Source organism: Nonomuraea cavernae (assembly GCF_014646355.1).
GTDB lineage: Bacteria > Actinomycetota > Actinomycetes > Streptosporangiales > Streptosporangiaceae > Nonomuraea > Nonomuraea cavernae.
Genome location: NZ_BMNH01000008.1, coordinates 161,282 through 216,497, shown reverse-complemented (window position 1 = coordinate 216,497; position 55,216 = coordinate 161,282). Strand labels below are relative to the sequence as shown.

Below are 55,216 nucleotides of genomic sequence, written 5' to 3'. Positions count from 1 at the left end.
AGATTCGCCCAGGCCGTGCCCGTGGGATTCGACGCCCTGCACTACGCGCTCCAGCAGATCGGGCCCACCACCTCCTGGACCGTCCAGCGGGTGTGGTCCGGCGACACGCCGTCCGTGCTGGCGCCGTTCGGCCTGAAGGGCCCGGCGGCCTCGACGACGCTGAGCCTCTATCTGGCCGAGCTGTGCGCGCGCTACCTCGTGGCCAGCAGGGGCAGCATCGGCGCCCCGCTGCGGGCGCAGGCCGACGCCCTCCTCGATCTGCTCGACCGCCACACGACCACCAGCTGAAAGGGGACGAGATGCTCTCGCGCCGGTCCGCGCCGCCGTTCGTCAAGCAGATCGGACGGTCCGTGACCCGCCAGGTGGGCCTGGCGACCAGCCGAGCCCGCATGCTCCCCGGCTTCCTGCTCGTGGGCACCCAGCGAGGGGGCACCACCTCGCTCTGGCGCGCGCTGACGGCCCATCCCGCCGTGGTCCCGCCGCTGTTCCACAAGGGGGTCCACTACTTCGACGTCAACTATCCCCGCGGCAGGCACTGGTATCGGGGCCACTTCCCGGTGCGCGCGCTGGCGACCCGGCGCGCGTCCGCGCCGCCCGTGACGGGCGAGTCCGCCGGCTACTACATGCACCACCCGCTCGCCCCCGGCCGGATCGCCAAGGACCTCCCGGGGGTGCGGCTCCTGGTCGTGCTGCGCGACCCGGTGGAACGTGCCTACTCCGCCCACATGCACGAGCTGGCCCGAGGCTTCGAGACCGAGCCGTTCGAGCGGGCGCTGGAGCTCGAACCCCAGCGGCTCGACGGCGAGCTCGCCCGGATCGAGGCGGACCCCGGCTACGTCAGCCACAGCCACCGCCACCACTCCTACGTCGACCGCGGCCACTACGCCGACCAGCTCGACCGGCTTTTCACCCTCTTCGGTCGCGACCGGGTGCACGTGCTCTTCGCGGAGGACCTGTTCGCCGGCTTCGAGCGGGAGTACGACCGCATCCTGGCGTTCCTCGGGCTGCCGAGCTGGCGCCCCGCCACCCTGGGACGCGACAACGCGCGGCCCCGCTCCCCGATGCCCGAGTCGGTCCGCCGCGACCTCGACGCCCACTTCCTGCCCTACGACGAGCGGCTGGCCCGGCTGCTCGGGGTGGTGCCGCCGTGGCGGCGCTGAACCCCGACCCCACCCTGGCCGGCTACGCCGCCTTCGTCCGCCGGCACCTGATCACGATCGTGCTGCTCGTGGCGGCCGGCACCGGCGCGGGGCTGATCCAGGGCATGCTGACGCCCCCGACCTACACGGCCTCCACCCAGGTGTTCGCGCCGGCCACGCCCGTCCATCCCGGCCTGGAGCGCAAGCCGGATCAGCGGCTGCCACGCGACGTCACCATCGACACCGAGGCCCAGTTGCTGCGGTCGAGCCCGGTGATGGACCGGGTGGCCGCCGCGCTCGGCGTGAACCGCCAGGGCGCCGCCGAGGCGATCACGATCAGCGTGCCCGCCAACAGCCGGCTGATCACCGTACAGGTGCGCGACCGCGATCCCGAGCGGGCCCTCGCCGCCGTGATCGTGGCGACCGACTCCTACCTGAGCCTGCGGCGGCAGATCGTGGCCGGGATCCGCCAGCGCCAGCTCGAAGCCCTGCAGTCGCGCATCGGCGTCGTGGAGGTCCGGCTGGACACGTTGTCGAAGGGCAGCGTGCGCCGGGACGCGGCGTCCCGCACCCGGCGGGCCTCGATGATCCGGCAGATCAACGAGCTCGAACGCCAGGTGTCCAGAATCCAGCGGCAGAGCGAGACCACCGGCGAGGTCGTCAGGGCCGCCTCGGTGCCCAGGCGTCCCGACCGCGACAACAACGAGGTGCCGGTGGCCTCGTACGCCGCGCTGGGCCTGCTCGCCGGCGTCGTCATGGGCATGCTCCGCGACCGTCGCGGCAGAGTCCCCGCACCATCCGAAGGAGCCGTACGGCATGAGCCAGAGCCCGAGCCCGACCTGTCCGCCCGTCTCGGTGATCGTCGCGACCCGCGACCGGCCGGCTCTTCTCGCTCAGGCCCTTGACGCGATCCTCGCCCAGGACTATCCGGGGCCGATCGAATGCGTCGTCGTCTACGACCGGGCCGAGCCGGATCCCGGCCTGGCCCGGGACGACGAGCACCGTCGCGTGATCGTGATCTCCAACGACCGGACCCCCGGCCTGGCGGGAGCGCGCAACACCGGGGCGCTCGCGTCCAGCGGGACCTTGCTGGCCTTCTGCGACGACGACGACGTGTGGCTGCCCGGCAAGCTCCGCGCCCAGGCCGACCTGCTCGCCGAACGCGGCGCCGAGGTCGCGGTCTGCGGGATCGTGGTGCTGTTCGACGGCAAGGAGACGGAACGGATCGCCGACGAGACGGCGTTGACCGTGACCGAGCTGGCCCGACGCCGGGTGATGGAGGCGCATCCGTCGACCGTGCTGGTGACCAGGGACGCCTTCCTGCACCGCGTCGGGCCGGTGGACGAGGACATTCCGGGCAGCTATGGCGAGGACTACGACTGGATGCTGCGGGCCGCCGCGACCGGGCCGATCGTGGCGGTGCGAAAGCCCCTGGTACGCGTCCTGTGGGGGTCGCAGTCCTTCTTCCAGCGCGACTGGCGGATGGTCGTCGACGGGCTCGAGTACCTCGCCGGCAAGCATCCCGTGCTGCGGGCCGACCCCCGCGCCGCCGCCAAGCTGATGGGCCGGCAGGCCTTCGCGCTGGCGGCGATGGGGGCCAGGCGCGACGCCCGCCGCCTGGCGTGGCGGACGTTCCGCAGCAACTGGCGTCAGCCGCGCTCCTACCTCGTCTTCCTCATGTGCGCCGGCCTGGTCCGGCCGGAGTTCCTGCTCCGCACGGCCCACTCCTTCGGCCGGGGGATCTAGGCGAGGGATCTGGGCGGGAATCTGGGCGGGGAATCTAACGGCGGTCTTTCAAGAGGTCGTTCACATAGCCCTCGAAGCGTTCGACTGCCTGCGCGACGGAGCCGGCGGCGTGCTCGGCCGCGAACTCCGCCCGGTGCGTGAGTGCCCTGGACACCAGCGCGCCCAGCTCGGACTCGCTGCCGGCCACCGCGATCAGCCCGGAGGCGGCGAGCCGCGCGCAGAAGAGCTGCTGGTGGTCGTCGACGTGCTCGTTGAGGACGGGCGAGCGCGGCACGACGATGGGCTTGACACCTCGCCGCCTGGCCTCCGCGATCGTGGTGGGGCCGCCGTGCGACACGATGACGGCGGCCTCGGCCATGAGCCGGTCGACCTCCTCGTGCTCCAGGTAGGCGTGCCCCTCGGCGTGCCGGGGCGGGCGGGACGTGCCGTGCTGGACGACGCAGCGCGCCTCGTCGCGATGGGCGGCGGCCCAGGTGTCGGCCCAGCCGACGAGCCGGGAGAAGTCATGGTGGTCGGTGCCCACCGAGACGAAGACCGTCCGCCTCACAGCAGGCCTCCGATCACTCGCGCACGCGGGTAGAAGCGCAGCTGCTCTTCCCATTGCACGAGGAAGAGCGTGGTCAGCGGCGAGCAGAGGCGACCGGTGAGCGTGGCGCTGTCGAGCCGGTCGTACACCTCGATATAAACCGTTGGAATCCGCACAAACTTCGCAATTAGAAAAAACGGAAAGGCCACCCCGGCGCCCGTCGAGACGATGAGGGCGGGCCGGTCCCGGCGGAGCAGCTTTATGGCCAGCCGAAAATTGCGTACGAGGTTGGGCAGATTGCGCGTCGTGGGGTGGTGCCCCCAGACGACGTTCTCGCCCCTCAGCCGCGATCGAGCGTCGTCGGTGTCGAAGGTCACCCAGGTCCGGTGCCATTTTCGCCACCACGGCTCAAGGGAGGCCAGCTGTGCCAGATGCCCCCCGCTCGACGCGACCAGCAAGACTTTTCGCTCTTCCGCCACGGCCGCCCGCTTTGTCGCACATCCGGATTAGGTTCAGCTCACAGTAGAACATTGGCCATATTCCGGTAAACTTCGTGCCGACATTGCCTGGGGACGCGCAAAGGGGGGCGGGGATGGCGGACGACCAGATTTCCCCCATACGGTCCAGGCTTTTTCTGGGGGCTCTGCTCCATCACAAACTGGTCATCATCGCCGTCACCCTGCTGGGCGCCCTCGCGGGCGCCGCCGCCGGCTACGTCCTTCCGCAGACCCACGTCTCGTCGGCGACCGTTCTGATCATCCCGCTGACCGGCAACCCCTACTCCCCCGAAGGGCGCGGCGACGACCTGATCAACCTCGCCAGCGAGACCCAGCTCGTCACCGCCGACGTCGTGGTCGCCCGGGTCGCCACCCAGCTCGCCGCCCCCGACCACGCCACGCTGCGCCGCAACGTCAGCGTCCAGGTCCCGACCAACACCCAGACGCTGGAGATCTCGTTCGCCGCCGGCGACCCCGAAGAGGCCCGCAAGGGCGCGGCCGCCTTCGCCACCACCTACCTCGCCTTCCGCCGGGAACGGTCCGAAGTCATCCTCGACGACAAGCTCGCCGAGCTCGCCGAGCAGGCCAAGAAAGTCGACACCAGCCTCCAGAAGGCGACCTCCGAGCTCGCGTCCCGGTCCCTCACCTCCGCCCGGCGCAACTACCTCTCCCACCGCATCACGCAACTGAGCAACCAGATGGCGGTCCTCGACGAGCAGTCCAACGACCTGGCCAGCACCCCGGTCTCGCCGGGGCAGGTCATCTCCTCGGCGTCCACCTCCTCGGAGTCACTGACGTCCGTCATCGGGCTCTACGGCGCCGGCGGCCTGCTCGCGGGTCTCGTGCTCGGACTGCTGGCGGCCATGGCGCGCGAGCGCGCCACCGACCGGCTGCGCGACGCGGCCGCGGTCGGCGCGATGGGGGTCCCGGTGCTGGCCGTGTTCGACGGACCGCCGCACCCGGCCGCGCTGCTCGACGCGGCGACGATCACCGGCCAGGCCAACCGGGGCCTGCGCACGGCCGTCATCACCCGGATGAGCCGCCCGCGCTCGGCGATCCTGGTCGCGGGCGTCTCAACGCGCGACGAGTCGGCGCGGGTGGCCGCCCAACTCGGCGTCGGCCTGGCCAACACCGGCGGCCGGACGATCCTGATCGACGCCAACCACAGCGCCGTGCCCAGCGCGTCGGCCCTGTTCGGGATGACCGAGGCCAAGGGGCTGCGCGAGGTCCTCGACCGGGCCGGCGAGCCGAAGGACATGCTGGCGCCCTACGACGACCAGCTGAGCGTGCTGCCGCAGGGCACCGACCTCGCGCGGGCGGGCGACCGCCTGCCCGGCCGCCTGCTGATGAAGACCGTCGGGCGGCTCCGCCAGCAGGCCGACTTCCTGCTGCTCAACGGCCCGGCGCTCAGCGACCCCGACGGCCGGGCGGTGTGCATGGTCGCCGACTACGCCGTGATCGTCGTGACGGCGAAGACGACCAGGAGGCGCGACCTGCTCGACGCCTACCTCCTCGCGCACCAGTCCGACATCGAGGTCATCGGCGCGGTGGTCGTCAGACCGCCCACGCGCAAGGCGGTCAGGGCGGCCGGGCGGGCGCTGACCGCCGAGCGGCCGATGAGCCCCCCGCTTCCGAGAGGCACCCGCCAGGCGCCCGTCACGCCGAAGAACGAGGCCCCCGGCTACGTCTCCCTCGACGAACGCGACGAACGCGACGAACGCGACGACGGCTTCGCGGCGCAGCCGCCACCCGCGCACGAGGTGGCCGACGACGCGACCTCCGCCACGGTCACCTTCCCCGTCGTCTCGGACAACGTCGTCTCGGACAACCTGCCCGCGAAGACCGGCAACGCTCGATGACGGGGACCGCCGGCGGCAACCTCTCGGCGCTCGCGCGCGGTGGCTCGCTCAACCTGGTGGGCGCGGCCGTGACCGGCGTGGCGCAGTTCGCGCTGGTCGTGGTGGTCGCGGCGGCCTACCCCCTGGACGTCACGGGCGCGTTCTTCGCCGCCTCGTCGGTCTTCATCATCCTGGGCGCCGTCGGCGAGCTCGGCACGGACGTGGGGCTCGGCCTGTGGGTGCCGCGCCACCTGGCGCTGGAGCGCTCCAGGAGCGCGGCCAGAACCGTCATGGTGGCCCTGGTCCCGGTGCTGGTCGTCTCGGTCGTGACGGCGGCCGTCATGTTCGCCGTCGCTCCCTGGATCGGCGACCTGATCGCCGCGGACCGGGCGGCCGAGACCGTGGCCATGCTCCGGCTGCTGGCGGTCTTCCTGCCGATCTCGGCCGTCGGCAACGTCCTGCTCTCCGCCACCCGCGGGCACGGGCGGATGCGGCCCACCGTGATCATCGACCGCATCGGCCGCCCGCTGGGCCAGATCGCCGGCATCCTGGTGGTCTCCCGGTTCACCACCGATCCGAGCCTGCTGGGGCTGATGTGGGCGCTGCCGTACCTGCCCTCGCTGGTGGCCGCCGCCGTCGTGTACGGCCGGCTGCACCGCCGGGCGACCGGCGAGTCGCCGCCGGTGCGGGAGATCGCCGGCGAGTTCTGGCGGTTCACCTCGTTCCGGGCGGTCTCCCGGGTGTGCCAGACCGCGTTCCAGCGGGTCGACATCGTGATGATCGCCGCGTTGAGCTCTCCACTGGACGCCGCCGTCTACACCGCGGCCACCAGGTTCGTGGTGTTCGGGCAGCTCAGCAGCCAGGCCGTGCAGCAGGTCATGCAGCCGATCGTCAGCCGCCAGCTCGCGCTGGAGGACTGGCCGCAGGTGCGCGAGACGTTCAGGGTGACGACGATCTGGTCGGTGCTGCTGGCCTGGCCGGTCTACCTGGTCACCGCGGTCGCGGCGCCGGCCTACCTGCTGGTCTTCGGCGCCGAGTACAGGTCGGCCGGCGAGGTGACGGTGATCATCCTGTCGGTCGCCATGCTGGTCGCGACCGCGGCCGGCCCGGTCGACACGATGCTGCTGATGAGCGGGCGCAGCGGGCTGAGCCTCACGTACACGATGGCCTCGCTCGCCGTCCAGATCGGTCTCGGCGCGCTGCTCATCCCCTCGTGGGGGCTGACCGGCGCCGCGCTGGCCCGCGCCGCCGCGGTCGTGGCGCGCAACGTGCTCTCCTACGCGCAGGTACGCCTGTCCATGAGGATGACGCCGTTCAGCCCGGGCCTGGGGTGGGCCGTGGCGGCGACCTCGCTGTGCTTCGCCGTGCCCCTGCTCGCGGTGCGCGGCGCCACCTCGGCCCCGGCTCTCTGGTACGCCGCCATCGCGCTGTCCGTCGTGGTCTATGTCGCGCTGCTCTGGAAGATCCGCGGCCACGTCGCTCTCACCGCCCTGTCGGCCCTGCTGCCCCGGCGCGTGCGCGAGGCTTCCGCGCTGTCCACCGTCAAGGAGATCTGATGCCGTCCCTCAGCCGACTTCGCGCCCTGCGGCGGCGCTCCCGGGCCGTGTTACGCAGGCTGGCCGACCCCGGGGCGCAGGAGCGCCTCGTGTCGGCCGCGCGGGCCATCCCCTTGCCGCACCGGGTACGGACCGGGCTGTCCACCGCCTTCCTGCGGCAGCGCGAGATGGTCGAGGTGCCGCTGGACCGGTTGCTGCTCGGCGCGCAGAACGGCATGTCGGGCGCCGACTTCAGCGGGGCCGTCGGCGACCTGCTGTGGTGCTCGACCCCCATCGCCGAAGGGCCGCACGTCGCGCTGCTGCGGCTGGCCGAGGCCGCCGGGGGCGATCCGGCCGACGAGGCGATCCTCGACTCCCCGTACGGCGCGCTCGCGAGGCGGGCCATCGGCAGCGGCGGCCACTACTTCGGCGCGCGCGACGACGCCGGCATCCTGGAGACGGCCCGCTCCTACCTGCTGCGGCACGCCGGAGACGCGACACCGCAACCCGCCCGGACGTTCCAGAGCAGGCCGGACGATCCGGTGCTGGTGGCGCCCATCCGCTGGTCCGACCACTACCAGATCCTCGACGGCCACCACCGGCTGGCCAGCGCGGTGGTGCGGGGCGAGCCGACCGCTTCCGTCGTCGTCAAGAAGCTGCCCGTCACCACGCCCCTGCAGGACCACCTGCGCAGGATGAGCTGGCTCGACGGCACCCGGGAGCTGTACCAGCCGATCTCCGCCCCCGAGCTCGCGGGTGGCTGGCCGACCGTGCGGGCCTGCACCGACCGGCTGGAGAAGATGCGCGCGTTCGCCGGGGAAGGACGGGGACGCGGCTACCTCGACGTGGCGAGTTGCTACGGCTGGTTCGTCTCGCGGATGGGCGAGCTGGGCTTCGAGGCGCACGGCATCGAGCGGGATCCGCTGGCCGTGCCCCTGGGCAAGGCGGTGTACGGCCTGCCCGACGGCGCGGTCCGCACCGGGGACGCGGTCGACGTGCTGCGCGACACCGACCGCACCTGGGACGTCGTGTCCTGCTTCAGCCTGCTGCACCACTTCATCCTGGGCAGGGCGTCGGTCGGGCCCGAGCAGCTGGTCAAGCTCCTCGACAAGGTGACGGGGGAGGTCCTGTTCCTCGACACCGGTCAGGACAACGAGGCGTGGTTCCACGAATCGCTGGCCGGCTGGAACCCGGCCACGATCGCGGAGTTCCTCCGGTCCAACACGTCCTTCACCAGGATCGTGGATCTCGGCCCGGACGTGGACGCGGTCCCTCCCTACGCCGGCAACTACGCCCGGCACCTGTTCGCCTGCGTCAGGGAGGGCTGAGCCATGGCCGGCCGACGCGTCCTCCTCGGCCTGGCGCTGTGCGCGGCCCTCGCCGGCGCCTGCGGATCGCCGCACGCGACGGAGCGGGCGGTCGTGCCGACGCCGCCCGCCGGCGGCGACCGGGCCACGCCGAGAACGGCGGGAGGGGTCTGGACGGCGGGCTGGAACGCCGACGGGCAACTGGGCCGCGAATCGGCCGAGATCTCCTCCGGCCTGGACAAGGTCACCGGGATCGACGGCCGAAAGACGCTGGACGACGTCGTGGCCCTGGCGGCCGGTGGCCGGCACTCGATCGCGGTGACCAGCGACGGGTCCGTCGTGGCCTGGGGCGCCAACGACCTGGGCCAGCTCGGCGACGGCACGACCACCTCCAGCGACCGGCCGGTGCCCGTCCGGGCCGCCGACGGCGGGGCCGGACGGCTGAGCGGCGCGGTCGCCGTCTCCGCCAACAGCGACTTCTCCATGGCGCTGCTGTCCGACGGGACCGTGGTCACCTGGGGCAAGGGCGACGCGGGACAACGCGGCATCGGCACGCGCGACGCGCCGCTCACCCCGACGACCGTGAAGAACCAGGACGGCGACGGGCCGCTGAAGGACGTCACCGCCGTCTCCGCGGACGGCCGCACCGAGCTGGCGCTGCTCAAGGACGGCTCGGTCGTGGCCTGGGGCGCCAACAACTACGGCATGCTGGGCGACGGCACCACGAAGAGCCGGTCCCTGCCGGTGCCCGTGCGCGGGGTCGACGGCGCCGACCGGCTCACGGGAGTCACGGCCATCGCCATGGGCGGCCAGCACGGGCTCGCCCTGCTGCAGGACGGTCACCTGGTCTCCTGGGGCTACAACGACATGGGCCAGCTCGGGTCGGGCGACACGGAGACCAGGCTCGTGCCCGCGATGGTCTCCGGGCCGGGCGGCAGGGCGGCCCTCTCGGGGGTCATCTCGATGGCCGCGGCCGAGAAGCACAACTTCGCGATCCTGCGCGACCGGACCGTCGTGGCCTGGGGCAACAACACGGCCGGACAGCTCGGCGACGGCACGACCGAGCTCCGGACGACGCCGGCGCAGATGGTGGGCACCAACGGCGAGGTCCTCCGAGGCGTCCACCAGGTCTACGCGGGAGAGGCGTACGGAGCGGCGATCCTCGACGACGGGACGGTGCGCACCTGGGGGGCCAACGGCAAGGGGCAGCTGGGCTCGGGTGACCGGGTGCCGCGCAGCCAGCCGGGACCCGTCGTGGTCCTGGACAACGACCGGCCCGAGAGGGCCCTGACCGCCGCGGCCGGAGAACGGCATCTGCTGCTTCTCCTGGACGACACACCCTAGGAGGCCGTCGTGCGGAGCGCCGGAGTCGTCGTCCTGATGGCCGTGGCCGTCGTCGTGCCGGGGGCCTGCGCCGTACCGGTGGGCGAACGCAGGCTCATGCTCGGCGCGGTCGGGCAGAGCCGCGCGGAGATCGAGCGGCGCGAGAGTGAGACCGGCGTGCCGCTGGCCGGCGTCCGCGTCTTCAAGAGGTGGGACTGGACGCTCTTCGACGCCGACGAGATCTGGGCGCGCGATACCGGGCACACGGTCTTCGTGTCGGTGAAGTCGCGGCGCGGCGACGGCAGCCCGATCCGCTGGCGCGACATCGCCGACTCCCGCCCCGGGGACCCGCTCTACCAGGACCTGGTCCGGCAGGCTTCGCAGATCAAGGACTTCGGCGCGATCGTCTACTTCACCTTCAGCCACGAACCCGAGGCCAAGGGCTCCCGGGCGATGGGCGAGGGCGCCGACTTCGTCGACGCCTGGCGCAAGGTCGTCGACGTCCAGCGCGCGCGGGGCGTGACGAACGCGCGTTACGTGTGGACCGTCACCTCTGTCGCCTTCGACCGCACGGACCGAACGGCGGCGAGCCTGTTCTATCCGGGCGACGCGTACGTCGACCACATCGCGGCCGACTCCTACAACGGCTACACCTGCGACAACCCGAAGGGCCGCTGGGCGGAGCCGGCCGAGGTGGTCGAAGGACAACGGCGCTTCGGCGCGCTGCATCCGGACAAGGGCCTGATGCTGCTGGAGTGGGGCTCGGTCGAGGACCCCGAACGCCCCGGCCGCCGGGCGGAGTGGCTGAACGCGGCCAGGAAAATGTTCCTCGGCCCGGGCTACGAGCAGTATCGCGCGCTGCTGTCCTGGGACGCGCGCAACCTGGGCGGCGCCGCGCCCGCCTGCGACTTCGACGTCGCCGGCACCCCTGATTCGCTGGCCGCGTGGCGGGCCATGGCCACCGATCCCGGCTACTCGGCCAAGAGCCCGTGCGACCTCGGCGACTGCCGGCTGCCCGAGGATTCCGGCGCCATCCTGGCGAACCTCTGGCGGCGGATGACCGGTCTCTTCGGCCGCGCCTACGCCAACCGCCGTACCGGCCGCCGTACACCCGCCGGCCGTCGCGCTCCCGCCCTCCGCCGAAAGGAGCGGTCCGGTCCATGAGCGGTACCGTCGCCGTGATCATCCTGTCGCACCGCGACCCCGCCCAGGTCGCGCGGCTCGTCCGGCGCGTCACCACGGGCGCCAACACGCTCGCCGTGGTCCACCACGACCCGACCGGGGAGCCGCTGACCCTGCGGCCGTCCTCCGACGTCGCGGTGATCCCCGACCCGGAGCCGTGCCGCTGGGGCCGGCTCTCGCTCGTACGGGCGCAGTGGCGGGCGCTCGGCTGGGTGCGCGCGAACGTTCCCGACCTGTCGTGGGCCCTGCTGGTGTCAGGCCAGGACTATCCGATCCGCACCATGCGCGACATCGAGAACGAGCTGGCCGTCACGCCGGCCCACGCCTATCTCCGTCACTTCCGGGCCGACGGCGACCCCGCCGACGACGTCCATCCGTGGCAGGAGCTGACGCGACGGCGCTACCTCCACCGGCGGCGGCTGCCGTTCAGCGCTCGCTCGGTGCCGCTGCCCGTCGCCCGCCGCCATCCCTACCGCGACGGAGTGCGGCTCTACGTGGGGGACATGTGGTTCAACCTGTCCGGGGACGCGGTCGACGGCATGCTGGAGGCGACCCCGCTCTCCGACCGGCTGTTGCGCTACCTGCGTCACGCGCCCATTCCCGACGAGTGCTTCGTCGCGAGCATGGCGCTGAACACGCTTCCGCCCGAGCTGGTCCGCAACGACAGCAAGCGCTTCATCAGGTGGACGCCCCGCTCGAAGCACCCGCAGACCATCACCGCCGGGCATCGCGACCTCCTCGTGGCGAGCGACGCCTTCTTCGCCAGGAAGCTCGACGCGGCCGGACACCCGGAGGTGCCCGACCTGCTCGACGCGCTGGCCGAGGAGCGCAGCGGGTGATCAGTAGGCGCCGGTGCCGCGCAGCACCGTCGACCAGGTCTTCCACAGGATCTGCAGATCCAGGATGAGCGACCAGTTCTCGACGTAGCGCAGGTCCAGTCGCACCGACTCCTCCCAGCTCAGATCGGATCGGCCGCTCACCTGCCACAGGCCGGTGATGCCCGGCTTCACCAGCAGCCGCCTGCGCACGTCGTCGCCGTACTTCTGGACCTCCTCCGGCAGCGGCGGCCGTGGCCCGACCAGCGACATGTCGCCGCGCAGGACGTTCAGCAGCTGGGGCAACTCGTCGACCGAGTAGCGCCGGAGCATGGCGCCGATCCTGGTGATCCTTGGATCGTTCCGAATTTTGAACAGCACGCCGTTGCCCTCGTCCAGGCCGGCCAACTCGCATCGCGAGCGCTCGGCGTCCTGCACCATCGTGCGGAACTTGTAGATGACGAACTCCCTGCCGTCCTTGCCGACCCGCGTCTGCCTGAACAGCGCGGGCCCACGGCTGGTGAACCGGATCGCGACGAACACCGCGAACAGCACCGGCACCAGCGTCAGCATGCTCACGAGGGCCACGATCCGGTCGAAGACCGCCTTGATGGCCTGCCGCGCGCCGTTGAGGTCCGGATGGGCCACGTGCAGGAGCGGCAGCCCGGCCACCGGCCGGATGTTGATGCGCGGCCCGGCCACCTCCATCAGCGCGGAGGCGACATAGAGGTCGGTGCCCGCCTCCTCAAGCCGCCAGGCCAGTCGGCGAAGGGCCGTCCCGTCGAACTCGGGGCACGACAGCACGGCGACGGTGTCGGCGTCGACCGACCGCACGACCTCGTGCACGTTGGAGAAGTCGCCCATCACCGGGAAGCCGTCGAACTGGCTGGGCAACGTCGCCTGGTTCGGCGTCGGAACACAGGCGGCGACGATCTTCATTCCGTGATGCGGCTTACGGCTGAACGACCGGTGCAGTTCCAGCACGCTCACCCAGTGACCGACGACGACCACGCGTCGCATGCAGACGCCGTCGTAGCGCTGGCGGTGCAGGTGTTTGCGCATGGCGTATCTGAAGATCAGATTGGCCAGGCCGGCGAGCGGAATGCCGATCATCACGATGCCGCGGGCGACGGGCGTCTGCGTCGCGTAGGCGATGATGGCGACCGAGGAGGCCAGCATGGCCACCCCGCGCAGAATGCTGCGGTATTCCTCCGCCCCTTCGCCCAGTGAACGAACATCGTATCCACCGGTCAATCGCACCACTAACGGCCAAACCGCTGCAATCGAGGCGGAAAGCACTATTTCCCACGGTGCGATATAGCCCAGCAACTGCCGGGCGACGACCACCCCTCCCAATCCCAGAAGGCCGCAGAGTATGTCTCCCACCACGACCATGCGTACGTACCGTTGAGACCAGACCGTGACCCCGGATAACCGGCGTGCTTCGGCACGGGCCTCTTCGAAGACAATCCCCATGCTCCCTCGCCGTGCCAGTCCCCACCCCATGCGCACCAGACGTCGCTAAGTAGGCGGTCGACGTCCTTACTGCGAACTGCCGTGACAGCGAGATCATTCTATAGATGGCCACTATTCAGGTGAAATACACCTGCACGTCCACAACCGGCCACATTTACCGGAAGAAAGACTCTAGACGCGGGGATGACATTGTGGTCGCTCGCCAAGGACGCGAGAACGCCACAGTGCAGAAAGTCTCGAAATTATAAATATTACGCAGAAAAGCTTGCCCGAACCGGACGAACGCCTGCTTCAGTCATATTCCAGGTCAGGGAGTGTGGACGGCGGATCCGGGCTGCGCCAGACGACCACCACCCCGTCGTGTGCCGATTCGGCCGCGACAACGAACCGTTCGAGATCGAAGTCGGGCAGGTAACGCAGCCGGGCGAGGAACGTCGCGTCGGTGGCCGACCGCGGCACCACACAGCCCTCGCCGTCACGGTCGAGCAGGATGTAGAGGACGTCCGCCCCGTCCTCGGTCACCACACGGACCTCGACGACGTCCTCCCACGCGAGTGCTTCAACGCTTCCGTCCGCGTAGTGACGGGTGACGCCCTCTTCCGTGACGTACACGTAGGAGTCCGGCATCGGATTGCCGTGCATGGCCGCGATTCTTGCGAGTTCTGGGGTGGTCCCGCAAGGGTTCGCGATTATGGGTGCCGCTCTCCGCCCCACCCGTGACCGAGGTGAGCGGCGACCGCCGCCCGTGCCGCCTCGGCGGGACCCTCGGCGATCGCGTCGAGCAGCTCTCGATGCTCGCGTACGAGCACCTCCCTGTCCTCGTAGACCTCGCGCAACCGGACCAGGCCGAGCCGGGTCTCCGCGTGCAGCGCGCCGTAGAGCCGCTCCAGCCGAGGGCTGCCCACCGCCTCGATCAACGCCTGGTGCAGCGCCATGTGCTCGGCCACCGAGTCGGCCCACGGCGCCGCGGCGGGCAGCGCGTCCATCCGGGCCAGCGCCGCCTCCGCCTCGGGCACCCGCCGGCCGGCCACCGCCTCGGCCATCAGGTCCTCCAGCGGCCGGCGCACGTACATCAGATCCGCCAGGTCGGTGAGCGTCACCTCGGGGACGTAGGCGCTGCGGTTGCGCTCGCGTCGCAGCAGGCCCTCGTGGACGAGCGCGGCCAGCGCCTCGCGGACCGTCGGCCTGGCCACGCCGTAGGCGGCGGCGATCTCCTGCTCGGGCAGCGGCCTGCCCGGCTCGATCTCGCCGGACAGAACCCTGCGGCGCAGCGCGTCGGCGAGCGCGCCGACGGCGGAGACGGGACGAAGGGGCAGCGTCACGACCGTGACTCTAGCTGTCTTCCGGTACGACCGCCGTACCCGTCACCGCAGCCCTCCCGGGCACGGCGCCCCCTCCCGGCGCGGGCGCACTCGCCGCCAGAGCCGCCTTTCCCGCCACGACCTTTCCCGCTACGGCCTTTCCCGCTACGGCCTTTCCCGCTACGGCCTTTCCTGGTACGGGCGCCTTTCCCGCTACGGGCGCCTTTCCCGGTGTGACGGTCCTTGCCGGTACGGCGACCGCCACGAGGCTGATCGCCAGGAGCACCAGCCCGGTGACCGAGACGAGGCCCAGCCGCTCGCCCAGCACGACCAGGCCGAGCAGGGCGGCGACCGCGGGTTCGGCCAGCGCGAGCGTGGCGGCCGTGGCCACCGGGGTGCTGCGCAGGCCCCGGCCGTACAGGAAGTAGGACAGGGCGGTCGTGCCGAGACCGAGGTAGAGGACGGCGAGAAGGCCGCGCGGCTCGGCCATCCAGTCGACTCCCGTCATCAGCAGGACTGGCAGCATGATCACGGCGGCGCCACCGAACAGCACGCCCATCACCGCGTTGGAGGGCGCGCCACCCCCGATCGCACGGGCCGCGCTGACCGCGTAGAAGGCGTAGAGCAGTCCGCCCGCCAACGCCAGCAGCACGCCTGAGACGAGTTGCCCGCCCGTCTCCGCGCCGCCTCCGACGATCAGGGCCGCGCAGCCGCAGATCGCCACCGAGGTGGCGAGCGCCCAGCGGCGGCTCGGTCGCTCGCCGTGCAGCAGCCAGGCGAGCAGGCCGGTGAACACCGGCCCGCTGCCGATGGCGACGACCGTGCCGATGGCGACGCCGGTGCGGCCGACCGCGGCGAAGAAGCAGAGCTGGTAGGCGGCGACCGCGGCGGCGGCGAGCAGCAGGCCGGGGGTCACCGCCCGCCGGACGCCGCGACCGGCGAACAACGCGAGCGCGAAACCGCCGATGACCAGCCGGGCGGCGGCCAGCGCGACCGAGTCGGCGGAGACGAGCAATCCCGCCGTGCCGGCCGTCCCCCACAGCACGGAGGCGCCGACGACAGCGAGAGGTCCGTTCTTCATTCCGACATTGTCTGACAATCAGACAATGTTGTCGAGTTGTTCATCGATGAGCCGCCCCGCCGGGGCCATCAGCTCGCCGGTGTAGTCGTCGAGCACGGCCAGGCCTTCGCGGATGTCCGGGGTGGTCTTGCGCGGTAGTTCGAGGAGCGCCTCACCCTCGGCGGCGACCGAGCCGTCCACGTGGAAGGCCCCTTCGGAGACGACGATCGAGACGGCGAAGCAGAGCTCGCGGCCGTCGGGGAGGGTGAACGCGATGCCGGTGCGGGCGCCGGCCGGGGGGACGAAGTAGGAGAACGGCTCGCTCCGCACGAACGGGTGTTGTAACTCGGCGAGGAGGCCGGCGGCCCGGCTCAGGGCCGCCAGCAGGCCGGCCGCGGCCAGGCTCTCGCTGTCCACCCTCCGAGCGTAGATCAGCCTGCGACCCCCTGACCACCTCGGCCCGGCCGCAGAGAGGGTCAGGGGCGGTCGGTGGCGAGGCGGGCGTGGCGTTCGACGTCGTAGCGAACGCCGTCGTGGCTGAGCTTGGCCCGCTCGATGCCCTCGGGGCGGAACCCGGCCTTGGTCGCCACCCGGCACGAGGCCGGGTTGTTGGTGCGGTGACCGAGCTCCAGCCGGAACAGGCCCCGCTCGCGGAACGCCCAGCGCGCGAGCTGGGCCGTGGCCGCGGCGGCGACCCCGCGCCCCCTGGCCTCGGGAGTCGTCCAGTAGGACACCCAGCCGGTCTCGTGCACGTCGATGTCCGTCACCGCGACGTTGCCGACCACCTGGCCGTCGAGCGTCACGGCGAACGCGTGACCCACGCCCGACCAGGCGGCGATCCAGCCCATCGCGTCTCTCAGGGTGACGACGGGCCAGGGCGCCTGCGCGCGCATGTCGGGCTCCTGGAAGGCGGCCAGGACGGCGGGCGTGTCGTCGTCGCGCCACTGGCGCAACTCGATGGTCGTATGCAGCATTAATGGAAGATTATCCCCCTATATGGTGTTTTGCCTCAAAGGCGGCCACCAACTGCTTGGGCGCGGTCAGACACCATGCCTCGGCGACCAGCTCGAACAGCTCGTCGCGGTCGATGCGGTCGAGCCGGACCACCACCCACCCGAACCGCCCGGCGGTGAACTGCACCTCGAACACGTCGGGCCGCTCGGCCACCAGCGCGAGCTGCTCCTCGATCGTCGCCTTGAGCCCGACGGTCTCGGTCTGCTCCCACAGGTAGCCGAACCCCTTGCCCCGCACCTTGATGCTCAGCCAGTCACCGCCATGACTCGTGCGCACCTCGGGCAACTCGTCCAGCAGCTTGAGGAAATCGTCGACGCTCACACCCATGGGCTCTGTGTAGCAAAGACCACCGACAATCCACAGGTGGGGATCAGGCGTAGTAGCGGACCTCGATCACGTTGTCGTCGGGGTCGGGGAAGTAGATCACCTCTGGAGAGATGCCCTGGGCGCCGAACGAGCCGGCGCCGGTGCCCGTGACGGGCACGCCGTGACGCTCCAGCCGGGCCCTGAGGGCTTCGAAGTCGGCCTGGCCGACCGCCAGGCAGAAGTGGTTGACCGGGTGGCCCGCGCTGCCCTTGACGCCGGTGCCCTCGTCGACCTGTCCCGCGGCGCCCTGGCGCATGAGGTCGAGGATGGTCTCGTCGGTGATCCGTACGCTGGGGAACGGCGCCTTCCCGGCCCGGAACTCGTCGGCCCGCACGCCTGGCAACCCGATCACCCGCTCGTAGAAGTCGAGCGCGCGGAGCTGGTCCGATACCCAGCAGACGAGGTGGTCCAGGCGTACATCCATGAAAATCCTTCTGTAGTAGTGATATTTGACCCAATATCCGGCGCAGAATGCTCGCTGTCCACTTCTCCGTCCCGCCATCGGCCGTTCGTCGGTGCCTCGAACCCGTTTCACGAGAGGAACGATCACGGTGAAGTTTCTGTTGCCGATCCCGGCGACTGTGACACCATCGTCGCCGACCGGCCGGCCCAGTTGCGGGCGAACATGACCGCGACGATCACGACAAATGTCCGGTATGCGACTTTCCTCACGATGACATCCCGGGCATGATGATCACATGACGGAGGTCACCGAGGCGGCGCGCATGCCGTTCGCCGCCACGAGCGCCAGGTTCGTCATGACGCTGCAGGTGGCCTTCGCCGTGGTCGGCTTCTCCCTCTACGGGTTCGCCATCATCACGGGCGGGCTCTTCGAGCTCGCCCCGATCCTCTACTTCGCGATCGGCGTCGCGTTCATCGTGCTGCTGGGCCGGCTGGCAGGCCGCTGGCACTCACGGCTGAGGCGGGTCCGCTGGGCCACCGTCGCCCTGGAGATCGTCATCGCGATGGGCCTGGTGGTGGTCCAGGCGGTCGACCCCGGACTCAGCGTCGGCGGCCTGATCGGCGCCACGGTGTGCCCGGCGGCCGTCGTCGTCCTGACGCTCGTCCCGGCCACCGGACGCTGGTTCGACCGCTGACCGCTCACGCCTTCAACCGCTCCAGGCTTCCGGAACGTACGAGAACGATTCTCCGCTGCCCCCGTCAAGGGAGCAGCAGGCCCCAGTAGAGGGCCCAGGGTACGAACGCCAGCCCACCGGTGAGCAGCAGCCCGAGGCGCACCCTCTCCCCGCGCGGCACGGAGCCACGGGCGCGGCGCCAGGCCCGTACCGTGAGCACGGCGGCGACCACGCAGACCACGGAGAGGGCCTGCAGGGCCAGCCAGACGAGCGGGCGACCGGCCAGCACGGGCCCGGGAGCGGCCAGCTTGCCACCGGTCATCACCAGGTAGAACAGGTAGCAGAACGCGCCGAGCACCACCGTCAGGCCGCCGGCGCTGACCAGCCGCGCGGCTCTCGTCACCGGCGCGAGCGAGCGGCCGCGCAGCCGGCGCACCAGCGCGACCACCGGGTAGGCCGCGAAACCCACGACGAACAGCACCAGCGCCACGACCTGCGTCGGCGCCGACTCCCACCAGGCCGGCGGATCGACGGCGACGGTCAGGGAGTCCTGCACGGGAGCGGGGCCGGACGTCTGAGCCACCGGGGGCCGTCCGGCCGTGACCTCGCCGATCCAGCCGCCCACCAGGTCGGCGTAGCCGGGAGCCAGCTCGGGCAGCCGGGTGACGCCACCGTCGGGGGTCAGGTGAGCGGCGTGGTCGGCGCCGGCGAAGAAGCGGATCGTGTAGTGCCGGTTACCGCTCTCCTCCAGGGCCGAGACGAACCCCGGCGGGCTCTCCTTCGGCGGGGTGAGCAGGTCGTGGACTCCCCAGATGGCGAGCACCGGCCGGCCCAGTGCGGCGATGGTCGGCTCCGGGTCGTAGTAGGGCTCGGGGAACAGGCCGCCGTCTGCGATCACCCGGTAGAGGTTGCGCTCGGCCCGGTCGACGAGTGGCCCCGACACTCCGGCCTTGCGCAGCCCGGCCGCCACGGCCCAGGTCTGCTGGCGCAGCGGCGACTGACTGTTGGCGCCGACGAGCACGACGAACGCGATGTCCGCCGATCGGGAGGCCGCGATCGGGGCCACCCAGCCGCCCTCGCTGAACCCCCAGATGCCGACCTTCGCCGGGTCGACGCCCGGCTGGGAGCGCAGCGTGGCCACGGCGCCGAGCGCGTCGTCGGCGAGGGTCGAGTAGGACCGCCCCGTGAGCGAGTAGCCCTCGGAGCGCTTGTCGTAGACGAGCACCGAAAGGCCCCTGCGCGCGAACTCGACGGCCTCGGTCATCAGTTTGCCGCGCGGGGTGCCCGTGCCGGACCCGTGCACCAGGACGAGGCCCGGCCGGGCACCGGTCTTCGCCGCCGCCATGCCCGTGGCGGTCCTCGCGGCGTCCTCCTGCACGCCTCCCGCACCGCCCTCCGTGACGGGTGAGAGGACCGTGCCATGCAGAACGAGGCCGCCGCCACCGCGGAAACTCACCTCGGTCGCCGTGAGATCGGGCGGAACGGCCTCAGAAGCGGGTGCGTCGGCGGCGCTGGTCACGCCAGAGGTGGCCACAGCGGGGGGCGCGGGGGCGAAGGCAGACGAGGCGGCGGAGGCGGGCACAGCGGCGGAGGTGGGGGCGGACGCGGAGGTGGGGGCGGACGCGGAGGTGGGGGCGGACGCGGTGGCCGAGGCGGGCGAGGCGGTCGTCGCCGCCGTCGCCGGTCCCGTGAGCAGGCATGCGGCGATGGCCACAGCCGGGAGGATTCGTCTCATATTGCCGAAGGTACTATGCAGAGACTTCTCGGCAGAGGTTCATCTGCAGATATCATCCTGTGGTACTACGCTGCTCCTCATGAAGGATGACGACCGGTTGTTGCTCGACGACCCGGCCCGGCTCAAGGCTCTGGCCCATCCCATGCGCCGCCGGATGCTGCACCATCTCAGCGTGCACGGCGAGGCGACCTCGACCACGCTCGGCGAGCTGCTCGGCGCCAAGACCGGCACGACCAGCTACCACCTGCGCCAGCTGGAGAAATACGGCTTCATCGAGGAGATCCCCGAGCGCTCGACCGGCAGGGAGCGCTGGTGGCGCAAGGCCGGCCCGAGGGACCTGCGGTTGCCCACCCCCGACCAGCTCGCCCCCGAGGACCGTCCCGTGCTCGCGGAGTTCCACCGGCTCGGCATGGAGGAGGATCTCGAGCTGTTCAGGCGCTTCCCGGAGGCCTACCGGCGTGATCCCGACTGGGCCAAGGGGTCACGCGGGCTCGGCCGGATGACCAAGGCGGAGTTCCACGACTTCTACGAGGCGTACATCGAGCTGCTGATGAAGTACAGCCACCGGCCCGAGGACGCGCCGCCGGACGCGCGGCCCCTCTACGTGCGGATGTTCGCGCTGCCCGCCGACGAGGACTGACCGGCCTCCCCGTCGAGATCCGCCGCCCGGCCGAGGAACAGGGCGCGCTCGCGTTCGTTGCGGGTCAGCTCGGCGGCGCGGGCGAACTCCTCACGCGCCTCGCCGGGCCGTCCCAGCTTGGCCAGCAGATCCCCGCGTACGGCCGGCAGCTGCGGATAGTGCCGGAGCGCGCGCTCGGCGACCAGGCCGTCCACGATCTCCAGCCCGCGCGCCGGTCCGTAGGCCATGCCCACGGCGACCGCCCGGTTCAGCTCCACGACCGGCGACGGGGTGAGGTGGGCCAGCACCCGGTAGAGGGCGGCCATCCGCTCCCAGTCGGTGTCGTCGGCCGAGGCCGCGCGGGCGTGGCAGGCGGCGATCGCGGCCTGCAGGCCGTACGGGCCGATGGCGCCGAGCGCCTCCGCGCGGCCGAGCGCCTCCAGCCCGCGGCGGATGAGCAGCCGGTCCCACAGCCGCCGATCCTGGTCGAGCAGGAGGATCGCCTCGCCGCCGGGGCCGGTGCGGGCGCGGGTGCGGGACGCCTGGATCTCCATCAGCGCGACGAGCCCGTGCACCTCGGCCTCCCCCGGCATGAGCCCGGCCAGGATCCGGCCCGCGCGCAGCGCCTCCTCGCAGAGCGACAGGCGCATCCAGTCGTCGCCCGCGGTCGCCGAGTAGCCCTCGTTGAAGATCAGGTAGATGACCTCCAGCACCGAGGAGAGCCGGTCGGCCAGCTCGTCCGGCGGGGGCAGCTCGATCCGCACCCGCTTCTCGGCCAGGGTGCGCTTGGCTCGGGAGATCCGCTGCCCGAGGGTCGGCTCGGGGACGAGGAACGCCCGCGCGATCTCCTCCGTGGTCAGGCCGCCGAGCAGGCGCAGGGTCAGCGCGACCCGCGCCTCGGTGGGGAGCACCGGGTGGCAGGCCGTGAAGAACAGCCGCAGCACGTCGTCGCCGATCGGGTCGTCGAGGGCGTCGTCCACCTCGTCCACGGCCGACTCCTGACGGAGCTCCTGGTCGTGGCCGACCTCCTGCAGCTTCTGCTCATAGCGGGTACGGCGACGCAGCAGGTCGATCGCCCGGTGCTTGGCGGTGAGCATGAGCCACGCGCCCGGATTGTCGGGAACCCCCGACACCGGCCACTGCTCCAGGGCCGCGACCAGGGCGTCCTGCGCCAGCTCCTCGGCGATGCCGACGTCGCGCACCATCCGGGCGAGCCCGGCGATCACCCGTGCCGACTCGATTCGCCAGACCGCCTCGATCGCCCGCCGCGAATCCCCTGTCGTCATGGGCACAGATCCAACCATGTCCGACCATGACGGCGCCCCCGGCCGAGGTCCGAACGGACCGAGACCGGGGGCGCCGTCATGCGAGATCGGGCCGACGGGCCGCCGTGAGGGTCAGGCGGGGGCGGCGAAGTCCTCGGGGCCGAACACGCGGTGGATGTCGACCTCGCCCTCCCAGCCCGCCCAGTGGTCACGGTGCACCTTCATGAAGCGCGAGGCCCACTCGACCGCCTCCTCCTTGGACCCGAGCTGGTAGAGGGCGTAGCTGATCAGCTCCTTCGCCTCGGCGAACGGGCCGTCGGTGACGTTCAGCTTGCCTCCGGTGAGCTCCACCCTGGCTCCTTCGGAGCTCGGGGCCAGCCCGGCGTTGTCCAGCAGCACGCCGGCCTTGGTGGCCTCCTCGCCGAGCTTGGCGATGGCCTCCATCAGGTCGGCGGGCGGCGGGGTGGCGGGGGTGGAGGTGACGCGGACCATCATCACGTATCGCATGGCAGGTTCCTCTTTCTCTTCTGTGTGATTTTCTCTAACGAATCCGGACGGTTCAGCCGCGCCGGGGCGTGGCCCGCCGGTAGAGGTGCAGCGACAGGGCCGAGAGCCAGCCCCAGATGGCCACGACCCCCGCGACGAAGGTCAGGGTCGCCCAGGACGCCCCGCCACCGGTCGCGACGGCGGCGAAGGACAGCAGGAAGAACGCCCCGGTGACGCCGGAGTAGACGGCCCATCCCCTGCGCCCCTCGCCGGCGAACCGGCGGGCGACGATGAGGCAGGCCACGGTCAGGCAGACGAACCCGACCGCTCCGGCGACGAAGTGCAGCGTCCCGTGCAGTGACACGACACCCGGCCCCTCCGGTGTCCCGGCCGGGAAACCCATCGCGGGGTCCGCCCGGAAGATCCCCGACGCGATCAGGCCCACCCCGTAGACCCCGATCAGCCGGGGCACCCAGGTCGCTCCCGGCCCCGAGGTGAGGGTCCGGCCCAGCCCGACGGCGGCGGCGAGGGTGGCCGCGGCGACGACCAGGAAGTTGGTGACATGGATCCAGCCGAGGTCGCCGTTGGCGAGCAGGCTCCAGGCGTGGCGGGTGACGTCGAAGCCCTCCCTGGTCAGCGCCTGGACGAGCGACACCGCCACGTACACCGGCCCGGCGATGACCCCGTAGCCGAGCAGCGACCTGGTGACGCTCGTCTGGGGGTCGCAGGTCTCCGTCAGCTGCTGGCTCATGACCTTCTCCTTGTGAGTCCGGGGCTGTTCTCGGCCCTTTGACTACGCTTCGAACGGGATCGCGGCGCTTCGACAAATCGACCGAATCTTTTTCAAGATCTTTTTGTCTCGTTCTTGTCTCGGCGTCATCGCAGGTCAGCGAGGGGGCCGATCGCTCCGCCGGTCACCGCCCAGGCATTTCAGACCGGGAGATATCGTGACTGCTGTGTCTCGACCCCGCTCCCCCCTGCCCGCCGCCGACCTCGCCCGTACGGTCGTCTTCGCCGCCTTCATCGCGGTGCTGGGCATCTTCCCGGGCGTCTACGTCGGCGGCTCCGGTGTCCCCATCGTGCTGCAGAACGCCGGGCCGCTGCTCGCGGGCAGCATCCTCGGCGCCCGGCGGGGCACCGCCTCCGTCGTGCTGTTCCTGGGGCTGGTCGCCCTCGGCCTGCCGCTGCTGTCGGGCGGCCGGGGCGGCATCGCCCCGTTCGTCGGCCCGAGCGGCGGTTTCCTGCTGGGCTGGATCCTGTCGGCGTTCGTCGCCGGGCTGATCGTGTCGCGCTCGACCCGGCCCCGGCTGCCGTTGCTGCTGGCCGCCAACCTGGCCGGGCTGCTCGCCAGCTACCTGATCGGCATCCCCTGGCTCGGCTTCTACACCGGTGACCTGCCGGCCGCCGCGGTGCAGTCGATGATCTACGTGCCGGGTGACCTGGCCAAGGTGGTCGTCGTCTCGCTGATCGCCGCCGTCGTGCACCGCGCCCTGCCGAGCAGGCCGACGGGCAGGACGACGCCCACGTCATGACGCTCGCGACACCGCCGATCCTCGGCGACGGAGCCGTACCGGCCGGTCTGCTGGCGCGGGCGCACGGTGCCGCCCGGTGGCTGGCCGCGCGCGGCGTCGCGGAGGGGTCGCGGATCGCCGTGGACGCGCCCGGCGTGCCGGCCTGGCTACTCGGCGCCGACCTGCTCGGCGCGGCGACCCTGGTCGTCGAGCCGTCATGGACCCCCCGGGAGCGCGAGGCGGTGCTGGCCGACGCGAGCCCGCACCTCGTGGTCACCGGCGCCGCCCCGCCCGTGGCCGACGGCGTTCCGAGAGCCGATCGCGGCACCCGCGGCGCGGGTGGCGTCTCACCGGTCGGCGGCGACGCCACGATCTTCTACCTGCCGACGACCTCGGGCAGCAGCGCCCGGCCGAAGGTCCTCATGCGCACGCGCGGATCGTGGCTGCGCAGCTTCGAGGCGCTCGGCCGGCTGCCGGGGCCCGTGCTGATCCCGGGGCCGCTGAGCTCGTCGCTGTTCCTGTTCGGCACGCTGCACGCGCTGTGGTGCGGCCACGAGGTCCGGTCGCTGCCGCGCTGGGCGCCGGAGGCCGCGGCCGAGGCGGCGCGCGAGGCCGCCACCGTCCACCTGGTCCCGGCGATGCTGTCCGCGCTGCTCGACGTCCTCGACCGGCGGCCCGACCTGCGGGCCGGCTGCGCCCTGCGGACGGTCGTCTGCGGCGGCGCCCACCTCGACCCCGGCGCGCGGGCCCGCTTCTCGCGGCTGCTGCCGGGGGTCGAGCTGGTCGACTACTACGGCTCCGCCGAGCACTCGCTGATCGCGGTCCGGCGCGGCGAGGGCGGGCTGCGGCCGGTCTCCGGTGTGCGGCTCGACGTCCGCGACGGCGTCCTCTGGGTACGCTCGCCGCTCGCGTTCGACGGCTACCTCCGCGACGGCGTCCCGTGGCCGGTGACCGGCTGGTCCACCGTGGGCGACCGGGTGGAGCTCGACGACACCGGCGCCCTGGTGGTGCTGGGCAGGCTCGGGGCGACCCTGTCGAGCGGCGGCAAGCTGGTCTCCGCCGAGGAGGTCGAGGGCGTGCTGCGCGGCGTCCCGTACGTCACGGACGTGCTCGTCACCGGCACCCCGCACCCGACTCTCGGCTCCATCGTGACCGCCGTCGTCGAGGCGACCTCCGGCGGCCGGCCCACGCTGCGCGAGCTGCGGCACGCCGCGTCGGCCAACCTCGAACCCGGCAAGCGGCCCCGCCGGTGGCTGGTGACGACGGCGCTGCCGCGCACCGCGTCCGGGAAGCCCGCCCGTGCCACGGTCGCCGAGCAACTGCGCGACGGCACCCTCGCCGCGGAGCCGATCCGATGAACGCGACCACCGCGATCAGCCGAGCCGATCGGATGAACGAGACCACCCCGGTCAGCCGAACCGATCCGATGAACGCGACCACCGCGATCAGCCGAGCCGATCGGATGAACGAGACCACCCCGGTCAGCCGAACCGATCCGATGAACGCGACGACCGCGATCAGCCCAGCCGAGCCGACGAACATGACCAGCCCGGTCAGCCGAGCCGATGCGGTCAGCCCCTGCGACGAACAGGCCGGCGCGATGAGTGAGGTCCGCGATGCGTGAGGACCGGACACCGGTCGTCGTGGCGGCCCGGCGCACTCCGATCGGCAACGCGGGGGGCGCGCTGCGCGCGTTCGGCGCCGACGAGCTGGCCGCCCCCGTGCTGCGGGCCGTGCTCGACGACGCCGCCCTCGACACCGTCGACGACGTCGTCCTGGGCAACGTGTTCGGGCCCGGCGGCAACCCGGCCCGCGTCGCCGCCCTGCGCGCCGGGCTGGACGAGAGCGTGCCCGGGATGACCGTCGACCGGCAGTGCGCGAGCGGCCTGGCCGCGATCACCCTGGCCGCGGCGCTGATCCGGGCCGGCGAGGGCGAGGCGTACCTTGCCGGGGGCGTCGAGAGCGCCTCCACCGCGCCCTACCGCGCGTGGCGGCCGCACTCGCCCGGCGAGACGCCCCGGTGCTACACGCGGGCGCCGTTCGCTCCCGCCGAGATCGGTGACCCGGACATGGGCCCGGCCGCAGACCTGGTGGCGGCCGAGGCCGGGATCTCCCGGCAGCGGCAGGACGCCTTCGCCGCCCGGAGCCATGCCAGGGCGGTCGAGGCCCAGCGGTCCGGCCGCTTCGCCGCCGAGCTGGTCCCGATCGGCACCGCCGACCGCGACGAGCGGCCGCGCCCCGGTTTCACGGCCGAGCGGCTGGCCCGCTTCCGGCCCGCTTTCACGCCCGGCGGCACCGCAACGGCGGCCAACTCGTGCGGCATCAGCGACGGCGCCGCCGCCGTGTTGCTGGTCAGCGAGACGGTCCGCCGCCGGCTGGGCCTGCCCGGCCTGCGGCTCGTCGCCTCGGCGACCAGGGCCGTCGATCCCAACCGGCTCGGGCTGGGCGCGGTGCCGGCGATGAAGGCCGTGCTCGACCGGGTTCCTGACGTCGTCGAGTTCAACGAGGCGTTCGCCGGCCAGACGCTGGCCTGTCTCGACGGCGCCGGGATCGACGAGCAGCTGGCCGGTCCCGACGGCGGCGCGATCGCCCTGGGCCATCCCTGGGGAGCCTCGGGCGCCGTGCTCGTGGTGCGGCTGTTCGCGACACTGGTACGAACCGGCCGCGCCGGCTCCGGCCTGGCCGCCCTCTCGGCGGGCGGGGGCGTGGGCGTGGCGACGATGTGGGAGGCAGCGCGGTGATCGAGTTCGAGGGCGTCGGGCACCACTACGGCGACCGGGTGGTGCTCTCCGGCGTCGACCTGCGCCTGCCGGAGCGGCGGGTGGCGTTCGTCGGGGCCAACGGCTCCGGCAAGTCCACCCTGGCCCGCATGATCAACGGCCTGGTGCAGCCCGCCACCGGCCGGGTGCTGGTCGACGGGCTCGATCCGAGCCGCGACGGCCGGGAGGTCCGCCGGCGTGTCGGGTTCGTCTTCACCAACCCCGACAGCCAGATCGTGATGCCGACGGCCGGCGAGGACGTCGCGTTCTCGCTGCGGCGCAGCGGGCTGCCGGCCAAGGAGCGCGCCGAGCGCGCGGCCGAGGTGCTCGCGCAGCACGGCCTGGCCGGCTACGCCGACCACCCCGCCCACCAGCTCTCCGGCGGCCAGAAGCAGTTGCTCGCCCTGTGCGCGATGCTGGTGCTGGAGCCCGCCGTGCTGGTGTGCGACGAGCCGACGACGCTGCTCGACCTGCGCAACAAGCGCCGGTTCGTGGACCTGCTGGCCGGGCTGGAGCAGCAGGTGGTGCTGGTCACCCACGATCTCGACCTGCTCGGCGGCTTCGACCGGGTGATCGTGCTCGACGCGGGACAGGTCGTGGCCGACGACACGCCCGAACCTGCGCTGCGTCACTACCGCAAGCTCGTCACGTGAACGTCGGCGGCTGGTACGAACCCGGCTCGACCCCGCTGCACCGGACACCGGCGGGCTGGAAGTTCCTCGTCCTGTTCGTGCTGGCCGGGGCGGTGTTCCTGGTGGGTTCGCCGGTGTGGCTGGCCGCGATCTGCGCGGCCGTCGCCCTCGGCTACGCGGTGGCCCGGGTCTCGCCGCGACGCTGCCTCCAGGTGCTCCGCATGCTCGCGATCCTGGTGGTGTTCGTGCTCGCCCTGCAGTGGTGGCTGCTCGGGCCCGTTCCCGCGATCGTGATGTGCCTGCGGATCGTGGCCGCGCTGGCCGCCGCCAACCTGTTCACGATCACCACTCGGGTCGAGGACGTGGTCTCGGCGGTGGAGCGCGGCCTGCGTCCGCTGAGCAGGTTCGGGGTGCGTCCCGACCGGCTCGGCCTGCTCGTCGGGCTCACCCTCCAGTCGGTGGCGGCCCTGTCCACCATCGCGGCCGAGGTCCGTGAGGCCGCCAAGGCGCGGGGCGCGGAGCGGTCGGTCATCGCGTTCACCGTGCCGTTCCTGGTGCGTACCCTGCGCCATGCCGACGAGCTGGGCGAGGCGCTCGCCGCGCGCGGCGAAGGCGACGGCTGACGGCAGCTCGGGGGGCGGCCGGACAGCCCGAGCTCGCGGTTCGAGGGGACGGCCGGACAGCCCGAGGTCGCGGTTCGAGGGGACGGCCGGACAGCCCGAGGTCGCGGTTCGAGGGGACGGCCGCCCGGCACGGTTCAGCCGTTGGCGGCGTCGTACATCCGGCTGGCGAGATTGCAGATCAGCAGCGTGTCGAGGCTGTCGAGGTCGGCGTCGAGCAGCTTGCCGATCTGCGCGAGCCGGTATCTCAGCGTGTTGCGGTGCAGGTGGAGAGCCTTGGCCGTCAGGTGTTGCCGGGCGTCGAGCCGCAGGTAGGTCCGCAGGGTGTGGAGCAGCTCGCCGCCGGTCCTGGCGTCGTGGTCGATCAGCGGCTGCAGGACCTCGCGGGCGGCGTGCTGCCCGCCCCGGCCGGCGGCCGCCGCCACGATCGAGGCCAGGTCGAAGGCGCGGGCGCGCACCGGCGTCGCCTGCTCCGGTGTGATCATGGCCCGCGCGGAGGCGAGGACCATGCGGATCTCCTCGGCGTCGCGGGCCGGCCCGGCCACGACGATCCGCCGGCTGGGCATCTCCCGGCGCAGGACCTCCAGGACCTGGCCCGTCGGGTCGCCGGCGCCGCCCTGGGCGAGCAGCACCAGCATGTCGCCGCTGCGCACCGAGCGTACGACGGGCAGCACCTGCTCCACGGCCAGCCGCAGCCGCAGCGAGTAGCCGGCGGAGAAGGCGGGGTTGGGGTGGGCCACGAGCACCACGGTGGGGGCGTCGCTGTCGAAGCCCGCGACGCGCAGCGCCCTGACCAGGGTCGCCGTGGGCGTGGTCCAGTCGGTCAGGCCGGACAGCACCGCGGCCATCCGCGTGGCGCTCGACGACTCCTCCTGGAGCCTGCGCGTCAGGTCGATGGCGATCAACGTGGCCGCGGAGTGCATGGCCATCCGCACGGTCTCGACGGTCATCTCGGACCGGCCGACCAGGATGTGGTCGTGCGCCCCGGCCTGGTCGAGAGGCACGGCGAAGTAGCCGGTCGTGCCGTTGGTCGCCAGCCCCTCCAGCACCAGGTCGGTGCGCAGCTCGTGGTGCATCGGCCAGCTCGACATCACGTTTCCGTCGATGTCGATGATGGCCGCCTCGCCGTCGATCTCCTCGGCGATCTTTCTGAGCAGGGCGGCGAGGGGCGCGCCGGTGGAGACGAGCTTGGCCAGGTCGGCGGCCAGGTTGGAGGCCCGGCCCAGGTCCTTGAACCGGTCGGCGATGATGGCGTCGGCGACGAACTCGCTGATCCGTACGAAGGGCACGCTGTAGGGGACGGCGAGCAGCGGCAGGTCCGCCGCGGTGGCGCACTCGACCAGCGCGCGTGGAATGTCGTGGTGGGTCAGCCCGTGCCCGAGGCCGACCGCCGGGACCCGGGCCGCCTTGAGCCGCTGGATGAAGGCCTGCCACGCGTCGTGGTCGTCCGCGTCGATGAAGGCGCCGGTGGTCAGCAGCAGCTCGCCGCCGCGCAGGAACGGCGTGGGGTCGACCAGCTCGGTCGACGCGACCCACCGTACAGGGCGTTGCAGCAGCTCGGGACTGCTGGGTGTGACGAGGGTCAGCTCGAGCACGGACTCGGCGAGGAGCTGGCTGAGCGTTAGGGCCATGAACGTGCCGACCTTTCGGGCTGACCGAATCTCTGTGCACTTGCACGATACAAGCTCGCCAGCCTTGGCCCTCACGCCCGTAGACGCTGAAACCGACCGCCATGTTGACTGCAAACACCCATCTACCTGCGAAGTTCCCGGCGTGGAACGAAACACAGGGAGCATTCGTGCACTTCCGTTATCCCGCCGTTCTGGCGACCTCCGCCGCCGCGCTCCTGGCGTTGACCGCCTGCGGCTCGGCCTCCACCACCGAGTCCGGAGGCGACACCCCCGCGAGCGCCGCCGCCGGCAAGAGCTGGGCCCCGGCCAAGGTCGACATCTGGGCCGACCTGGCCATGGACAGCGAGCGCAGCAAGGGCGAGTACACCCCGCTGGACAAGGCCGAGAAGCCCTGGAACATCTGCGTGTCGGTCCCCCACATGAAGGACGCCTACTGGCTCGGCCTCAACTACGGCGTGGCCGAGCAGGCGCGCGAGTCCGGCGTCAACATGACGATGGTCGAGGCGGGCGGCTACGAGAACCTGGACAAGCAGACCCAGCAGATCGAGGACTGCGCCCAGAGCGCGGACGCCCTGGTCATCGGCGCCATCTCCTACGACGGGCTGAACAAGACGGTGGACCGCCTGGCGGCCGCCGGCAAGCCGGTGATCGACGTCGTCAACGGCATGTCCAGTGACAAGGTCACCGCCAAGTCGCTCGTCTCGTTCAACGACCTGGCCGACATCACCGCGAAGTGGCTGATCGAGGACTCCAAGGGCGAGGCCGTCAAGGTCGCCTGGTTCCCCGGGCCGAGCGGCGCGGGCTGGGCCGAGGCCGGCGAGGAGGGCTTCAAGGCCGCCCTCAAGGACAGCAAGGTGGAGGTCGTCGACACCAAGTGGGGCGACACCGGTAAGGATGCACAGAGCCGGCTGATCGAGGATGTGCTCGCCGCACACCCGGACATCGACTACATCATCGGGACCGCCGTGACCGCCGAGGCCGCCGGGCCGATCCTGCGCGACCGCAGCCTCAGCGACAAGATCCGCGTCGCGGGCTACTACTTCACCCCTGGCACCTACACCGGCATCCAGCGCGGCACCGTACAGGCCGCTCCGAGCGACAGCACGGCGCTGCAGGGCCGGATCGCCATCGACCAGGCCATCCGGGCGCTGGAGAAGAAGGAGTTCATGAAGCACGTCGGCCCCGAGCTGGTCATGGTGACCAAGGACACGCTCGGCGACTTCGACGTGGCGACCACGCTGGCCCCCGACGGCTGGTCCCCCACGTTCACCGTCAAGGCCGGCAGCTGACCCGACCCCACCTGACGCCCGTCCATGACCAGAAAGTTGTCTCATGACCGATCCTGACCACAAGGTCGTGCTCCGGGTCCGCGGGCTCACGAAGAAGTACCCCGGCGTGACCGCGCTGGACGGGGTGGACTTCGAGCTTCGCAAGGGCGAGGTGCACGTGCTCTTCGGAGAGAACGGCGCCGGCAAGTCCACCCTCATCTCGATCATCTCGGGTGCCCAGCACCCGGATGGCGGGACGATCGAGGTCAACGGGCGTCCCGTTCACCTCGCGGGCGTCGCGGCCGCCCGCGGGCTGGGCATCAGCGCGGTCTTCCAGGAGTTCTCGCTGATGCCCACGATGACCGTGGCCGAGAACCTGGTCATGGGCGCCGAGCCCGGCCGCTTCGGCCTCATCAACCGGCGCCGGGTCCGCAGGCTGGCCCAGGAGCGCCTGGACGAGTTCGACTTCCACATCTCGCCGGACCGGCTGGTGGAGACGCTGAGCCGGGCCGAGCAGCAGATGGTCGAGATCGCCAAGGCGTTCCGGCCCGAACTCAGCGTCCTCATCCTCGACGAGCCGACCGCGTCGCTGACCGAGGAGGAGTCGGAGCGGCTCTTCAGCCTCGTGGAGGAGGCGCGCGGCCGGGGCATCGGCATCGTCTACATCACCCATCGGATGGCGGAGATCCGGCGTCTCGCGAACCGGGTGACCGTGCTGCGGGACGGCAAGCTGATCACCACCGTCCCGGGCGGCACGCCCGACGACGAGCTGATCAATTTGATGACCGGCCGCGTGGTGGAGGACCTCTACCCGGAGCTGCCCGAGCCGGGCACCCGGGTCGTCCTGGCCGCCCGTGACCTGTCCACCTTCGACGGCGCCGTACGGAACGCGACCTTCGAGCTGCGCGCCGGGGAGATCGTGGGGTTCGCCGGGCTCATGGGCTCGGGCAAGTCCACCGCGGCCCGCGCCTGCTTCGGCCTGGAACGGGTCGACTCCGGCACGCTGACCATCGACGGCGCCGATCTCACCAGGGCCCGACCGGCCCGGGTGATGAAGGCCGGCGTCGTCTACCTGCCCAGCGACCGCAAGACCGAGGGGCTGTTGCTGAACCGGCCGCTGCGCGAGACGGTCACGCTGCCCTGGCTGCACCGGGGCTCGATCTCCAGCGGCCCGGTGCTGCGTCCCGGCCGGGAAAGCGCCGTGGCCGGCGACATGCTGCGCCGGATGAAGCTGAGCCCACCCGACCCCGAGCGGACGGCCGACAGCTACTCCGGCGGCAACCAGCAGAAGGGCCTGCTCGGGCGGGCGCTGCTCGGAGACTGCAGCACGTACCTGCTGGACGAGCCGACGGTCGGGGTGGACGTCGGGGCCCGGGTGACGATCTACGACCAGATCGTGGAGCTGGCCCGGCAGGGCAACGCCGTGCTGGTCATCTCCTCCGAGCTGCCGGAGATCCTGCACCTGTGCCATCGCGTGTACGTCTTCGCGCACGGGACGATCACCGCCGAGCTCCGGCAGGACGACATCAACGAACAGACGATCCTGCGTCACATGATGCATTGGGACGAACCGGCGAAGGAGATCGCATGACCCTCCAGAGTGAGGTCGAAGTCACCGCGCGGCCTCGGGGATCTGTGATCTCGTACGCCGCCCGGATCTTCGTCAGGATCGGCGTGCTGCCGATCCTGGTGGTCATCGCGTTGATCACCTTCTCGTTGATGTCGGACAACTTCCTGACCGTGGACAACATCCACTCGGCGCTCAGGCAGAACTCGTACATCATCATCGCCACCCTCGGCCAGTTCGTGGTGCTGCTGGCCGGTGGCTTCGACCTGTCGATCGGCGCCATCACCGCGCTGGTCTCGGTGTCCACGGCGATGGCCATGTCGTCCCAGACGGGCTCACCGCTGAGCGCCGTGGTGATCGGGATCGTGGTGGGCGTGCTCGTGGGCATGGCCTGTGGGCTCCTCAACGGCCTGGGCGTGGCCAGCCTGAACATCAATCCCTTCATCATGACGCTGGCGACCGCCTCGGTGTTCTCGGGCCTCGCGCTGATGCTCACCTCGGGCGTGCCGGTCTCCGGGCTGCCCATGGAGTTCAGCGACTGGCTGGGCTACGGCAGCGTCTTCGGGATAGGCATCTCCATCTGGCTGGCGCTGCTGGCCGCGGTGGTGCTCTGGGTGCTGCTCACCCTGACGCGGCCCGGACGCCACATCTACTCGGTCGGGTCCAGCCCGCGCGCGGCCCGGCTGTCGGGAGTCAACGAGTTCCGCACCCTGATCCTGGCGTACGTGACGGCCGGCGCGCTGGCGGCCGTCGGTGCCGTGCTGCTCACGGCCCGCCTCGAGACCGGCGAGGCGAACATCGGCGCGTCGCTGCCGCTGCAGACGATCGCCGCGGCCGTCATCGGAGGCGTGAGCCTGCGCGGCGGCGCGGGCCGCGTGCTCGACGCGGTCCTGGGCGCGGTGTTCATTGGGATCGTCGCCAACGGCATGAACCTGGCGCAGATCAACTCCTACTACCAAATGATCGTCACCGGCGTCGTGCTGGCTCTGGCCGTCGTCGCTGACCGGCTCCGCACGCGGCTCGCCTCCGCGGTGTACGCCGGAAAGGTGTGAACATGAAGGTCACTCTCAACTCCGACATGGGTGAGTCCTACGGGATCCACTCCTTCGGCAACGACGACGCGCTGCTCGACCTCGTCGACACCGCGAACGTCGCGTGCGGGTTCCACGCGGGTGATCCGAGCGGCATCCGCGAGACCGTCACCAAGGCCGCCGCCGCCGGTGTCTCCGTCGGCGCGCACCCGGGCCTGCCCGATCCGGTCGGCTTCGGCCGCCGCGAGATGAAGCTGTACCCCGACGAGGTGCGCGACATCGTTCTCTACCAGGTCGGCGCGCTCAAGGGCTTCCTCGACGCGGCGGGCGTCGCGCTCGACCACATCAAGCCGCACGGCTCGCTGTACGGGATGGTCGCCCGCGACGAGGCGCTGATGGACGCCGTCTGCGACGTCGCCGTGATGTACGGGGTGCCGGTCTTCGGCATGGCGGGCACCGCGCACGAGCGGGTCAGCGCCGCCCGCGGGGTGCCGTTCCTCGCCGAGTTCTACGTCGACCTCGAGTACTCGGCCGACGGCGGACTGATCATCGCCAGGCGCCCGCATGCCACGCCGGTGGAGCGGGCAGTGGAGCGGATGACGGTCGCCCTCGATGAAGGGGTCGCCATCGCCGCCACGGGCGAACGCATCCCGATGAGGTTCGACACGGTCTGCGTCCATTCGGACACGCCCAACGCTGTGGCAGTGGCCACCGCCATCAGGGCCGTCATCGATTCGCAGGATTCGACTTCTGGAAAGGTCTCGCATGTCTGAGCACGTTGTGCAGTCTCCGCTGCCCGGAGTCTTCTACACCCGCCCCGCTCCCGACAAGGAGCCGTTCGTCGAGGTGGGCTCCGTGGTGAGCGCCGACACCACCGTCGGACTGGTCGAGGTCATGAAGCAGTTCGCCGAGGTCAAGGCCGGTGCGAGCGGCACGGTGACGCGGATCCACGCCGAGAACGAGAGCATCATCGGCCCCGGCGACGGCATCCTCACCATCGAGAAGGGTTGATCTTGGTGCGCAAGTTGCTGGTCGCCAACCGTGGGGAGATCGCGGTACGGATCATCCGTGCGGCCCGGGAGCTCGGGATCAGCACGGTGGCCGTCTACAGCGAGGCCGACCAGGAGGCGCTGCACGTCCGGATGGCCGACGAGCGGGTGCTCATCGGCCCGCCGGCGGCCTCCCGCAGCTATCTCGACATGGACGCGATCGTCACGGCGGCCGTCGACCTGGGCGCCGACGCGGTGCACCCCGGCTACGGGTTCCTGTCGGAGCGGGCCGAGTTCGCGCAGAAGGTCGCCGACGCGAGGGTCACCTTCGTCGGGCCGTCGGCCAGGACGATCCGGCTGATGGGCGACAAGGCGCGGGCGCGGTCCGCCGCCGACGAGGCCGGCGTGCCGACCGTCCCGGGTTCGGCCGGGCCGGTCGACGGCCTGCCGGAGGCCCTCGCGGCGGCTGAGCGGGCGGGCTACCCGGTGGCGATCAAGGCCGCCGCCGGGGGCGGTGGCCGCGGCATCCGGGTCGTGGCCGACGCGGCCGAGCTCGCCGAGGCGCTGCCGGTCGCCCAGGCCGAGGCCCAGGCGGCGTTCGGCAGCGGGCTCGTCTACATCGAGCGGTTCGTCGAGCACGCCAGGCACATCGAGGTGCAGGTGTTCGGCGACGGCGAGAACTTCGTCCACCTCGGCGAGCGCGAATGCTCGATGCAGCGGCGCCGCCAGAAGGTGCTGGAGGAGGCGGGCGCGCCCGGCCTGCCGGAGAACGTGCGCAACGCCATGACCGACGCGGCCGTCGCGCTCGCCAAGGTGGCGGCCTACACCGGCGCCGGCACGGTCGAGTTCCTCTACGACCCGGCGACCGAGGAGTTCTACTTCATCGAGATGAACACCCGCATCCAGGTGGAGCATCCGGTGACGGAGATGGTGACCGGCCGCGACCTGGTCCGCGAGCAGCTGACCGTGGCCTCCGGGGCGCCCCTGTCGTTCGCCCAGTCCGACGTCGAGTTCCGCGGCCACGCCATCGAGGTGCGGCTCAACGCCGAGAACCCGGAGTTCTCCTTCATGCCGAGCCCCGGCGTGCTCTCGGCGATGCGGATGCCGGGCGGCCCGTTCGTCCGCATCGACTCGGGCTTCGAACCCGGCGGCGAGGTGAGCCCGTTCTACGACTCCCTGCTCGCCAAGATCGTGGTCTGGTCCGACACCCGCGCGTCCGCGATCGCCCGCATGGCGCGCACCCTGGACGAGGTCGAGGTGGAAGGTGTCGTCACCACCGCGGGCTTCATGCGCAGCGTGATCGACATCGAGGAATTCCGCGAAGGCCGCTACCACACCACCTTCCTCGAAGGGTGGATGGCCGGCCGTAACAAGAGTGGCGGGAACGCATGACACAGAACATCGCGCGCAGAACAGGCCAGAGCCGCTACTCCTGGGGCGGCGACGAGCATCTCGTCGTCCAGTTCGCCGAGGCCATGAGCCTTGAGGTCAACTTCACCGCCATGGCCGTGTCGAAGATCCTCAGCGAGGACCGCATCCCGGGCATCGTGGACATCTGCCCGGCCAACGCCTCCCTGCTGATCAGGTTCGACCCCGACGTCGTGCCACCGGCCGAGCTGGAGGCGACGGTGCGGGCGGCCGAGGAGAAGGTCGCCGGCTCCCCCTCCCGCAGCGTGGAGACCCGCATCTTCGAGGTCCCCGTCTGGTACGACGACCCGTTCACCAACGAGACGGGCGCCCGCTTCCGCGACCGGCACCAGCGGCCCGAGGGCAACGATCTGGAGTTCGCGGCCGTCGAGAACGACCTCGACTCGGTGCAGGCGTTCATCGACGCCCACTCCGGCTCGCCGTGGATCACGTCGATGGTCGGCTTCGTGGCCGGGCTGCCGTTCCTGTTCCAGATGGTCCCGCAGGAGCGGCAGCTGGAGCTGCCCAAGTATCTGCGGCCGCGCACCGACACCCCGGCGCTGACCGTGGGCCACGGCGGCTGCTTCGCCTGCATCTACTCGGTCCGCGGGGCCGGCGGCTACCAGATGTTCGGCGTCACCCCGGTGCCGATCTTCGACCCGGAGCAGCGGCTCGCCGACTTCAGCGAATTCATGATCTTCTTCCGGCCCGGTGACATCGTCAAGTTCCGCGCCGTCGACCAGGCTGAGTACGAGGCCATCCGGGCCGAGGTCGAGGCGGGCACCTACCGCTATCGGCAGCGCCCGGTGACCTTCGACCTCGATCGCTTCCTGGCCGACCCCGACGGCTACAACACCGAACTTCTGGAGGCGCTCTATGCCAGTTGAGATCCTCGAACCGGGGCTGGCCTCCAGCATCCAGGACCGCGGCCGTCCCGGCTACTACAACGTGGGCATCCCGCCGTCCGGCGCGGCCGACCTGCGCGCCGCCGCCGCGGCCAACCTGCTCGTGGGCAACCCGCTCGACGCGGCGGTCATCGAGTCGCCGTACATGGGTCCGGTGCTGCGCTTCGACGAGCCGACGGTGGTGGCCGTCACCGGCGCCGACATGCCGGTGATGCTCAACGGCGAGCCCGCGCCGCAGTGGGAGTCCTTCGCCGTCGCGGCCGGAGACCAGCTGACCTTCGGCTTCCTGCGGGCGGGGGCGCGCATCTACATCGCCGTCGCCGGCGGGTTCGACGTGCCCGTGGTGCTGGGCAGCCGGTCGACGTACGCGCTCGGCGGGTTCGGCGGCTTCCAGGGCCGCAACCTCAAGAAGGGCGACGTCGTGCCGGTCGGCCGGCCCTCCGGCGGCGTGCCGGGCCAGGTCGTGCCCGAGACGCTCAGGCCCGTCTACAGCCGCGACGTCGAGCTGCGGGTGGTCCTCGGCCTGTACGACTACCGGCTGACCGACGCCGGGCGCAGCTGCCTGCTGGAATCGGAGTGGACGCTGACCCCGGTCGCCGACCGCACCGGCTTCCGCTACTCCGGTCCCGTCCTGGAGTGGGAGGAACGCGTCCAGCCGTTCGGCGCGGGGTCCGACCCGTCCAACATCGTGGACGCCGGTTACCCGGTCGGTTCGATCCAGGTGCCCGGCGGCGTCGAGCCGATCATCCTGCACCGCGACGCGGTCTCCGGCGGCGGCTACGCCATGGTGGCCAGCGTGATCAGCGCCGACCTCAACCTGGTGGCGCAGTGCTCCCCCGGCACCCGTACCCGGTTCGTCGCCGTGACCCTCGACGAGGCGTTGCGGGCCCGCGCCGACTCGGCCGACCGGGAGCTGAAGCTGCGCCAGGCCCTCGGCGCAGCCACCTGACCCGGCCCCGCCGTTCCGCCGAGGGACGGCGGGGGCCGTCGGCCACCAGACAAGGAGGTTCTCGATGACGGTTCCGACCGCGCCCAGCCTGTACCAGCCGACCTCGCTGGACGACGCCGTCGAACGACTGGCGGTGGCCGGCCCCGACGCCGCTCCCATCGCGGGCGCCACCTGGATCATGAGAAGTCCTTCACGTGGCGAGCCGTTCCACCGCGAGTACGTCTCGCTGGCCCGGATCGAGGAGCTACGGCGGATCGACGACGACGGCGCCACCCTCACGATCGGCGCCGCCGTCACCCACGCGCGGCTCGCCCAGGCGCTGGCCGGCCACCCGGCGCTGGAGGCGCTCCGGCAGGCCGCGGCGACTTCGGCCAACCCGTCCGTCAGGCGTCAGGCCACGGTCGGCGGCAACCTCTGCGCCCGCGACTTCGCGGCGGCCGACCTGGCGCCCGCGCTGCTCAGCCTGTCGGCCAGGGTGGTGCTGGCGGGCCCGGCGGGCATCACGACCACGCCGCTCAGCGGGTTCCTGGCCGGCCGTGACAACCTGCCGCCCGGGACCGTGCTGGCCCACGTGTCGGTGCCGCTCGCGCCGGTCGTCTCCGCGCACGCCCGCCTCACGCTGCGGCGCGCGGGCGACTACCCGGTCGCCATCGTCAGCGTCGCGGCGACGCTCGACGACGCGGGCGTGGTCGAGTCGGCCACCGTCGCCGTGGGCTCGGTCGAGCCCGTGGCCCGGCTGTGGCCCGAGCTGGCGGCCGCGATGACCGGCCGGCCGCTCGACGCGGACGAAGCGGTCCGTACGGCCCGCGAGCTCGCCGGAGCCTTCACCCCGCGCACCTCGGTGGAGGCGGACGGCTGGTACCGACTGCAGGTGCTGCCGACGGTCGTCGGCCGTGCCGTACGAGCGCTGGAGTCGCACGGAAGGGACAGGACGTGACCGAGTTGTTCGTCAACGGAGAGCCGCGCCGGGTGCACGCCGACCCGATGACCCCGCTGTCCGGCGTGCTCCGCGAGGAGCTGCATCTGCGCGGCACGAAGGCGGCGTGCGGCGAGGGGTTCTGCGGATCCTGCACGGTGTTCGTCGACGACGACGCGGTGGCCTCCTGCCTGGTGCCGGTGGGCCTGGCGGAGGGCAGGTCGGTCCGCACCGTCGAGTCCCTCGCCGACCCGGCCGGCGCGCTGTCCCCGCTGCAGCAGGCGATGAAGGACAACGACGCGGTGCAGTGCGGCATGTGCTTCCCCGGGATGCTGATGTCGCTGACCGCGCTGCTGGAGACCAACCCGAGCCCCGAGCGGCGTGACGTCCACGAGGCCCTGGTCGGCAACATCTGCCGGTGCACCGGATACGAGCGCATCGTGGACGCCGCTCTCACTGCGGCCCGAGCCGCCGGCGCGGCAGTGGAGGAGGACGCGTCATGAGCGACGTCATCGGAGCGGACCTGCCCCGCCGCGACGCCGAGGACAAACTGCGCGGCCGGACGGTGTTCACGGTCGACGCGGCCGAAGGCGGGCTGCTGCACGCGGCGTTGTGCCGCTCGGAGGTCCCGGCGGGCCGCATCGTGTCGATCGACCTGGAGCCCGCCCGCCGCATGCCCGGGGTGCGGGCCGTGGTGTCGGCGGCCGACGCCCCCGGCCGCTACGGCATCACCATCGCCGACCACCCGCTGTTCGCCGTCGACCAGATCCGCTACCTGGGCGAGCCCGTCGCGGCGGTCGCGGCGGAGACCCTCGACCAGGCCCGCGCGGCGGCCTCGGCGATCGTGGTCGAGGTCGAGGAGTACACCCCTCTGGTCACCATGGCGCAGGCCCTGGCCGACGACGCCCGCGACCTCCATCCGGGCTGGGAAGACTACGACGTGCTCGTCGAGGGCGGCCGGCGGGGCCGCAACATCGGCTGGGAGGCCACCGTGGTGCGCGGCGACACCGACGCCGCCTTCGCCCGCGACGACGTGCGGATCGTCGAGACGGAGTTCGTGGCCGGCCGGCAGAACCAGGCCCCGCTCGAACCCCGGGCGTGCGTGGCCGGCTACGAGAACGGCCGGTTCGTCATCCAGACGTCCACCCAGGTGCCCTGGTCGGTCCGCAACTCCACCGCCCGCCTCCTCGGGGTGCGCGAGGCCGACGTCCGCGTGGTGGTCCCGCCGGTGGGCGGCGGGTTCGGCATGAAGTTCGAGGTGAGCCTCGAACCGTTCGCCGCGCTGCTCGCCCGGGCCGCGGGGCGGCCGGTCAAGCTGGTCAACAGCCGTCAGGAGGAGATGCAGACGGCCCTGTGCCGGGAGAACGCGGAGATCCGGATCCGGTCGGCCGTCACCGAGTCGGGCGAGATCGTCGCCCGGGAGGCCGTCGTCCTGATGGACTGCGGCGCCTACGGCGGCGAGCAGCCGTTCCTGACCAGCATGACCGCCCACACGCTCGGCGGAAACTACCGGCTCGGCGCGGTGCGCCTGGTGAGCCGGGCCGTCTACACCAACACGCCCCCCAACGGCGCCTTCCGCGCCTGCAACGGCACCTACTGCACCGCCGCCCTCGAACGGCACACGGACGAGATCTGCGCCGCCATCGGCATGGACCGGGTGGAGTTCAGGCGGCGCAACGTGCTCGGCGACGGCGACCTCGGATCCACCGGGCAGGTCTTCGAGGGCGACGTGCTGGCCCCGATGATCGACCGGATGGTCGCGCTGCGCGACTCCGCCGCCCCGGTGGAACGGGCCGACGACGGCCGCCTCTACGGGACGGCGACCACCGTCGGCACCTGGTTCATCTTCGTCGGCCCCTCCGCCGCCACCGTCAACCTCAACCCCGACGGCACGGCGACCCTGGTCACCGCCGGCGTCGAGATCGGCTCCGGATCGACCATGCAGGCGATCCCGCAGCTCGTCGCCGATTCGCTGGGCCTGCGACCGGAGGACGTCACGGTCCGGGCCGCCGACACCGACGCGGCCGGGTACGACGGCGGCGTCGGCGGCGGCCGGACGACCGTCTCCCTGGGCGCGGCCGGCGTCGCGGCCTGCGACGAGGTGCGCCGGAAGGTCTTCGACCTCGCCGCCGAGATGCTGGAAGCGTCACCCGATGACCTGGTCCTCACCGACGGCCACGTGGCCGTCAACGGAGTGCCGTCGGCACGGATCACCCTGCGCGAGGTGGCCGAGCGGGCGCAGCAGGTGTCCGGGCCGATCTCCGGCTCCGGCTCGTTCACCGGCATCGGGGTGCAACCGATGTCCGGCTGCGCGGCCGGGCACATGATCGGCGCGCTGGACCTGCCCGTCTTCGCCGTGCACGAGTGCGACGTGGCCGTCGACCCGGACACCGGCCACGTGGAGGTGCTGGCCTACCGCGTCGTCCAGGACGTGGGCCGGGCCATCAACCCGAGGGCCGTCCGCGGCCAGGTGCAGGGCGGCGTCGTCCAGGGCCTGGGCTACGCGCTGCACGAGGAGATCACCATCGACGCGCGGGGGAAGGTGCGCCAGACCGGGTTCGAGACCTACCGCATGCCGCTGTCCGGTGACGTCGTACCCGTCCAGCTCGACATGTACGAGGGAGCTCCGTCGTTCGGCCCGCTCGGGGTCAAGGGCGCCGGCGAGGTGCCCATCCTCAACGTGGCCGCGGCGGTCTCCTGCGCGGTGGCCGACGCCATCGGGCGGCCGGTGTCACAGATCCCGCTGACCCCGCAGCGTGTCCTCGGCCTCGTCCTCGGCCGTGAGAGCGAGGGCGTGGAGCTGCGGCACATCGGGCCCGGCTGGCGTGACAACGTGATCGCGGACCCTGACGAGCTGATGGCCGCAGCAGGGGTGTGAGGTCCGCACCCCGGGATCCGCATCCCGGGGTGCGGATCCCGGGGTGCGGATCCCGGGGTGCGCCCCGGGGTATGCGCCCGGGGATGTTCACAACCCGAGGTCGCTCAGCCCCGGGTGGTCGTCCGGGCGGCGGCCCAGCGGCCAGTGATACCTGCGCTCCGACTCCCGGATCGGCAGGTCGTTGATGGAGGCGTACCTCAGCTTCATCAACCCCTCGCCGTCGAACTCCCAGTTCTCGTTGCCGTAGGAACGGAACCAGTTGCCGGAATCGTCGTGACACTCGTACGCGAAACGCACGGCGATCCGGTTCTCCTGGAACGCCCAGAGCTCCTTGACGAGCCGATACTCCAGCTCTCGCGCCCACTTGCGGGTGAGGAACGCGACGATCTCGTCGCGCCCGTTGACGAACTCCGCGCGATTCCGCCAGGCGGAGTCGATCGTGTAGGCCTGGGCCACCTTCTCGGGGTCGCGGGTGTTCCACGCGTCCTCCGCCAGTCGCACTTTCCGGGTGGCGGTCTCGAAGGTGAACGGCGGCAGCGGCGGTCTCGTCATGCGATCAGCTTATAGTCGCGGATTGTCCCGCCATCGTAGGCGAACAGGCGGTCTGTACCCCTTTGGCCGATCGTTGAGGCCACCGGAACTCCACCTTGATCACCAGCCCACCTGGCCAGGCCAAATCGACCCATGTGTTGACTCTTTGTGCGTTAAAGGGGCAACGCATGATTTGAAGGTGCTTGTCTGTTCTTGGCTGTGCGCGTGGTGCTAGCGTGTGCGCCTGTTCCCTTGCGCTCCGTCGCGAAGCGGCCACGCAACCGACCTGTCGCGCGAGGGGAGCAGGTTCGACGCGGCTCGGCCATGCCTCGCCGCCACGCCCCCAAGGACCGCCGATGCCAGCAGAAGCACCCCGCCGGACACAGCGAAGGCTTTCGCCGAGGGAGCTGGCGGTCATCGCCTTTCTCGGCACCTTGATCATCATGGCCTGTGTGTGGCTGTGGGCGGTGTCCTCCGTCACCGCCGAGGCCAAAGGCGTGATGGCGTTGGTCGGTGGCGTCTCGGCCGCGCTGCTCGCCGGCACCACCGCGGCCGTCGTCCACTACGCGGCCGCCGGGCGCCGCTCACGCGAGCAGGCCAGGTCGATCGCCGCGCGGCTGGCCCGGCTGGAGCGCGAGGTGCTGCAGCTGACCGAGGAGTCGCTGCCCGCGCTGGGACGTCAGGTGCGCGGAGGGGTCTCGGTCTCCGACGCCCTTACCCGCGTCGTCCAGCCTCAGGACGGCGCGTTGCCCAGCCTGCTCAAAGCCATCGGGCACGAGCTCGACGTGCTCGAACGCGAGCGCACCATGGCCCAGGCGTCCCGCTCGGCCATGGAGTCCGAGATCTCCCGGGTGACCGGTGAGACGCTGCCCGACCTGGTCAAGCGGATCCAGGCCGACCGGCTGTCGGCGACCGCCGCCCTGGCCGAGGTGCGCCAGCCGGTGCACACCCCGCTGCGCGAGCTGCTGGCCGAGACGGCACGCCGGCTCGACGAGGGCGAGCGCAGGGGCGCCGCGGTCATGGCGGCCTGCGCCGGCGCCGCGGCCCGCGTACAGGCCCAGGCCACCAGCCTGCTCGCCCGGCTGCGCGAGCTGGAGGAGCTGTACGGCGACCAGGAGGAGGTCTTCGCCGACCTGCTGGAGCTCGACCACCGCATCGCCCAGATGAGCCGGCTGGCGGACAACGTCGCCCTGCTGAGCGGCGGTCGCTCCGGCCGCCGGTGGACCCGGCCGATCGTGATGGAGAGCGTCCTGCGGGGCGCGATGGGCCGCGTCGGCGCCTACCGGCGCATCCGCCTGCACTCCACCAGCACCGTCGCCGTGGCCGGATACGCGGCCGAGGGCGTGATGCACGCGCTGGCCGAGCTGATGGACAACGCCGCCGCGTTCTCGGCGCACGGCTCCGAGGTTCACGTGTACGTGGACGAGGAGGACGCCGGTGTCGTGATCACCATCGAGGACAGCGGCCTCGGCATGCGCCCGCGCGAGCGGCACCACGCCACCAGGCTCGTGAGCGAGCCGCTCGACCTGCGGACGCTGTCCGGCACCCGGCTGGGCCTCGCGGTCGTCGGTCGCCTGGTCGACAAGTACGGTCTGACGGTCAGCTTCCGGCCGTCGGCCCGAGGCGGCACCGGAGTCGTCGTGCTGATCCCCCGCCTGCTGATCACCCAGCCCAGGCAGGACACCGCCCCACCCGCGATCGAGCCGGCCCGCCCCGCCGTGCCGGCCTCCGTGGCCGCCGTGGCCATCCCCGCCCAGGAAGGACCGGCCGAGGACGACGACGGCCTCCTGCCGAGGCGGCGACGGGGTCAGACACTGGCCGAGGCCACCAAGGGCCGACAGGCGCGGATCGCGGGGCCCGTACGGGAAGGGCGTGACTCGGCGGCGAGGTTCGCCGCCTTCCGCCAGGCGGGGGCGCGCGGGCGCGGCTCTTCCCCGGGCCCGGGCGACGACTGACGCCCACCCGCGGCTACCGGAACTTATCGATCACAGATAGGAGGCAGGGGCGGTCACGCCGGCGCCCGCGCCGGAGGGCGCCCCGTCGTTTCGATGAGCACTATCGACGCTTCGCGCAGTACCGATCGCAACCTTGACTGGCTGCTGGAGAACCTCAGAACCAAGACCCCGGGGATCAGGCACGTGCTGGTGCTGACCAGGGACGGCCTCAAGATGTGCTACACCACCGGCCTGGAGCGCGACGGCGCCGACCAGCTCGCCGCCCTGGCCGCCGGGATCCAGAGCCTGTCGCTGAGCGCCTCGGCCGAGTTCGGCGACAGCATCGGGGCGGGGCAGGCGATGGTCGAGTTCGCCGGAGGGCTGCTGCTCATCGTGCCGGCCGGGGCGGGCGCCCATCTGGCGGTGGTCGCCGAGGAGGACGGCGAGGTCGGGCTGATCGCGCACAACATGAACGAGCTGGTGGAGCAGATCGGCGTCTACCTCACGGCCGCGCCACGCCAGGCGGAGACCAGCGGCGAGCGCCCATGACGAGGCGGGCCATCGACCAGGAGGACCCGGACCGGCTCTACACGGTCACCGGCGGGCGCACCCGCGCCGACGAGACGGCCTTCGACTCCGTCTCCCTGGTCGTGAGCGAATGCCGCCCGACTCCCGGCATGCAGTCCGAGCACGTCAAGATCCTGCGGATGACCCGGCGGCCGACGGCGGTCGTGGAGATCTCCGCCGAGCTGCGGCTGCCCGTCAGCGTGGTGAAGATCCTGCTGCGCGACCTGCTCGACACCGGCCGCATCACCGTCCGCCATCCGTCGGCCGCCACGCAGGCCGGACAACCGGATCCCGAACTCCTGAAGCAGGTGCTCATTGCCCTCCACGACCTCTGACCAGCCTGCGGCCGGCGTGCGGGCGCCACTGCGCGAGACCGCCGTCGACGCCCTCAAGATCGTGATCGTCGGCGGGTTCGGCGTCGGCAAGACGACCATGGTCGGCTCGGTGAGCGAGATCCAGCCGCTGAGCACCGAGGAGGTCATGACCCAGGCCAGCGTGGGCATCGACGACGCGAGCCGGGTGCGTACCAAGGCCACGACCACGGTCGCCTTCGACTTCGGCCGGATCACGCTCAACTCCAGCATGGTGCTGTACCTGTTCGGCGCGCCCGGCCAGCAACGGTTCTGGTTCGTATGGGACCAGTTGTTCGCCGGCAGCCTCGGCGCGGTCGTCATGGTCGACACCCGCCGCCTGGAGGAGTCGTTCTACTCCATCGACCGGCTGGAGCACCACCGGATGCCGTTCGTGGTCGCCGTCAACCGCTTCGCCGACGGGCCCGCCCTGAGCTCGGTGCGCGACGCGCTGGCGTTGTCGCCCGAGGTCCCGATCGTCGACTGCGACGCGCGGGAGCGGTCCTCGTGCAAGACCGTGCTGATCACGCTCGTGGAACACCTCGCCCGCATGCACGACCTGTCGCCCGTCCGAGAGAGCACTCCGTGACCAAGCTCCCCGCCTCGCCCGCCGACTCCGCCGACTCCGCCGGGTCCTCCCCGCACAGCGGGGGCCTGTTGGACGGATACCCCGACCACACCGACGCGGCACGCCTGTACGAGCCGGAGACGTACGACGACCCCGGTCCCCTCTACGAGCAGCTGCGCCGCGCGTACGGGCCCGTCGTCCCCGTCCTTCTCGACGGCGACGTCCCGGCCTGGCTCGTGGTCGGCTACCGCGAGCTGCACCACGTCACCAGCCAGCCGCAGTTGTTCGGCCGCGACCCGAGGCGCTGGAACCTGCGCGAGATCGTGCCGCCGGACTGGCCGTTGCGCATGTACGTGAGCTGGTCGCCGACGATGGTGTTCACCGAGGGCGCGGAGCGGATGCGGCGCGGCGGCGCCCTCGGCGACGCGCTGGACGCGATAGACCGCACCGAGCTGACCCTCGTCTGCGAGAGGATCGCCGACCTGGTGATCGACGCCTTCGCGGGCGACGGCCGGGCCGACCTGATCTCCCAGTACGCCTACCGCATCCCGGCCCAGGTCGTCGCCCGGCTCTTCGGCATGTCCGAGAGCGAGGCGCCCGAAATGGCCGAGGAGATCAAGATCGTGATGGACGGCGGCGAGGACGCCCACGCGATGCTCGGGCCCATCGTCGGGCGCATGGCGCGGCTCATGGAGAGCAAGCGCGCCCAGCCCGGCCGCGACCTCATGTCGATCCTGCTGGCGCACTCCGCGCGGCTCACCGACGACGAGATCGTCCAGGACGCGATGGCGCTGGTGATGGCCTCCCACGGCACCAGCTCCAACTGGATCGGCAACACGCTGCGCCTCATGCTGGTCGACGACCAGTTCCAGATGGACCTCCAGGGCGGGCGCAGCAGCGTCTCCGAGGCGCTGAACCAGGTCCTGTGGAAGGACCCGCCGATGCAGAACACACCCGCCCGCTACGCCGTACAGGACTGTGAGCTGGCCGGGCACCGCATCCGCCGGGGCGACCTGCTGGTGCTCAGCCTCGCCGCGGCCAACGCCGACCCCCAGGTCCAGCCGGCCGCGTCCACGTTCTCCGGGCCGAACCGCGCGCACATGGCCTTCAGCCACGGCGAGTACGGCTGCCCCTTCCCCGGCCCGGAGCTGGGCGAGATCATCGCCAAGACCGCGGTGGAGGTGCTTCTGGACCGCCTGCCGGACGTGCGCCTGGAGGTGGAGCCGGCGGACCTGCGGTGGCGCCGCTCGATCTGGATCCGCGCGCTGGAGTCGCTGCCCGTCCAGTTCGCGCCCACCATGCCGGCCGGTCCGCCCTCACCCCACTCCTGGGCCGACCTCCGCTGATGCCGCGCACCAGGCCAGGCTCGGCTCAGGCCCGCCGTTCTTCGTCCACCGCGGATCGGGACACCCTGGATCGGGACACCCTGGATCAGGACCCTCTGGATCGGGACACCTTGGATCAGGAGACCTTGGACGACGGGGCCGTCCAGGTGTTGCACGCCGCCGGCGACCCGGCGCGGAAGCCCTTGTCGAGCCAGGCGGCGATGTTGCGGCCCTTCCCGTGGTCGCGGGCTTTGGTCCACTCGTCGCCGCTTTCGCGCGTGATGTCGAGCAGCTCGTCCCAGTCGTCCCGCGTCCGGTCCAGCGAGTCCCAGAAGCTGCGCATGAAGACGCCACCCAGGCACTCGGCCTGCAACTCGTTGCGCCGGATCTGCTCGTTCAGCTCCTTCTTGCCCTTGTACGGGTAGTAGTCGAACGCGCGCGCCATCCGGGTGAGGTGCTGCACGTGGTGCCCGTACTCGTGGGTGACGATCTGGAAGTTGAACAGGTCCCAGGGGTTGGAGAGCGTGTCGTCATCCAGCAGGACGAGGAAGCGCCGCTCCGCGCCGCAGTAGATCGCCGCGGCCTTCCCCCAGGAGCCTCCGCAGTAGCGCCGCGGTTTGGTGATGAAGCCGATCCTGGCCTTGGCGAAGGGCAGCCCCGCCCGCTTCGAATGGGCCGCCCAGGAGGTGTTGAGGCAGTTCAGCACCGAGGTCAGATACCTCTTGGCGGAAGGCACGTCGTTCGCCTTGATCTCCCGCTCAGGACACGCTCTCGGTGCGAGCTTGCCGCTGCGATACAGCTTGTTATGGGTCAGTACGCGATCTTTGATGGGGTAGGCGGTCGCGTGGGCCGTACCGGAGAGTAAAAGCAAGAAAGCTACGCAACCTGCAAGAAGGGGAGATAAACGCATGATCGACATCATAGGAGCAAGGTGGCTTTGGGCGAGTTGAGCCGACCGGAAAGGTCGCGGCGCCTTCAGCTACCCAGCTGAGCCTTGACCACGTCCAGGATCACGGAGGCGGCCAACCCGAAGGCCACGCCTGCCAACATGTATCGTCGCTGAGTTCTCCTCCCCCGTTGATCCACCTTCTCCGCGACGGCGTCGATCTTGGTTCCGAGAAGGCGGTCGAAGGCGTCGGCTTCTTCCTTGCGCAACTGCGCGGCTTCCCTGCTTGACTCGGCCTCCAGCCGGTTCGTTTCAGCTTCGGCCGCGAGTCGTCTGGCCACGGCGGCACGTGCGTGCATGGCCGCTTCGAGATCCGCGAGTTCGGCGAAAGTGCCTTCCAGGCGGAGCGCCAGGTCTTTGAAGCGCACCTCAAGGCTTTCGTCGTCACTTGCGATCGAGGTGCTTTTGCGGGGCGCGACTTCTTCGACGAGACTTTCTAGATGATCGAACCGTCGATCCACGCGGAGTTGGTGACGGAGTATCACGGTCGCGACGATTCCCAGCGCCAGCAGGCCGGCGGCGCTGATGAGCTGAGAGGAGTCCTCCGGCCCTCCGAGCACCTCTTCGGGAAGAATCCCGATCATGCCTATGCCTAACGCGAGAATCACCGCCATGACGGCATCGATGTTCGCTGCCACCCACTGAACGAAGCGTGCTGGAGACCTGGCCATGCTGGTTTTCTATCTGATCTTCGTGAGGCACGACAGACGAACGGAGTTCCGGTCTCAGCGGGCTCCACCGGACGACCGGTCAGCGCCGGAGCGCGTCGACGACCAGGCGGGCGACCGACAGCACACCCTCCTGATGCGCCTCGGTCACGGTGGGGGTCCCGCCCTTGGCGAAGGTCTTCGAGTAGTGGAGCTTCACCAGCCGGTCACCGACCCTGAACACGACGGTGCTGGTGGCGTTGTCGAGCAGACCGACACCTTCGACGGCGAAGGCCTCGTCCCCGAGGCCGGCCACGTCTCTCGGCGGCAGGTCTCCCGGCTCGGGTCCGAGCAGACCGCCGGACCGCGCCCGGGACATGTCGGTCTCCCGGCGGGCTGTGTAGATCTCCCGCGCCGTCTCCGGCCCGGTCCTGCCCTGCCGCGGCGGGAAGGTCTCGACCGTCACGGTGAGATCACCGGCGTCCGCCGACCACGCGCACCCTCCAGCCGAGGGGGTCGGCTGGCGCGGGGCCGGTAGGAGGGTCTCCACCTGGCCAAGGGTCAGCAGCCCACATGGTTCGAGAGTCGCCGGCGAAGACGCGGCCGGCGGCGTCGCCCCCGGCTGCTCACGTGACGCCACCACGCTCACCGCGACCGTCCCGGCCAGCACCACCGCGCCGGCCGCCACGGCGGCCCGCCGCCGACCGCTCGTCCGCTCTCCGTCCGCAGACCCGTCCGGCCTGGTCTCCGGTAGGTCCACCTCGGGCGCCGGGGTGGGTGGTTCGGGCCTGGCGGCGTCGACCGGCAGGCCGTCGGCGATCCTGCCGAGATCCCGCCGGAGCCGGTCGGCGTCTGGGCGGTCGGCGGGATCCCTGGCCAGCGACCCGAGCAACAAGCCGGCGAGCGGCCCGGTGAAGGACGGTTCGCGTGGCGGCTGAGTGAGCACCGCGGCGAGCACCGCCATCGGCGTGTCCCGGTGGAAAGGTGCCTGCCCCTCCGCCGCCGCGTACAGCGTGGCACCCAGCGACCACAGGTCCGCCTCGGGCCCGTCATCCTCGCCCAGCAGCCGTTCGGGCGCGATGTATCCGGGCGAGCCGACCAGGGCGCCCGGCGAGGTCAGCCCCAGGTCGCCGACGAACGCCGCGATGCCGAAGTCCGTGAGCAGCGCCTTCCCGTCCGGCCCGATCATGATGTTGGCCGGTTTGACGTCGCGGTGCAGGATCCCCCGCCGATGCGCCTGGGTGAGCGCGTCGAGCACCCGCGCCCCGATCGCGGCGACCCGGGCGGGCGGCAGCCGCCCCTCGGCACGCACCACCTCCTCCAGAGAACGGCCCGCGATCAAATCCATGACGATCCACGGCAGGCCCTCCTCCTCCAGCACGTCGTGGACGGTGACGATCGCCGGGTGCCGGAGCCGCGCGGCGGCGCGGGCCTCGCGCAGGGCGCGCTCGCGCAGCTCAGCCAGCCGGTCCGCGGACACGGCGCCCTTCGGGCGCACCTCCTTGACCGCCACCTCGCGATCGAGCAACTCGTCCCTGGCCTGCCACACGGCGCCCATCCCGCCTGCTCCGAGCAGCCGGACGAGCCGATAGCGGCCGGCCAGCAGGCGCTCGGTCATGCTCGCCTGGCGAGCGCGTCCGCGACCCACCGGGCGGCACGCAGCCCACCGGCCGCGAGGCGGCCCTCCGGATCGTCCTTGATCCGACCGGAGTAGACGATCTCGGCCACCACGTTGCTCACCCGCACCATGACCACCTGGGAGAGCCGGTCGCTGTCACGGAGCTGGTAGGTGTACGCCTCGTCACCCAGGCCGGGCAGCGGGCGGTGACCTGTGCCTCCCACTCGCGTCCGGGCGTCCTCGCTCTCCCTCCTGAAGAGCTCGCGACTGCCGGCCAGTTCGGCGGGCGGGTGGTGCTGGAGCACGAGCTTGACTCTGCGCTTCAGCCCTTCCGGAACGCCCGCCCCCAGGGCCGTGTCCCCACGACACACGGCGGGATTCGGGCCGGTCGTTTCCTCGTCGTCGATGGTCGGCGCGGGGACGAGGGCGGCGAACTGGGCGTCGGTGAGCAAGCCGCAGGCGACCGGCACCCGTACGAAGCTGCCCCGGGAGTTCGCGGCCCGCTCCGCGTCGGCCCCCGCCTTCACCCGGGCGCCGAGCACCCCGGCTCCGCAGGCCAGCACGACGGAGCAGGCGACCACGGCGGCGACGACGCTCCTGGGGACGACCAACGGTTCGCGGACCGGCCGGCCCGCGGCGATCCGGCGCAACCGGCTGCTGATCGTCCGGGGACGGGGCCTCGTCAGCGGGTCCTTCCCGAGCAGCGCTTCCAGCAGTGGGGCGAGCGGGCCCGCGTGCGCCGGCTCGCGCGGCCGCCCGGTGAGCGTCGTACTCGTGGTGGCCAGCGCGGTCGCCCGCCGGTACGGGGGCACGCCCTCGACCGCGGCGTACAGAGTGGCCCCCAGCGACCACAGGTCCGAGGCCGGGACGGGCGGGCCCGTCAGACACTCGGGCGCGGTGAAGCCCGGGACGCCGACGAAAGCCCCGGTCCGGCCGCCACCGCCGAACCCCGCGAGCTTGACCCGGCCGTCACCGTTGATCACCACGGTGGCCGGAGTGACGGCGCCGTGCACGAGGCCCCGCCGGTGGGCCGCGGTGAGGGCGGCCAGCGCTTCCAGCCCGAGCGCGGCCACCTGCTCGACGGGCAGCCGCCTCTGGTCGGCGAGCACCTGAGCCAGGCTGGTGCCGTCTTCGAGGCCGGTGATGGTCCACAGCCGGTCGTCGTCGGCCGTGACCAGGTCGTGCACCACGGCGACCGGGGCGTTCCTGATGGCGTCGACGGCGCCGATCCGCTCGATCACGTGCTCCCGCCACTCGGCCGGATCGGTTCCGGCGGGGACGGGCAACTCCTGCGCCAGCACGTCGCGGGCGAGCAGTTCGTCGTAGGCCAGCCAGGCGGTGCCCATCCCGTACGCCCCGAGCGGGACGTGCAGCCGGTACCTGTCGTTCACCGCTCCAGGCCCTCCAGGCTCCGATGGGCCAGCTCGACCAGACGCTCCTTCATCGGGCCGGCCTCCTCCCGCGTGCCGTTCAGCCGAAGGTAGTGGACGTCGACCACGACGGCGCCGTAGCGGTAGCCGACCATGGAGACGAACAGGCCGCTCTCCGTCACGCCACCGAGGTAGAACGCCTCGTCAGCGAGACCGGACACGGGCATCAGGTGCCGGTCGGCGGGACCCTCGGGAAGGTACTTCTTGCGGACGTTCTCCGCGTTCTGCCGCCGGTCGGCCAGGTCCGAGCCGGCCTTGTCCTCGTCGTCCCCGCGCCATGTGACCCAGACCGTCATGGTGGGCCGCTGGGCCGCCCCGATCGCGGCGTCCCCTGAGGTGATCTGACATTGGTTCATCGCCGGGTCGGGAGGGGAAGACGCGCGGGCCGTCTTCTGGGCCTGCGCGACCAGCGTCCGCAGGTCCTCGACGGTGAGCAGGTCGCAGGCCTGAGGCGGCGTGCTGAAGTGCGGGGGCCGCGCGGTGGCGACGGCGAGCGTCGTGGCCGTCACGGCGACGGCGGCCGCGCAGACGGCTGCCACCGCGAGCGCCCGGGTCCGCCTGCCTCGCGGGTCGAGCCGCATCACCAGCCATGGCGTGTCCCCGTCGACCACGAGGTCGTGGACGGCGGTGAGAGCGATCGCGCGGCCCCGCACCGCCTCGCCCGCCGCGGCGAAACCCGCCGCCAGGTCCGCCGCGGACCTCCCCGCCACCTGGGTGACCGCGACGTCCCTGCGCAGCGACTCGTCACGGGCCCGCCAGACGTCGGTGCCGCCCAACCGGGCGACCAGCCGGTAGCGTCCGCCCAGTACGCGCTGCTCCGTCACGGGACTCACCTCAGCCGCCTCAGTGCCTGGACCGCCCAGGTGGCGGCCTGCCGGGCACCGCGTTCCAGCCGCCCGTCACGGTCGGCGGTGGCGCCGTACCTTCTGTAGTCGATCTCGGCGATCAGGTTTCCGAGCCGGACGACCATGCGCCGGCCGAACCCCGGCAACGCGCTGCTCATGTCGCCGCGCGCCGCGTACGCCTCGTCACCGAGCCCGGCGACGAGCGGCGGTTCCTCCGCGTCCGTTCGCAGCGCCTGGAAGTACTCCCTGGCGCGTGCCTCGTTCGGCAGCAGCCGCAACCTGAGCGCCAAGCCGTCCCGGGGGTTCGCCGGGTCGTCGAGGGAGTCCCACTCACACCCGCCGCGCCCGTCGCGCCGGCTGAACGGTTCGTGGACCAGCTCGCCGAACTGCGACTTCGTGAGCAGGCCACAGGCGTACGGAAGTTCGGTGAAGGGCCCGGAAACCGGCTCGGCCGTGACCGGCGCCTCAGGAGGAGGAAAAGTGCGGCCGGGAGCGGCGGCGGCGGGCAGCCGACCGTAGAGCACGGCGACGGCCGCGCCCACCCCGATCAGGAACACCACCGCCAGAACGGCCACGGTTCTGGAGACGGCGACACCTCTCCTTCGTGTCATCGGCTCATCCCCCGTCGTGTGTCATCGGCTCATCCCCCGCGGTTGAGAGCGACCACGATCCACTGAGCCGCGGTCCGTGCCCGCCGCTCGATCAGTTCGGCGTCGTCGGCCTCGTTGATGTTGAAATAGCTCACCCTGAGGACCAGGTTGGAGGTCCTGAAGGTCACGTCGGTCCCCACCCGGCCGCCCATCCAGCGGTCGTTGGTGTGCACGAGGAACGCCTCCTCACCCACCCCGGTGACCGGCGTGGCGATCGACGTCCGAGCCGTGGTCCTTTTCATGCCGATCTGCGGCCATTCCATGAGCACCCACGAGCTGGTGTCCGCATACTTGGACCGCTCACCGACAAAGGTCCGGTGGGCCTTGTTCGGGCTCCCGCCCCACGGCTCGCCGCCCATGATGTCCACCGACACCCCGGATCCCTCGGGCAGGACGGTCGCCTTCCTGAAGCGCAGGACGGTGTCGGAACCCGCGGGCATCGCGTCCCCCTTCTTGAAGCGATGCCCTGGCCCTCTCGCGGTCCACGAACAGCTGTTGCCGCTCGACTTTCCGGCTGGATCGGCGACCTTCGGGAGCAACTGTCGTACCTGCTCGGGAGTGAGCAGCTCGCACAGTCTGACGGGGATCCCGAACCTGCCCGGTTGGTCGTTCGGGTCGGCCGGCGGCTGAGTGGCGGCGGCGGGCGAGGCCGCCGTGCCCGGCGCGCCGAACGAGAAGCCCGCGGTGGCCGCCAGCGCACTGGCGATCACGGTCCCCACGAGCAGCACCCCAGGCCCCGCCCCGCCCCGGCGACGGACCGCTGCGGCGGTCAGGAGCCGGCGCCGGCCACCGGCCACCGTGCCATGACGCGCGACCCGGGCGCGGGCCTCACCACGCGTGACCTCGATCGCGCCACCCCTCGCGGGCTCAGTGTCACCGGGCGCGGCCTCCTTCCTCACGCCGGGGCGGGCCGGCCCGTCCGCTGTGGCGATCTCCGCCAGCATCGCGCCGGCCGTGGCGGCATCCGGCCTGTCTTCCGGACGCCGCTCCAGCAGGCCCATCAGCACGGGGGCCAGCGGCCCCGACAGCACCGGCGGGCGCCGCTGCTCGGTCAGCACCGCCGCGAGCACCGCCGTCGGCATGTCACCCGAGTACGGTGGCACGCCCTCGACGGCGGAGTAGAGCGTGGCGCCCAGCGACCACAGGTCCGACGCCGGCCCGTCAGGCTCGCCGTGCAGGCGTTCCGGCGCCATGTAGCCGGGCGATCCGACCAGCACCCCTTCGGCGGTGATCGTCACCTGGCCCTCGATCGTGGCGATGCCGAAGTCGGTGAGGACGGCCCGGCCATCCTCGTGGAGGAAGATGTTGGCCGGTTTCACGTCCCGGTGCAGCACCCCGGCCTCGTGCACGAAGGCCAGCGCGGCGAGCACCTCGCCGCCGATCGCCGCGACCCGCCCGACGGGCAGCGGCCCTTCCTCCTCGACCGCCTCCTTCAGCGACCTGCCGTACAGGACCTCCATGACCAGCCACGGTCTGCCGTCCTCGGAGATCACGTCGTGCAGGGCGACGACCCCTGGGTGCCGCACCCGGGCGGCGGTCCGCGCCTCGCGCAGGACTCGCTCATAGGCCTCCGCCCGTTCGGCGGCGTCCAGCCCCGCGGGCAGCGTGACTTCCTTGACCGCCACGTCCCGCTCAAGGAGCTCGTCGTGGGCCAGCCAGACCCTGCCCATGCCCCCGGATCCGAGAGGCCCGCGCAGCCGGTAGCGCCCCGCCAGAACGGAGTCTGGACCGAAGATCATAAATCAGCAGATTAGCCGTCATCTTCACGTTTGATCCAGAAATGGCGAGACTTCGGCCGCTCCCGGGCCGAGCCTCGCGGACGTACCATGTTTTCCGTGCTCGCCCTTTTTCGCTCGGTGTGGGACGAGCCGCGCCCACCCGATCCGCCACGGCGGGTGTGGCGGGACTGGGCACTCGTGGGGGTGCTCGCGGCGGTCGCGGTGCTCGAAGGCGTGCTGCGGGCCGACCTTCCGTGGCGGGTCGTCTCGGTGACCGTCACCGTCGGGCTGGTGCCGACACTGCTGTGGCGCCGCACCAGGCCGCTCCTGATGGTCATGATCGTCTTTGTCGCCACCAGCCTGGCTCCACTGTTGATGGACGGCGACGCCATGGACACGTACACGATGGCGTACGTCCTGGTCCTGTTCTACTCGTTGTGCCGGTGGGGATCGGGACGCGAGATCGTGACCGGCTTGACGATCATGCTCGTGGCGGTCTCCTTCTCGCTGTTCTTGGGTCGCCTCGCCCCCGGCGACATGGTCGCCGCGTTCGCCGTCACGTTCTCGGCCCTCGCCCTGGGCGGAACGCTCCGCTACCGAGCCCGGGCCAGAATGCGCGAGCTCGACCAGATCAAGCTGCTCGAACGCGAACAGCTGGCCCGCGACCTGCACGACACCGTCGCCCATCACGTCTCGGCGATGGCGATCCGGGCACAGG

Annotated in this window: 58 protein-coding genes (2 of these 58 cut by a window edge); 35 read left to right on the top strand and 23 right to left on the bottom strand. The window is 71.6% G+C overall.

Going from position 1 to position 55,216, the window contains the following annotated elements; translation table 11 throughout:
• The 4 genes in view from IEY82_RS16525 to IEY82_RS16510 are tightly spaced (at most 11 nt apart) and all read left to right on the top strand, a layout consistent with a single transcriptional unit that may run on beyond the window.
• Positions 1-288: the 3' end of a hypothetical protein gene (locus IEY82_RS16525; protein ID WP_189125005.1), read on the top strand. The gene continues 876 nt to the left of window position 1, outside the view; the window shows 288 of its 1,164 coding nt (coding positions 877-1,164); its start codon lies off the left edge, out of view; its stop codon occupies positions 286-288.
• 11 nt (positions 289-299) lie between these two features.
• Positions 300-1,160, top strand: coding sequence for a sulfotransferase domain-containing protein (locus tag IEY82_RS16520; protein ID WP_189125004.1), 861 nt, complete (start codon positions 300-302; stop codon positions 1,158-1,160).
• Positions 1,148-2,044 (top strand): Wzz/FepE/Etk N-terminal domain-containing protein, encoded by an 897-nt coding sequence (locus tag IEY82_RS16515; protein WP_189125003.1) that lies wholly within the window; start codon positions 1,148-1,150, stop codon positions 2,042-2,044. The genes IEY82_RS16520 and IEY82_RS16515 overlap by 13 nt, the downstream gene beginning before the upstream one ends.
• The gene (locus IEY82_RS16510; RefSeq protein ID WP_189125002.1) at positions 1,956-2,885 is read left to right on the top strand and encodes a glycosyltransferase family 2 protein; all 930 of its coding nucleotides are present in this window, start codon (positions 1,956-1,958) and stop codon (positions 2,883-2,885) included. The genes IEY82_RS16515 and IEY82_RS16510 overlap by 89 nt, the downstream gene beginning before the upstream one ends.
• 34 nt (positions 2,886-2,919) lie before the next feature.
• Here IEY82_RS16510 and IEY82_RS16505 read toward each other — a convergent pair whose 3' ends face one another.
• Both IEY82_RS16505 and pssD read right to left on the bottom strand, forming a co-directional pair.
• A complete protein-coding gene (locus IEY82_RS16505) occupies positions 2,920-3,432 on the bottom strand; it encodes a glycosyltransferase (RefSeq protein WP_225262816.1) in 513 nt (170 codons plus the stop codon).
• Positions 3,429-3,890 (bottom strand): PssD/Cps14F family polysaccharide biosynthesis glycosyltransferase, encoded by a 462-nt coding sequence (gene pssD, locus IEY82_RS16500; protein WP_189125000.1) that lies wholly within the window; start codon positions 3,888-3,890, stop codon positions 3,429-3,431. Before pssD ends, IEY82_RS16505 begins: the two co-directional genes overlap by 4 nt.
• Before the next feature lie 113 nt (positions 3,891-4,003).
• On the opposite strand from pssD, the gene IEY82_RS16495 reads away from it, so the two are divergent.
• The 6 genes from IEY82_RS16495 to IEY82_RS16470 are packed head-to-tail and all read left to right on the top strand — an operon-like array spanning position 4,004 to position 11,932.
• Positions 4,004-5,767 carry a P-loop NTPase family protein gene (locus IEY82_RS16495; RefSeq protein ID WP_189124999.1) on the top strand — a complete coding sequence of 588 codons (1,764 nt, stop codon included), beginning with the start codon at positions 4,004-4,006 and terminating at the stop codon, positions 5,765-5,767.
• Positions 5,764-7,302: an MATE family efflux transporter gene (locus IEY82_RS16490; protein ID WP_189124998.1), complete on the top strand. Its 1,539-nt coding sequence runs from the start codon at positions 5,764-5,766 to the stop codon at positions 7,300-7,302. The genes IEY82_RS16495 and IEY82_RS16490 overlap by 4 nt, the downstream gene beginning before the upstream one ends.
• Positions 7,302-8,609, top strand: a complete 1,308-nt coding sequence (locus IEY82_RS16485) for a hypothetical protein (protein WP_225262818.1) — start codon at positions 7,302-7,304, stop codon at positions 8,607-8,609. The genes IEY82_RS16490 and IEY82_RS16485 overlap by 1 nt, the downstream gene beginning before the upstream one ends.
• 3 nt (positions 8,610-8,612) lie before the next feature.
• Positions 8,613-9,932: an RCC1-like domain-containing protein gene (locus IEY82_RS16480; RefSeq protein ID WP_189124997.1), complete on the top strand. Its 1,320-nt coding sequence runs from the start codon at positions 8,613-8,615 to the stop codon at positions 9,930-9,932.
• 9 nt (positions 9,933-9,941) lie between these two features.
• Positions 9,942-11,075 carry a glycosyl hydrolase gene (locus tag IEY82_RS16475; RefSeq protein ID WP_189124996.1) on the top strand — a complete coding sequence of 378 codons (1,134 nt, stop codon included), beginning with the start codon at positions 9,942-9,944 and terminating at the stop codon, positions 11,073-11,075.
• Positions 11,072-11,932: a beta-1,6-N-acetylglucosaminyltransferase gene (locus IEY82_RS16470; RefSeq protein WP_189124995.1), complete on the top strand. Its 861-nt coding sequence runs from the start codon at positions 11,072-11,074 to the stop codon at positions 11,930-11,932. Before IEY82_RS16475 ends, IEY82_RS16470 begins: the two co-directional genes overlap by 4 nt.
• Here IEY82_RS16470 and IEY82_RS16465 read toward each other — a convergent pair whose 3' ends face one another.
• The 8 genes from IEY82_RS16465 to IEY82_RS16430 all read right to left on the bottom strand — a co-directional run bounded on the left by IEY82_RS16465 (position 11,933) and on the right by IEY82_RS16430 (position 17,549).
• Entirely contained in the window at positions 11,933-13,384 is a 1,452-nt protein-coding gene (locus IEY82_RS16465; protein WP_189124994.1) for a sugar transferase, read from the bottom strand. It abuts the gene before it with no gap.
• A gap of 291 nt (positions 13,385-13,675) precedes the next feature.
• Positions 13,676-14,026 (bottom strand): hypothetical protein, encoded by a 351-nt coding sequence (locus IEY82_RS16460; RefSeq protein ID WP_189124993.1) that lies wholly within the window; start codon positions 14,024-14,026, stop codon positions 13,676-13,678.
• A gap of 47 nt (positions 14,027-14,073) precedes the next feature.
• A complete protein-coding gene (locus IEY82_RS16455) occupies positions 14,074-14,706 on the bottom strand; it encodes a GntR family transcriptional regulator (protein WP_189124992.1) in 633 nt (210 codons plus the stop codon).
• Between the two features lie 10 nt (positions 14,707-14,716).
• Positions 14,717-15,766 carry a DMT family transporter gene (locus IEY82_RS16450; protein ID WP_225262819.1) on the bottom strand — a complete coding sequence of 350 codons (1,050 nt, stop codon included), beginning with the start codon at positions 15,764-15,766 and terminating at the stop codon, positions 14,717-14,719.
• An 18-nt stretch (positions 15,767-15,784) separates the two neighbouring features.
• Entirely contained in the window at positions 15,785-16,162 is a 378-nt protein-coding gene (locus IEY82_RS16445; RefSeq protein WP_189124991.1) for a hypothetical protein, read from the bottom strand.
• 59 nt (positions 16,163-16,221) lie between these two features.
• Positions 16,222-16,719, bottom strand: a complete 498-nt coding sequence (locus IEY82_RS16440; RefSeq protein WP_189124990.1) for a GNAT family N-acetyltransferase — start codon at positions 16,717-16,719, stop codon at positions 16,222-16,224.
• A gap of 10 nt (positions 16,720-16,729) precedes the next feature.
• Positions 16,730-17,086, bottom strand: a complete 357-nt coding sequence (locus IEY82_RS16435; protein WP_189124989.1) for an MmcQ/YjbR family DNA-binding protein — start codon at positions 17,084-17,086, stop codon at positions 16,730-16,732.
• A 43-nt stretch (positions 17,087-17,129) separates the two neighbouring features.
• Positions 17,130-17,549 carry a VOC family protein gene (locus tag IEY82_RS16430; protein ID WP_189124988.1) on the bottom strand — a complete coding sequence of 140 codons (420 nt, stop codon included), beginning with the start codon at positions 17,547-17,549 and terminating at the stop codon, positions 17,130-17,132.
• Positions 17,550-17,823: 274 nt separating this feature from the next.
• On the opposite strand from IEY82_RS16430, the gene IEY82_RS16425 reads away from it, so the two are divergent.
• Positions 17,824-18,222 carry a hypothetical protein gene (locus IEY82_RS16425; RefSeq protein WP_189124987.1) on the top strand — a complete coding sequence of 133 codons (399 nt, stop codon included), beginning with the start codon at positions 17,824-17,826 and terminating at the stop codon, positions 18,220-18,222.
• 64 nt (positions 18,223-18,286) lie between these two features.
• On the opposite strand, the gene IEY82_RS16420 is transcribed toward IEY82_RS16425, so the two are convergent.
• Complete coding sequence (locus IEY82_RS16420; RefSeq protein ID WP_189124986.1) at positions 18,287-19,936, bottom strand: alpha/beta hydrolase family protein; 1,650 nt, start codon at positions 19,934-19,936, stop codon at positions 18,287-18,289.
• Between the two features lie 79 nt (positions 19,937-20,015).
• Between IEY82_RS16420 and IEY82_RS16415 the strand changes: the two genes are divergently transcribed.
• Entirely contained in the window at positions 20,016-20,576 is a 561-nt protein-coding gene (locus IEY82_RS16415) for an ArsR/SmtB family transcription factor (RefSeq protein WP_189124985.1), read from the top strand.
• Here the strand turns inward: IEY82_RS16415 and IEY82_RS16410 are convergent.
• The 3 genes from IEY82_RS16410 to IEY82_RS16400 all read right to left on the bottom strand — a co-directional run bounded on the left by IEY82_RS16410 (position 20,537) and on the right by IEY82_RS16400 (position 23,057).
• Positions 20,537-21,841 (bottom strand): RNA polymerase sigma factor, encoded by a 1,305-nt coding sequence (locus IEY82_RS16410; RefSeq protein ID WP_189124984.1) that lies wholly within the window; start codon positions 21,839-21,841, stop codon positions 20,537-20,539. The genes IEY82_RS16415 and IEY82_RS16410 overlap by 40 nt on opposite strands.
• Positions 21,842-21,952: 111 nt before the next feature.
• The gene (locus tag IEY82_RS16405; RefSeq protein ID WP_189124983.1) at positions 21,953-22,327 is read right to left on the bottom strand and encodes a YciI family protein; all 375 of its coding nucleotides are present in this window, start codon (positions 22,325-22,327) and stop codon (positions 21,953-21,955) included.
• A gap of 52 nt (positions 22,328-22,379) precedes the next feature.
• Positions 22,380-23,057 carry a DUF998 domain-containing protein gene (locus IEY82_RS16400; protein WP_189124982.1) on the bottom strand — a complete coding sequence of 226 codons (678 nt, stop codon included), beginning with the start codon at positions 23,055-23,057 and terminating at the stop codon, positions 22,380-22,382.
• 205 nt (positions 23,058-23,262) lie between these two features.
• Between IEY82_RS16400 and IEY82_RS16395 the strand changes: the two genes are divergently transcribed.
• From IEY82_RS16395 to IEY82_RS16370, 6 genes are read left to right on the top strand one after another with little or no spacing between them, the layout of a single operon-like run.
• Positions 23,263-23,838, top strand: coding sequence for a biotin transporter BioY (locus IEY82_RS16395; protein WP_189124981.1), 576 nt, complete (start codon positions 23,263-23,265; stop codon positions 23,836-23,838).
• Positions 23,835-25,175 (top strand): class I adenylate-forming enzyme family protein, encoded by a 1,341-nt coding sequence (locus IEY82_RS16390; RefSeq protein ID WP_189124980.1) that lies wholly within the window; start codon positions 23,835-23,837, stop codon positions 25,173-25,175. The genes IEY82_RS16395 and IEY82_RS16390 overlap by 4 nt, the downstream gene beginning before the upstream one ends.
• A 32-nt stretch (positions 25,176-25,207) precedes the next feature.
• The gene (locus IEY82_RS16385; RefSeq protein ID WP_189124979.1) at positions 25,208-25,441 is read left to right on the top strand and encodes a hypothetical protein; all 234 of its coding nucleotides are present in this window, start codon (positions 25,208-25,210) and stop codon (positions 25,439-25,441) included.
• Positions 25,434-26,558 carry a thiolase family protein gene (locus IEY82_RS16380; protein WP_189124978.1) on the top strand — a complete coding sequence of 375 codons (1,125 nt, stop codon included), beginning with the start codon at positions 25,434-25,436 and terminating at the stop codon, positions 26,556-26,558. The genes IEY82_RS16385 and IEY82_RS16380 overlap by 8 nt, the downstream gene beginning before the upstream one ends.
• The gene (locus IEY82_RS16375; RefSeq protein WP_189124977.1) at positions 26,555-27,229 is read left to right on the top strand and encodes an energy-coupling factor ABC transporter ATP-binding protein; all 675 of its coding nucleotides are present in this window, start codon (positions 26,555-26,557) and stop codon (positions 27,227-27,229) included. Before IEY82_RS16380 ends, IEY82_RS16375 begins: the two co-directional genes overlap by 4 nt.
• Positions 27,226-27,831, top strand: coding sequence for an energy-coupling factor transporter transmembrane component T family protein (locus IEY82_RS16370; protein ID WP_189124976.1), 606 nt, complete (start codon positions 27,226-27,228; stop codon positions 27,829-27,831). The genes IEY82_RS16375 and IEY82_RS16370 overlap by 4 nt, the downstream gene beginning before the upstream one ends.
• 134 nt (positions 27,832-27,965) lie before the next feature.
• On the opposite strand, the gene IEY82_RS16365 is transcribed toward IEY82_RS16370, so the two are convergent.
• Complete coding sequence (locus IEY82_RS16365; RefSeq protein ID WP_189124975.1) at positions 27,966-29,459, bottom strand: PucR family transcriptional regulator; 1,494 nt, start codon at positions 29,457-29,459, stop codon at positions 27,966-27,968.
• A gap of 167 nt (positions 29,460-29,626) precedes the next feature.
• Between IEY82_RS16365 and torT the strand changes: the two genes are divergently transcribed.
• From torT to IEY82_RS16310, 11 genes are all read left to right on the top strand, one after another.
• Positions 29,627-30,748: a TMAO reductase system periplasmic protein TorT gene (torT, locus tag IEY82_RS16360; protein ID WP_189124974.1), complete on the top strand. Its 1,122-nt coding sequence runs from the start codon at positions 29,627-29,629 to the stop codon at positions 30,746-30,748.
• A gap of 43 nt (positions 30,749-30,791) precedes the next feature.
• Positions 30,792-32,318 (top strand): sugar ABC transporter ATP-binding protein, encoded by a 1,527-nt coding sequence (locus IEY82_RS16355; RefSeq protein WP_225262821.1) that lies wholly within the window; start codon positions 30,792-30,794, stop codon positions 32,316-32,318.
• Positions 32,315-33,346 carry an ABC transporter permease gene (locus IEY82_RS16350; protein ID WP_189124973.1) on the top strand — a complete coding sequence of 344 codons (1,032 nt, stop codon included), beginning with the start codon at positions 32,315-32,317 and terminating at the stop codon, positions 33,344-33,346. The genes IEY82_RS16355 and IEY82_RS16350 overlap by 4 nt, the downstream gene beginning before the upstream one ends.
• Before the next feature lie 2 nt (positions 33,347-33,348).
• Entirely contained in the window at positions 33,349-34,098 is a 750-nt protein-coding gene (gene pxpA / locus IEY82_RS16345; RefSeq protein WP_189124972.1) for a 5-oxoprolinase subunit PxpA, read from the top strand.
• Positions 34,091-34,336 carry an acetyl-CoA carboxylase gene (locus IEY82_RS16340; RefSeq protein WP_189124971.1) on the top strand — a complete coding sequence of 82 codons (246 nt, stop codon included), beginning with the start codon at positions 34,091-34,093 and terminating at the stop codon, positions 34,334-34,336. Before pxpA ends, IEY82_RS16340 begins: the two co-directional genes overlap by 8 nt.
• 5 nt (positions 34,337-34,341) lie before the next feature.
• Entirely contained in the window at positions 34,342-35,706 is a 1,365-nt protein-coding gene (locus tag IEY82_RS16335) for an acetyl-CoA carboxylase biotin carboxylase subunit (RefSeq protein WP_189124970.1), read from the top strand.
• Positions 35,703-36,608: a 5-oxoprolinase subunit B family protein gene (locus IEY82_RS16330; protein WP_189124969.1), complete on the top strand. Its 906-nt coding sequence runs from the start codon at positions 35,703-35,705 to the stop codon at positions 36,606-36,608. The genes IEY82_RS16335 and IEY82_RS16330 overlap by 4 nt, the downstream gene beginning before the upstream one ends.
• The gene (locus IEY82_RS16325) at positions 36,598-37,575 is read left to right on the top strand and encodes a 5-oxoprolinase subunit C family protein (RefSeq protein ID WP_189124968.1); all 978 of its coding nucleotides are present in this window, start codon (positions 36,598-36,600) and stop codon (positions 37,573-37,575) included. The genes IEY82_RS16330 and IEY82_RS16325 overlap by 11 nt, the downstream gene beginning before the upstream one ends.
• Before the next feature lie 64 nt (positions 37,576-37,639).
• Positions 37,640-38,512, top strand: a complete 873-nt coding sequence (locus tag IEY82_RS16320; RefSeq protein WP_189124967.1) for an FAD binding domain-containing protein — start codon at positions 37,640-37,642, stop codon at positions 38,510-38,512.
• A complete protein-coding gene (locus IEY82_RS16315) occupies positions 38,509-38,994 on the top strand; it encodes a (2Fe-2S)-binding protein (protein ID WP_189124966.1) in 486 nt (161 codons plus the stop codon). Before IEY82_RS16320 ends, IEY82_RS16315 begins: the two co-directional genes overlap by 4 nt.
• The gene (locus IEY82_RS16310) at positions 38,991-41,369 is read left to right on the top strand and encodes a xanthine dehydrogenase family protein molybdopterin-binding subunit (protein ID WP_189124965.1); all 2,379 of its coding nucleotides are present in this window, start codon (positions 38,991-38,993) and stop codon (positions 41,367-41,369) included. Before IEY82_RS16315 ends, IEY82_RS16310 begins: the two co-directional genes overlap by 4 nt.
• Positions 41,370-41,456: 87 nt before the next feature.
• Here the strand turns inward: IEY82_RS16310 and IEY82_RS16305 are convergent, their stop codons facing one another.
• Positions 41,457-41,921: a nuclear transport factor 2 family protein gene (locus tag IEY82_RS16305; RefSeq protein ID WP_189124964.1), complete on the bottom strand. Its 465-nt coding sequence runs from the start codon at positions 41,919-41,921 to the stop codon at positions 41,457-41,459.
• A gap of 335 nt (positions 41,922-42,256) precedes the next feature.
• Here IEY82_RS16305 and IEY82_RS16300 point away from each other — a divergent pair, with 335 nt between their 5' ends.
• From IEY82_RS16300 to IEY82_RS16280, 5 genes are all read left to right on the top strand, one after another.
• The gene (locus tag IEY82_RS16300) at positions 42,257-43,855 is read left to right on the top strand and encodes a sensor histidine kinase (RefSeq protein WP_225262823.1); all 1,599 of its coding nucleotides are present in this window, start codon (positions 42,257-42,259) and stop codon (positions 43,853-43,855) included.
• A 93-nt stretch (positions 43,856-43,948) separates the two neighbouring features.
• Positions 43,949-44,383 (top strand): roadblock/LC7 domain-containing protein, encoded by a 435-nt coding sequence (locus IEY82_RS16295; protein ID WP_189124963.1) that lies wholly within the window; start codon positions 43,949-43,951, stop codon positions 44,381-44,383.
• Positions 44,380-44,736, top strand: a complete 357-nt coding sequence (locus tag IEY82_RS16290; protein WP_189124962.1) for a DUF742 domain-containing protein — start codon at positions 44,380-44,382, stop codon at positions 44,734-44,736. Before IEY82_RS16295 ends, IEY82_RS16290 begins: the two co-directional genes overlap by 4 nt.
• Entirely contained in the window at positions 44,717-45,340 is a 624-nt protein-coding gene (locus tag IEY82_RS16285) for a GTP-binding protein (RefSeq protein WP_189124961.1), read from the top strand. The genes IEY82_RS16290 and IEY82_RS16285 overlap by 20 nt, the downstream gene beginning before the upstream one ends.
• On the top strand, positions 45,337-46,665 hold the full coding sequence (locus IEY82_RS16280) for a cytochrome P450 (protein ID WP_225262825.1): 1,329 nt from the start codon (positions 45,337-45,339) through the stop codon (positions 46,663-46,665). Before IEY82_RS16285 ends, IEY82_RS16280 begins: the two co-directional genes overlap by 4 nt.
• 115 nt (positions 46,666-46,780) lie before the next feature.
• Here the strand turns inward: IEY82_RS16280 and IEY82_RS16275 are convergent, their stop codons facing one another.
• The 7 genes from IEY82_RS16275 to IEY82_RS16245 form a co-directional block, all read right to left on the bottom strand.
• The gene (locus IEY82_RS16275; protein WP_189124960.1) at positions 46,781-47,380 is read right to left on the bottom strand and encodes a neutral zinc metallopeptidase; all 600 of its coding nucleotides are present in this window, start codon (positions 47,378-47,380) and stop codon (positions 46,781-46,783) included.
• A 239-nt stretch (positions 47,381-47,619) separates the two neighbouring features.
• Positions 47,620-48,228 carry a hypothetical protein gene (locus IEY82_RS16270; RefSeq protein WP_189124959.1) on the bottom strand — a complete coding sequence of 203 codons (609 nt, stop codon included), beginning with the start codon at positions 48,226-48,228 and terminating at the stop codon, positions 47,620-47,622.
• A 112-nt stretch (positions 48,229-48,340) separates the two neighbouring features.
• Positions 48,341-49,855 (bottom strand): serine/threonine-protein kinase, encoded by a 1,515-nt coding sequence (locus tag IEY82_RS16265; protein ID WP_189124958.1) that lies wholly within the window; start codon positions 49,853-49,855, stop codon positions 48,341-48,343.
• Positions 49,852-51,246 carry a protein kinase domain-containing protein gene (locus IEY82_RS16260; RefSeq protein ID WP_189124957.1) on the bottom strand — a complete coding sequence of 465 codons (1,395 nt, stop codon included), beginning with the start codon at positions 51,244-51,246 and terminating at the stop codon, positions 49,852-49,854. Before IEY82_RS16260 ends, IEY82_RS16265 begins: the two co-directional genes overlap by 4 nt.
• Positions 51,243-52,109, bottom strand: coding sequence for a protein kinase family protein (locus tag IEY82_RS16255; protein ID WP_189124956.1), 867 nt, complete (start codon positions 52,107-52,109; stop codon positions 51,243-51,245). Before IEY82_RS16255 ends, IEY82_RS16260 begins: the two co-directional genes overlap by 4 nt.
• Positions 52,110-52,114: 5 nt before the next feature.
• Positions 52,115-52,741: a hypothetical protein gene (locus IEY82_RS16250; protein WP_189124955.1), complete on the bottom strand. Its 627-nt coding sequence runs from the start codon at positions 52,739-52,741 to the stop codon at positions 52,115-52,117.
• Positions 52,742-52,770: 29 nt separating this feature from the next.
• On the bottom strand, positions 52,771-54,519 hold the full coding sequence (locus tag IEY82_RS16245) for a serine/threonine-protein kinase (protein WP_189124954.1): 1,749 nt from the start codon (positions 54,517-54,519) through the stop codon (positions 52,771-52,773).
• 96 nt (positions 54,520-54,615) lie between these two features.
• On the opposite strand from IEY82_RS16245, the gene IEY82_RS16240 reads away from it, so the two are divergent.
• Positions 54,616-55,216 carry the 5' portion of a sensor histidine kinase gene (locus IEY82_RS16240; RefSeq protein WP_229697598.1) on the top strand. It continues 533 nt past the right edge of the window, so only the first 601 of its 1,134 coding nucleotides appear in the window; the start codon lies at positions 54,616-54,618; its stop codon lies off the right edge, out of view.

Excerpts from the sequence above, each read along its gene's own strand:
- IEY82_RS16265 (WP_189124958.1), bottom strand. The coding sequence starts at position 49,855 with ATGACCGAGCGCCTGCTGGCCGGCCGCTATCGGCTCGTCCGGCTGCTC.
- IEY82_RS16350 (WP_189124973.1), top strand. The coding sequence starts at position 32,315 with ATGACCCTCCAGAGTGAGGTCGAAGTCACCGCGCGGCCTCGGGGATCT.
- IEY82_RS16410 (WP_189124984.1), bottom strand. The coding sequence starts at position 21,841 with ATGACGACAGGGGATTCGCGGCGGGCGATCGAGGCGGTCTGGCGAATC.
- IEY82_RS16400 (WP_189124982.1), bottom strand. The coding sequence starts at position 23,057 with ATGAGCCAGCAGCTGACGGAGACCTGCGACCCCCAGACGAGCGTCACC.
- IEY82_RS16430 (WP_189124988.1), bottom strand. The coding sequence starts at position 17,549 with ATGGATGTACGCCTGGACCACCTCGTCTGCTGGGTATCGGACCAGCTC.
- IEY82_RS16510 (WP_189125002.1), top strand. The coding sequence starts at position 1,956 with ATGAGCCAGAGCCCGAGCCCGACCTGTCCGCCCGTCTCGGTGATCGTC.
- IEY82_RS16480 (WP_189124997.1), top strand. The coding sequence starts at position 8,613 with ATGGCCGGCCGACGCGTCCTCCTCGGCCTGGCGCTGTGCGCGGCCCTC.
- IEY82_RS16495 (WP_189124999.1), top strand. The coding sequence starts at position 4,004 with ATGGCGGACGACCAGATTTCCCCCATACGGTCCAGGCTTTTTCTGGGG.
- IEY82_RS16330 (WP_189124969.1), top strand. The coding sequence starts at position 35,703 with ATGACACAGAACATCGCGCGCAGAACAGGCCAGAGCCGCTACTCCTGG.
- IEY82_RS16325 (WP_189124968.1), top strand. The coding sequence starts at position 36,598 with ATGCCAGTTGAGATCCTCGAACCGGGGCTGGCCTCCAGCATCCAGGAC.
- IEY82_RS16520 (WP_189125004.1), top strand. The coding sequence starts at position 300 with ATGCTCTCGCGCCGGTCCGCGCCGCCGTTCGTCAAGCAGATCGGACGG.
- IEY82_RS16250 (WP_189124955.1), bottom strand. The coding sequence starts at position 52,741 with ATGACACGAAGGAGAGGTGTCGCCGTCTCCAGAACCGTGGCCGTTCTG.
- IEY82_RS16355 (WP_225262821.1), top strand. The coding sequence starts at position 30,792 with ATGACCGATCCTGACCACAAGGTCGTGCTCCGGGTCCGCGGGCTCACG.
- IEY82_RS16340 (WP_189124971.1), top strand. The coding sequence starts at position 34,091 with ATGTCTGAGCACGTTGTGCAGTCTCCGCTGCCCGGAGTCTTCTACACC.
- pxpA (WP_189124972.1), top strand. The coding sequence starts at position 33,349 with ATGAAGGTCACTCTCAACTCCGACATGGGTGAGTCCTACGGGATCCAC.
- IEY82_RS16320 (WP_189124967.1), top strand. The coding sequence starts at position 37,640 with ATGACGGTTCCGACCGCGCCCAGCCTGTACCAGCCGACCTCGCTGGAC.
- IEY82_RS16380 (WP_189124978.1), top strand. The coding sequence starts at position 25,434 with ATGCGTGAGGACCGGACACCGGTCGTCGTGGCGGCCCGGCGCACTCCG.
- IEY82_RS16305 (WP_189124964.1), bottom strand. The coding sequence starts at position 41,921 with ATGACGAGACCGCCGCTGCCGCCGTTCACCTTCGAGACCGCCACCCGG.
- IEY82_RS16405 (WP_189124983.1), bottom strand. The coding sequence starts at position 22,327 with ATGCGATACGTGATGATGGTCCGCGTCACCTCCACCCCCGCCACCCCG.
- IEY82_RS16295 (WP_189124963.1), top strand. The coding sequence starts at position 43,949 with ATGAGCACTATCGACGCTTCGCGCAGTACCGATCGCAACCTTGACTGG.
- IEY82_RS16290 (WP_189124962.1), top strand. The coding sequence starts at position 44,380 with ATGACGAGGCGGGCCATCGACCAGGAGGACCCGGACCGGCTCTACACG.
- IEY82_RS16300 (WP_225262823.1), top strand. The coding sequence starts at position 42,257 with ATGCCAGCAGAAGCACCCCGCCGGACACAGCGAAGGCTTTCGCCGAGG.
- IEY82_RS16440 (WP_189124990.1), bottom strand. The coding sequence starts at position 16,719 with ATGCTGCATACGACCATCGAGTTGCGCCAGTGGCGCGACGACGACACG.
- IEY82_RS16390 (WP_189124980.1), top strand. The coding sequence starts at position 23,835 with ATGACGCTCGCGACACCGCCGATCCTCGGCGACGGAGCCGTACCGGCC.
- IEY82_RS16470 (WP_189124995.1), top strand. The coding sequence starts at position 11,072 with ATGAGCGGTACCGTCGCCGTGATCATCCTGTCGCACCGCGACCCCGCC.
- IEY82_RS16425 (WP_189124987.1), top strand. The coding sequence starts at position 17,824 with ATGACGGAGGTCACCGAGGCGGCGCGCATGCCGTTCGCCGCCACGAGC.
- IEY82_RS16460 (WP_189124993.1), bottom strand. The coding sequence starts at position 14,026 with ATGCACGGCAATCCGATGCCGGACTCCTACGTGTACGTCACGGAAGAG.
- IEY82_RS16245 (WP_189124954.1), bottom strand. The coding sequence starts at position 54,519 with ATGATCTTCGGTCCAGACTCCGTTCTGGCGGGGCGCTACCGGCTGCGC.
- IEY82_RS16435 (WP_189124989.1), bottom strand. The coding sequence starts at position 17,086 with ATGGGTGTGAGCGTCGACGATTTCCTCAAGCTGCTGGACGAGTTGCCC.
- IEY82_RS16310 (WP_189124965.1), top strand. The coding sequence starts at position 38,991 with ATGAGCGACGTCATCGGAGCGGACCTGCCCCGCCGCGACGCCGAGGAC.
- IEY82_RS16365 (WP_189124975.1), bottom strand. The coding sequence starts at position 29,459 with ATGGCCCTAACGCTCAGCCAGCTCCTCGCCGAGTCCGTGCTCGAGCTG.
- IEY82_RS16450 (WP_225262819.1), bottom strand. The coding sequence starts at position 15,766 with ATGAAGAACGGACCTCTCGCTGTCGTCGGCGCCTCCGTGCTGTGGGGG.
- IEY82_RS16485 (WP_225262818.1), top strand. The coding sequence starts at position 7,302 with ATGCCGTCCCTCAGCCGACTTCGCGCCCTGCGGCGGCGCTCCCGGGCC.
- IEY82_RS16385 (WP_189124979.1), top strand. The coding sequence starts at position 25,208 with ATGAACGAGACCACCCCGGTCAGCCGAACCGATCCGATGAACGCGACC.
- IEY82_RS16490 (WP_189124998.1), top strand. The coding sequence starts at position 5,764 with ATGACGGGGACCGCCGGCGGCAACCTCTCGGCGCTCGCGCGCGGTGGC.
- IEY82_RS16420 (WP_189124986.1), bottom strand. The coding sequence starts at position 19,936 with ATGAGACGAATCCTCCCGGCTGTGGCCATCGCCGCATGCCTGCTCACG.
- IEY82_RS16415 (WP_189124985.1), top strand. The coding sequence starts at position 20,016 with ATGAAGGATGACGACCGGTTGTTGCTCGACGACCCGGCCCGGCTCAAG.
- IEY82_RS16465 (WP_189124994.1), bottom strand. The coding sequence starts at position 13,384 with ATGGGGATTGTCTTCGAAGAGGCCCGTGCCGAAGCACGCCGGTTATCC.